At 51.8% G+C, this 57,671-nt stretch carries 46 protein-coding genes (2 of these 46 cut by a window edge); 23 read left to right on the forward strand and 23 right to left on the reverse strand.

Going from position 1 to position 57,671, the window contains the following annotated elements; genetic code table 11:
• The 17 genes from KJZ99_11795 to KJZ99_11875 all read left to right on the forward strand — a co-directional run.
• Positions 1 to 3,135, forward strand: the 3' portion of a protein-coding gene (locus tag KJZ99_11795; protein MCL4306584.1) for an Ig-like domain-containing protein. The gene continues 2,931 nt to the left of window position 1, outside the view; the window shows 3,135 of its 6,066 coding nt (coding positions 2,932–6,066); its start codon lies beyond the left edge, outside the window; its stop codon occupies positions 3,133 to 3,135.
• Positions 3,136 to 3,146: 11 nt separating this feature from the next.
• The gene (locus KJZ99_11800) at positions 3,147 to 3,896 is read left to right on the forward strand and encodes a hypothetical protein (GenBank protein ID MCL4306585.1); all 750 of its coding nucleotides are present in this window, start codon (positions 3,147 to 3,149) and stop codon (positions 3,894 to 3,896) included.
• Positions 3,897 to 3,918: 22 nt separating this feature from the next.
• Positions 3,919 to 4,299 carry a type II secretion system GspH family protein gene (locus tag KJZ99_11805; protein MCL4306586.1) on the forward strand — a complete coding sequence of 127 codons (381 nt, stop codon included), beginning with the start codon at positions 3,919 to 3,921 and terminating at the stop codon, positions 4,297 to 4,299.
• A gap of 94 nt (positions 4,300 to 4,393) precedes the next feature.
• Positions 4,394 to 5,080 (forward strand): hypothetical protein, encoded by a 687-nt coding sequence (locus KJZ99_11810; GenBank protein MCL4306587.1) that lies wholly within the window; start codon positions 4,394 to 4,396, stop codon positions 5,078 to 5,080.
• 16 nt (positions 5,081 to 5,096) lie between these two features.
• Entirely contained in the window at positions 5,097 to 6,752 is a 1,656-nt protein-coding gene (locus KJZ99_11815) for a hypothetical protein (GenBank protein MCL4306588.1), read from the forward strand.
• Positions 6,753 to 6,764: 12 nt separating this feature from the next.
• Positions 6,765 to 7,925, forward strand: a complete 1,161-nt coding sequence (locus KJZ99_11820; GenBank protein ID MCL4306589.1) for a tetratricopeptide repeat protein — start codon at positions 6,765 to 6,767, stop codon at positions 7,923 to 7,925.
• A gap of 20 nt (positions 7,926 to 7,945) precedes the next feature.
• Positions 7,946 to 9,043, forward strand: coding sequence for a type IV pilus twitching motility protein PilT (locus KJZ99_11825; GenBank protein ID MCL4306590.1), 1,098 nt, complete (start codon positions 7,946 to 7,948; stop codon positions 9,041 to 9,043).
• 1 nt (position 9,044) lies between these two features.
• The gene (locus tag KJZ99_11830; protein ID MCL4306591.1) at positions 9,045 to 9,692 is read left to right on the forward strand and encodes a hypothetical protein; all 648 of its coding nucleotides are present in this window, start codon (positions 9,045 to 9,047) and stop codon (positions 9,690 to 9,692) included.
• The gene (locus KJZ99_11835) at positions 9,689 to 10,846 is read left to right on the forward strand and encodes a hypothetical protein (protein ID MCL4306592.1); all 1,158 of its coding nucleotides are present in this window, start codon (positions 9,689 to 9,691) and stop codon (positions 10,844 to 10,846) included. Before KJZ99_11830 ends, KJZ99_11835 begins: the two co-directional genes overlap by 4 nt.
• A 146-nt stretch (positions 10,847 to 10,992) precedes the next feature.
• Positions 10,993 to 12,123, forward strand: a complete 1,131-nt coding sequence (locus tag KJZ99_11840; protein ID MCL4306593.1) for a PAS domain-containing protein — start codon at positions 10,993 to 10,995, stop codon at positions 12,121 to 12,123.
• Between the two features lie 23 nt (positions 12,124 to 12,146).
• Complete coding sequence (gene pilM / locus KJZ99_11845) at positions 12,147 to 13,868, forward strand: type IV pilus assembly protein PilM (GenBank protein MCL4306594.1); 1,722 nt, start codon at positions 12,147 to 12,149, stop codon at positions 13,866 to 13,868.
• 30 nt (positions 13,869 to 13,898) lie between these two features.
• The gene (locus tag KJZ99_11850) at positions 13,899 to 14,306 is read left to right on the forward strand and encodes a hypothetical protein (protein ID MCL4306595.1); all 408 of its coding nucleotides are present in this window, start codon (positions 13,899 to 13,901) and stop codon (positions 14,304 to 14,306) included.
• A gap of 12 nt (positions 14,307 to 14,318) precedes the next feature.
• Positions 14,319 to 14,963: a type 4a pilus biogenesis protein PilO gene (locus KJZ99_11855; GenBank protein ID MCL4306596.1), complete on the forward strand. Its 645-nt coding sequence runs from the start codon at positions 14,319 to 14,321 to the stop codon at positions 14,961 to 14,963.
• Positions 14,963 to 15,532: a hypothetical protein gene (locus KJZ99_11860; protein MCL4306597.1), complete on the forward strand. Its 570-nt coding sequence runs from the start codon at positions 14,963 to 14,965 to the stop codon at positions 15,530 to 15,532. The genes KJZ99_11855 and KJZ99_11860 overlap by 1 nt, the downstream gene beginning before the upstream one ends.
• Positions 15,533 to 15,572: 40 nt before the next feature.
• Positions 15,573 to 16,802 carry a type IV pilus secretin PilQ gene (gene pilQ, locus KJZ99_11865; protein MCL4306598.1) on the forward strand — a complete coding sequence of 410 codons (1,230 nt, stop codon included), beginning with the start codon at positions 15,573 to 15,575 and terminating at the stop codon, positions 16,800 to 16,802.
• Between the two features lie 298 nt (positions 16,803 to 17,100).
• On the forward strand, positions 17,101 to 19,818 hold the full coding sequence (locus KJZ99_11870) for a S8 family peptidase (protein ID MCL4306599.1): 2,718 nt from the start codon (positions 17,101 to 17,103) through the stop codon (positions 19,816 to 19,818).
• 53 nt (positions 19,819 to 19,871) lie between these two features.
• Entirely contained in the window at positions 19,872 to 22,583 is a 2,712-nt protein-coding gene (locus KJZ99_11875; GenBank protein MCL4306600.1) for a S8 family peptidase, read from the forward strand.
• A 70-nt stretch (positions 22,584 to 22,653) separates the two neighbouring features.
• Here the strand turns inward: KJZ99_11875 and KJZ99_11880 are convergent, their stop codons facing one another.
• The 17 genes from KJZ99_11880 to KJZ99_11960 form a co-directional block, all read right to left on the reverse strand.
• Positions 22,654 to 23,703, reverse strand: a complete 1,050-nt coding sequence (locus KJZ99_11880) for a M42 family metallopeptidase (protein MCL4306601.1) — start codon at positions 23,701 to 23,703, stop codon at positions 22,654 to 22,656.
• A gap of 110 nt (positions 23,704 to 23,813) precedes the next feature.
• On the reverse strand, positions 23,814 to 25,019 hold the full coding sequence (ftsZ, locus tag KJZ99_11885; protein ID MCL4306602.1) for a cell division protein FtsZ: 1,206 nt from the start codon (positions 25,017 to 25,019) through the stop codon (positions 23,814 to 23,816).
• A 29-nt stretch (positions 25,020 to 25,048) separates the two neighbouring features.
• Positions 25,049 to 26,308, reverse strand: coding sequence for a cell division protein FtsA (ftsA, locus tag KJZ99_11890; protein MCL4306603.1), 1,260 nt, complete (start codon positions 26,306 to 26,308; stop codon positions 25,049 to 25,051).
• Positions 26,305 to 26,979, reverse strand: a complete 675-nt coding sequence (locus KJZ99_11895) for an FtsQ-type POTRA domain-containing protein (protein MCL4306604.1) — start codon at positions 26,977 to 26,979, stop codon at positions 26,305 to 26,307. Before KJZ99_11895 ends, ftsA begins: the two co-directional genes overlap by 4 nt.
• A 130-nt stretch (positions 26,980 to 27,109) precedes the next feature.
• Entirely contained in the window at positions 27,110 to 28,030 is a 921-nt protein-coding gene (murB, locus tag KJZ99_11900) for a UDP-N-acetylmuramate dehydrogenase (GenBank protein MCL4306605.1), read from the reverse strand.
• Positions 28,027 to 29,412 carry a UDP-N-acetylmuramate--L-alanine ligase gene (locus KJZ99_11905; GenBank protein ID MCL4306606.1) on the reverse strand — a complete coding sequence of 462 codons (1,386 nt, stop codon included), beginning with the start codon at positions 29,410 to 29,412 and terminating at the stop codon, positions 28,027 to 28,029. The genes murB and KJZ99_11905 overlap by 4 nt, the downstream gene beginning before the upstream one ends.
• Positions 29,409 to 30,509, reverse strand: a complete 1,101-nt coding sequence (murG, locus tag KJZ99_11910) for an undecaprenyldiphospho-muramoylpentapeptide beta-N-acetylglucosaminyltransferase (protein MCL4306607.1) — start codon at positions 30,507 to 30,509, stop codon at positions 29,409 to 29,411. The genes KJZ99_11905 and murG overlap by 4 nt, the downstream gene beginning before the upstream one ends.
• Positions 30,502 to 31,674, reverse strand: coding sequence for a putative lipid II flippase FtsW (locus KJZ99_11915; protein MCL4306608.1), 1,173 nt, complete (start codon positions 31,672 to 31,674; stop codon positions 30,502 to 30,504). Before KJZ99_11915 ends, murG begins: the two co-directional genes overlap by 8 nt.
• 12 nt (positions 31,675 to 31,686) lie before the next feature.
• Entirely contained in the window at positions 31,687 to 33,030 is a 1,344-nt protein-coding gene (murD, locus tag KJZ99_11920) for a UDP-N-acetylmuramoyl-L-alanine--D-glutamate ligase (GenBank protein ID MCL4306609.1), read from the reverse strand.
• Entirely contained in the window at positions 33,030 to 34,148 is a 1,119-nt protein-coding gene (gene mraY, locus KJZ99_11925) for a phospho-N-acetylmuramoyl-pentapeptide-transferase (protein MCL4306610.1), read from the reverse strand. Before mraY ends, murD begins: the two co-directional genes overlap by 1 nt.
• Positions 34,148 to 35,521 carry a UDP-N-acetylmuramoyl-tripeptide--D-alanyl-D-alanine ligase gene (gene murF, locus KJZ99_11930; protein MCL4306611.1) on the reverse strand — a complete coding sequence of 458 codons (1,374 nt, stop codon included), beginning with the start codon at positions 35,519 to 35,521 and terminating at the stop codon, positions 34,148 to 34,150. Before murF ends, mraY begins: the two co-directional genes overlap by 1 nt.
• A gap of 2 nt (positions 35,522 to 35,523) precedes the next feature.
• On the reverse strand, positions 35,524 to 36,984 hold the full coding sequence (locus KJZ99_11935; protein MCL4306612.1) for a UDP-N-acetylmuramoyl-L-alanyl-D-glutamate--2,6-diaminopimelate ligase: 1,461 nt from the start codon (positions 36,982 to 36,984) through the stop codon (positions 35,524 to 35,526).
• On the reverse strand, positions 36,968 to 38,989 hold the full coding sequence (locus KJZ99_11940) for a PASTA domain-containing protein (protein MCL4306613.1): 2,022 nt from the start codon (positions 38,987 to 38,989) through the stop codon (positions 36,968 to 36,970). The genes KJZ99_11935 and KJZ99_11940 overlap by 17 nt, the downstream gene beginning before the upstream one ends.
• Before the next feature lie 16 nt (positions 38,990 to 39,005).
• The gene (locus KJZ99_11945) at positions 39,006 to 39,353 is read right to left on the reverse strand and encodes a hypothetical protein (GenBank protein MCL4306614.1); all 348 of its coding nucleotides are present in this window, start codon (positions 39,351 to 39,353) and stop codon (positions 39,006 to 39,008) included.
• Entirely contained in the window at positions 39,354 to 40,247 is an 894-nt protein-coding gene (gene rsmH, locus KJZ99_11950) for a 16S rRNA (cytosine(1402)-N(4))-methyltransferase RsmH (GenBank protein MCL4306615.1), read from the reverse strand. It abuts the gene before it with no gap.
• A 113-nt stretch (positions 40,248 to 40,360) separates the two neighbouring features.
• Positions 40,361 to 40,588 carry a hypothetical protein gene (locus KJZ99_11955; protein MCL4306616.1) on the reverse strand — a complete coding sequence of 76 codons (228 nt, stop codon included), beginning with the start codon at positions 40,586 to 40,588 and terminating at the stop codon, positions 40,361 to 40,363.
• A gap of 3 nt (positions 40,589 to 40,591) precedes the next feature.
• Entirely contained in the window at positions 40,592 to 41,020 is a 429-nt protein-coding gene (locus tag KJZ99_11960; protein MCL4306617.1) for a hypothetical protein, read from the reverse strand.
• Between the two features lie 309 nt (positions 41,021 to 41,329).
• Here KJZ99_11960 and KJZ99_11965 point away from each other — a divergent pair, with 309 nt between their 5' ends.
• Both KJZ99_11965 and KJZ99_11970 read left to right on the forward strand, forming a co-directional pair.
• A complete protein-coding gene (locus KJZ99_11965; protein ID MCL4306618.1) occupies positions 41,330 to 42,466 on the forward strand; it encodes an efflux RND transporter periplasmic adaptor subunit in 1,137 nt (378 codons plus the stop codon).
• Positions 42,467 to 42,539: 73 nt separating this feature from the next.
• Entirely contained in the window at positions 42,540 to 43,700 is a 1,161-nt protein-coding gene (locus KJZ99_11970) for an ABC transporter permease (GenBank protein ID MCL4306619.1), read from the forward strand.
• 100 nt (positions 43,701 to 43,800) lie between these two features.
• Here the strand turns inward: KJZ99_11970 and KJZ99_11975 are convergent, their stop codons facing one another.
• From KJZ99_11975 to KJZ99_12000, 6 genes are all read right to left on the reverse strand, one after another.
• Entirely contained in the window at positions 43,801 to 44,553 is a 753-nt protein-coding gene (locus tag KJZ99_11975; GenBank protein ID MCL4306620.1) for an ABC transporter ATP-binding protein, read from the reverse strand.
• Positions 44,553 to 45,194, reverse strand: coding sequence for an ABC transporter permease (locus KJZ99_11980; protein MCL4306621.1), 642 nt, complete (start codon positions 45,192 to 45,194; stop codon positions 44,553 to 44,555). Before KJZ99_11980 ends, KJZ99_11975 begins: the two co-directional genes overlap by 1 nt.
• Before the next feature lie 159 nt (positions 45,195 to 45,353).
• Positions 45,354 to 48,461, reverse strand: coding sequence for a PD40 domain-containing protein (locus tag KJZ99_11985; GenBank protein ID MCL4306622.1), 3,108 nt, complete (start codon positions 48,459 to 48,461; stop codon positions 45,354 to 45,356).
• 147 nt (positions 48,462 to 48,608) lie between these two features.
• Positions 48,609 to 49,178 (reverse strand): response regulator, encoded by a 570-nt coding sequence (locus KJZ99_11990; GenBank protein ID MCL4306623.1) that lies wholly within the window; start codon positions 49,176 to 49,178, stop codon positions 48,609 to 48,611.
• 86 nt (positions 49,179 to 49,264) lie between these two features.
• On the reverse strand, positions 49,265 to 49,423 hold the full coding sequence (locus tag KJZ99_11995; GenBank protein ID MCL4306624.1) for a twin-arginine translocase TatA/TatE family subunit: 159 nt from the start codon (positions 49,421 to 49,423) through the stop codon (positions 49,265 to 49,267).
• A 77-nt stretch (positions 49,424 to 49,500) separates the two neighbouring features.
• The gene (locus KJZ99_12000) at positions 49,501 to 52,368 is read right to left on the reverse strand and encodes an endonuclease/exonuclease/phosphatase family protein (protein MCL4306625.1); all 2,868 of its coding nucleotides are present in this window, start codon (positions 52,366 to 52,368) and stop codon (positions 49,501 to 49,503) included.
• Between the two features lie 194 nt (positions 52,369 to 52,562).
• On the opposite strand from KJZ99_12000, the gene KJZ99_12005 reads away from it, so the two are divergent.
• The 4 genes in view from KJZ99_12005 to KJZ99_12020 are tightly spaced (at most 13 nt apart) and all read left to right on the forward strand, a layout consistent with a single transcriptional unit that may run on beyond the window.
• Complete coding sequence (locus KJZ99_12005; GenBank protein MCL4306626.1) at positions 52,563 to 53,039, forward strand: Hsp20/alpha crystallin family protein; 477 nt, start codon at positions 52,563 to 52,565, stop codon at positions 53,037 to 53,039.
• On the forward strand, positions 53,036 to 55,438 hold the full coding sequence (lon, locus tag KJZ99_12010; protein ID MCL4306627.1) for an endopeptidase La: 2,403 nt from the start codon (positions 53,036 to 53,038) through the stop codon (positions 55,436 to 55,438). Before KJZ99_12005 ends, lon begins: the two co-directional genes overlap by 4 nt.
• A 13-nt stretch (positions 55,439 to 55,451) precedes the next feature.
• Positions 55,452 to 56,123, forward strand: a complete 672-nt coding sequence (locus KJZ99_12015) for a ComF family protein (protein ID MCL4306628.1) — start codon at positions 55,452 to 55,454, stop codon at positions 56,121 to 56,123.
• 13 nt (positions 56,124 to 56,136) lie between these two features.
• A protein-coding gene (locus tag KJZ99_12020) for a S8 family serine peptidase (GenBank protein MCL4306629.1) crosses the window boundary here: on the forward strand, positions 56,137 to 57,671 show its start. 2,698 nt of this gene lie beyond the right edge of the window; only the first 1,535 of its 4,233 coding nucleotides appear in the window; the start codon lies at positions 56,137 to 56,139; its stop codon lies off the right edge, out of view.

Consider the following 57,671-nt stretch of genomic DNA (forward strand, 5'->3'; position numbering starts at 1 on the left):
CTGCCAGCGAACGGCGCTGCAACCGCAACCATTACAGTAAGTCTAAGAGAGGCAAGCAGCACGATTGCAATTCCCAATGCGACGATACTCTGCGGAGCTTCGCTGGGTTCGATTCCTTCATCGGTGACGACAAACTCCGCCGGCATCGCGACATTGACCTATACCGCCGGCACTGAAGTAGGAGAAGCGTACATCATCGTGCGATACGGCAACCAACTCCGTGACACTGTGGCAATAACGTTGTTCTCTCCTTCACCATCAGCAATTGAGCTGAACGCATCAACGAACTCCATACTTGCTGACGGTCAAAGCACGAGCAACCTAAGCTGCCGCCTGATTGATCAAAGCGGGAATCCGATTTCAAATGTCGCAGTTTCGTGGAGCATGGTCGGATCAGGAAGTCTCACGTCTGGCACTTCGATCACAAACGCGGATGGTTACGCGACTAACACGTTCCGCAGTGCCGGGAGCATGAATGACTTGCAAAGCACGATTCGAGTAAACTCTCAGTCCGCATCAGATTCAGTAGTGGTATTCAGCCGCGGCGTCACGGTGCAGGCAAGCGCGCAGTATTCAGCGATGCCTGCCAATGGGGTTTCTCAAAATGCAATCCAAGTGCATGTACGAGAGACTACGAGTATGGTCGCTGTCTCCAATATGCCTGTCAACTTTGGAACGAGCCTGGGCTACATTGTAAACAGCGCGATGACGAACGCATCAGGTATTGCGAGTGCGAATCTGACCGCCGCGTCGAGCAGCGGCACGGCAATGATTGCATGCTACCTTGGGCCGCAGCTCGGTGATACAGTATCGGTAAACATGTACGCGCCGATCGCACAGACGATAAACGTGACCGCGCAGAATCAGTCGGTACGTGCAGACGGCATCAGTTCAATGCAGATATCGGCGAACGTATTTGATGCTATGGGAGTTCCCGTAGCAGGAACACCTGTTACGTGGAGTGCGAGCGGAATAAGCTATACGCCTACAGTTACTGTGACCAACGCGCAAGGCACAGCAACCCTGACGTTCACTCCCCCGGCCTATGCAATAGACCAAACGACGACCATCACCGCTGCGTCCGGCACTGCACAGGGATTCTCGAGTGTGACACTTCGCGGAGTAACCGTTAATGCTTCCGCTGTTCCCAATCTGGTAGTTGCTGACGGCATTTCGACTTCGCAAATTCGCGTTCATGTCCTGGAAACCACATCGCAAATCGCTATTCCGCAAGCGACGGTATACTTCGGAACCAACTTTGGGTCCGTGCCGAATTCGTCCACGACAGATGCGAGCGGAATCGCAACTGTATCATTGCAAGCTTCTACGCAAACAGGTACGGCCGTTGTCACGGCAAGTTACGGTCAGACCTTAACAGCACAGGCCGCCGTAACCTTTGCACCTTCCACGCCGACTACACTATCGTTGACGGCGAACCCGACCATCCTGTTTGCGGACAACAGTAGCACATCAACCCTTGTGGCCAATGTAACGGATCAAAATGGAAATCCTGTTCCAAATGGCACGCAGGTACGATTCAGCATACCGCCACAATCCGGCACACTTGAGAATCTTCGCACCACAACTGGTGGAGTCGCGACGAATATGCTCGTCTCGAGTTCAACACCGGATACGTTCTTTGTATCTGCGTGGGCTGAGAGCCACCCGCTGGTACGGGACAGTGTGCAGATAATCTATCGCGTTGGAGAGCCGGCCGTGGTTACTCTATCGGCCTCCGCTGATAGCTTGCGGGCAGACGGAATATCAACAGATAGTATTACGGCAAGAGTGACCGATGCTGTGGGACATCTGCTGCCAAATGTTGAGGTCCAGTTTAGCACAACGATCGGCAACATTACGGCAAGTCGTACAACTAACTCACAAGGTGTCGCAGTTGTTCCGTTCAGCTCCTCTCAAACAGGAACCGCAATCATTACTGCGAGCGCGGGAACCGCGTCCAGCAGCTACACTGTATACTTGCTGCCTGGAAATCCGAACAGCATTCAGCTGAGCTTCACACCAAACTCCGTAGGCGTTCGAGGAAGTGGACGAAATGAAACGCTTTTGATTACCGCCTTAGTGCGGGACGCAAACAACAACCCGGTCCTTGACGGTACGAACGTTTTCTTCAATATCAACAACTCGCCGGGTGGCGGTGACTTCCTGTCAAGCACAGGTGCAATTCCGACAATAAATGGCCTTGCAACAGTGGCGTACAACAGCGGAACCGTTTCAGGAACAGCCAGGATACGAGCTGTGTGCCAAGGAGTTAGCGGTGTTTCGACCGAAATCCTGATCTATGCCGGTCCGCCGTACATCGAAAACGTTCTCGACGGTTGTTTGTCAAGCCACATGGCGATAGGGGCGACGCCCTGCAATATGTTTGGTATGGACAGAGTTGGCGAGAGTGTCGAATTGGTTTGTCTTGTGGGTGACCGGTACAACAACCCGGTAACGCCGGGAACAGCTGTCTACTTTACGACGTCCGGCGGCGTTGTGACCACCGCGACAGGATACACCGACTCAGCTGGCTTTGCGCGTGTGACTTTATACAGCGGAAACCCGTTGCCGACCGTGAGTCGCTGGCTCAACTCACTAACAGATCCGAATCTCGGGACGGCAATTCTATGTTCAGACGTGCCGGACCGTGATGGTGTTGCGAAGATCCTTGTTAAGACAGCCGGCGTTGACGCCACAGGAGACAGCGTCTGGGTGTGGTCGACTACGAACGTGACTTTTGACTACAGCCAGCCGATTCTGAACCTTCGCGAAGTCACCGTAAACGGTAATCCGAACGAACGTACCCTCTTCATTGGGGAGAACGCCTTGATTCGATTTGCTCTGCACGATTTCAACTTCTGGCCGATGGTGTCAGGAACAGTTGTTACATTCAGCGCAAGTTCTGGCAATGTCTATCCGTCCCAGATCGTGCTTGGTTGTCCGGGCGACACATCGTATACCGTGAGCTTCTTCAACAACCTGACAATCACTGATGACGACGTCGCGACACCGGTGCTTATCAATGTCGACGCAGCCTATGGAGCAGCCTACGCTTTCACGCAAACATTCACGCTGAGAGCAGCATTCAATTCGCTTGCAATGCCTGAAGAGCGCGGCGAAGAAATCATTCAATAAACGAGGCAACAATGCGAATAAAAAACTTAGCAGTAGTTATGGTCGCACTACTTGTTGCGGCCGAAGCACCTGCCATGGTAGGCGGTCCGCTGTTCTGCGTTGGCAATCGTGTAACAAGTATGACTGTAGAGGCAGAGCAGGCGAAGCTGCGCGTTCCCATGGGTGAGCAGCTGGATGTTCGGGGCGGTACGAGTAGCAAGCGGCTATTTCTCACGGGTCGCTATGGGTTGCAGGACTTCATGGATGGGTTCGTCAGGATTGGAGCCGCGAACTTGAAGTTCGACGATTTCGGAAATGGATATAGCGCGTTTTCGAGCAATCCCACACTCGCCTGGGGCGCAGGCTTGAGAATAGGATTCGCATTCACTGAGCAACTCGAGCTCAATGCAAACCTTGCGTATACGGGATTCAATGCCGAAGGTGATGTCACGCGAAATGGTCGAACTATTTCTAATAAGTATCTTTGGCAGGAGATTAGCCCTGCGCTGACCTTAGGGTATAGAGTATCGGAGATTACACCCTATGTCGGCGTTGGACAGACTTTTCTTATGGGTCGTCGTGAGTACAATGTGTCATACAACGGGACGGCCCTTGCCTTGGCATCTGGCTCCGAAAAGATCTCTGACAGCGATCAGCCAATCAGCCCAATTGTTGGGCTGGAGTGGCACCTTCCCGACGGCTACTCTTTAACTGGGGAAGCGGCAAGCGGAAGCGACGGGGATTGGAGCCTGTCGATTGGACTCTCACAAGCGTTGAGGTAGAACTCGACTGGAAGGAGTCAGGATGAATAAGCACAGACGAATACGAAAGTTAGAGCGCGGGGTATCATTGCTCGAAGTGATGGTGACGGTTCTGATCGTTACCGGTGGACTAGTTGTCGTGATGTCCTCCTTTGTTGGCATGCAGAAGTCAAGTCGTTATGTCGAGAAGATGGAGACCGCAAACAGCCTCTTGCGCCTCGAAATGGAGATGCTCAGAAACATCCCTTATTCGAGTATTCGATCAAGCGAGGCGAACTACGGTACTGCCTGGAGCGACCAGCAAGACTTTCGACGACAGCTGATTGTCACGGATCTTGGAAATCTGAAGCGCGTTCGAGTGTTAGTTTATTTTGACGGTGACAAGCACGTTGCTGAAGCGACTACAATCATTGCAAGGCTATAAAGGACAGAACTACATGGAACCGCATACAACAAAAAGCGGCATGTGGGCAATCTTGAGGGCTCGGGGCGGATCTCTCCTAGAACTGACAATTGCGATGACCCTAGGAGCAGTCATTCTTGTTTCGCTTTTCTCTCTTTACTATGTCGCCGCAGCTTCTGCCTCAAAGGAAGAGAGCAGACAGGCATCTGTTAAAGAGGGACGACTGATCGCAATGCGCATGGTTCGCGACTTGCGAATGATCGGATTGTTTGCCACCCAGGATATCGACGGAGACAGCAACGACATCAATCGCGACATTCCTCTATTGTCGTGGAGCAACAATCTGCATGAGGCAATTGAGTTCGCTTCAACTTACTCAATAGCATTTACCTGTGATATTGACAACGACTCTCTGACGGAAACAATCGAGCTCTATCGTAACGCAGGCGGCATACAGCAGAATGTATGGGAGTGGTCGCGGGATTCCGTAGCTTGGGGACAGCGATCAGCGCGGATAATCGGGTCGAACGTTGACGGTTTGCTCTTTCGCTATTTCGACAGAGAAGGGAACGAAATACCGAGTTCCGGGCCAATTCCAGTCGGTGGATACACATTGACGACCGGACAACGAATGCGGATTGCGGCAGTCGAGATGTCACTTGTAGTGCGTTCAAACGAAGAGGCGCAGCAACACAACCAGGAGTACCTCTCGCTTCCCGATGGAACATACTGGCGCGATAACTTTCACCGAGAAAAGTATCGATTTCTCGTGTGCGGCAGAAATCTTGGCTTAGGTGCATAGCTCTTTAAGGATGACCATGAAAACGTGTAATGGACAACCAGATAAGGGCAAGATCAAGGGCGTTGGTCGGCAGAGGGGCATGATCATGATCGCGGCGGTTGTGATGCTCGCCGGCCTGATGTTCGTGGCAACAACTGCGTCAATCAATTCAATTGGTACGGCCAAAGTGGAGACCACGGCATTAGATGAGACTCGTACTTTCTACGCTGCGGAGGCGGGAATTGAGTGGGGTACTGATCAGGTTCGGGACTTGCTCATGGTTAACCTTGATCCTACTGATGCTCAACTGGACTCCCTGCCGAGTCCAAATATGGACGGATACTCGTACGATCTCTATCAGATTGGCCGAGTAGGCACAACGACTCAGGAGGTACTTACCGCCGGCGACTACCGAGGGTTAATCGGCTTTGTCACAAGATATCAGGTTGATGCGCGGGCCACATCTAATCGAACGTCAACTCAGATTAGCCGTGAGTTGCAACATCAATTCATTCCGCTCTTTCAGTTTGGTGTGTTCTACGATGAAGATCTTGAGATCTTTCCCGGCCCTGCAATGACCTTCGAGGGTCGCGTCCACACTAACGCTGACCTGTATATTGGTGCTGAAACCGGCATTACGTGTAATTCGTATGTCACGGCGGGCGGTCGCATATGGCATCATCGTAAAGACGGTGCTCACATCGATCCTCCCGGGCCTGTGAATATTCGTGACCTGATTGGTGCATATCAAAACATGTGGCGGGGAGCATACTGGTTAGACAATCGACGAGTAGATTGGGCCGCGGCGGCTCTAACGCTGTGGCAGGGTCAAGTGCGTGACCAATCTCACGGAATGTCAACACTTCGTCTGCCGTTACCACCTGCCGCAGACCAGCACGAAATTGTCGAGCGGGCCGACACGTTGAACGATGGGCCGCAGCAAATCGAGACCAAGTATTGGTATAAGGCCGGAATGCGCTACGTCGACGGTGTTTTACGAGACAGCGCAGGTACTGTGCTGGTAAACAATAGCTACTTTGTGTACACTGTCAACAAATTCTATGACGATCGCGAGAATCGCTACATGGACGTTATTGACGTGAATATTGGCGCAATGCTAGCCGACAGCGCGTTGCCGGCCAACGGAATCATCTACATCAGTGATTACCGAGGCGCCGATCCTGCTGTTCGAATTCGTAACGCCTCACGGCTGCCGTCAGTTGGGCTTTCAATCGCTACAGATTTGCCGCTGTACGTATGGGGCAACTACAATACAGTGAACAAGCGAGGCTCTGCCTTGCTGTGCGACGCAATCACTTTCCTGTCACCAGCGTGGAGTGACGCGAACTCGAGCGGTCCGCTCACTGGCCGGAATGCTACCTCCATGACAGTTAACGCGTGCATAATGACAGGGCATGTTCCCAGCACAAATGGCGGACAATACAGCGGGGGTTTGGAGAACTTAATGCGTTTTCTGGAGAGGTGGGGTGGACAGACTGTGACCTATCGCGGCAGTATCATAGACTTGTGGTTTAGCCGATACAACATTGGCGCGTGGAGCTATGGAGACTTCTATACTGCTCCAAACAGAAACTGGGGATTTGACACTGACCTGCTTTCACCAAGCAATTGGCCTCCGGGCACGCCCCGAGTCCACACAGTGCAGCGCGGTGCGTGGCGTCAGATTAGCTAAAGGAAAATCAGCATGAAACTTGAGAAGAACACCCTAAAGAACCCTGAAGCAAAAGCGCGGCGTGCATTCCGAAGCGGGCGTTGGAAACTAGGGGCGCAGATTCTCGAAGAGCAGCTTCGCTCTAACGGCGAGGATTTCGCGAAATGGAATCTTATAGGTGATCTAAAGTTCCGAGCAGGCGAGCGAGAAGCAGCGCTCACGCTATGGCGTCGCGCGCTCGACGGATACATGCAAGAGGCACTTCACGAGAATGCTTTGGGCGTTGCGCGAAAAGTTGTGCGCATGATCCCAGAGGAGGTCGACGTATATCTGTCGATCTCCGAAGCTTACCTCGGCCTAGAGTATTATGCCGACGCAATTTCTGCATTCCGGACGTTCATAAAGCTAAACAAGTCGAGCTCTCTGAGTGAGCGAAAGAACTGGTTTCGCAAGCTCTTGTCCTGCGACGTCAAGCATCTTCACCTGATAGAAGAAATTCAGCACATTCTCGCTGAGTCACACCTCGAGGACATCGAGCTTGAGCGCGATGTAAAGAGGTGGGCCGAGCAAATGAGCATCGTACATGAAGCCGTAGCGATTGCGCCTGAAAGTGAATCGTTTGAACCTATCTCGATTAGTGCACAGGAAGCAATTAGTGACGAGGAGATGGGTCTTGCCACGTTAGGCGAGTCCGACTCTGAGTTTCATATGCCATACCCAATCTCTAATGTCGAAACGCGTGACGAGGGGGCGGAGGTCAAATACAGCTACAACGTGGATCATGACTTCGAAGTGCCAAGTGAGAAATCGGAAGAACCTCTACCTGAGGGCCAAGGGAAGGATCACTATGATCTGGGTGTTGTCTATGCTGAAATGAAGCTCTGGGATGCAGCGATGACGGAGTTTCAAACTGCAAGGCGAGATCGTAGTATGCGTGGCAGGGCAACGATAGAATTAGCACAATGTTTCAAGAATGCGAACGATCCCCACAGAGCGCTCCGACTTCTCGAAGAGGAGTCGGCGTTAGGGCAATATGAATCCAGTATTCAGGATGACATCGCCTATGAATTAGGCGTGTTGCATCAGTTGGTGGGGAACACGTCCGACGCAATTGAGTACTTAGCGCAAATTGGGCATCAATCGGCGCACCATGCAGACGCGGCGCACAGGCTAGCGGAACTGAAAGCACAATAGGCAAGGCTGAGGGCAAAGACATGGACTTGAAAGGCCTCTTGGAGCTTCTCTTTACGAGGAAAGCTTCCGATCTGCATCTAAGAGTAGGAAGTGTTCCGGTTCTGCGAATTGACGGAAACTTGTTCGGCACCAGGCCGGAACCTGTCAGCGAGCGTGAGATGAATGCCCTACTAAGCGAGACGGTTACTACGCAACAGCTTGAGAAGTTTCTAAAGGAAAAGGAACTTGATCTTGCCCTTACTGTTCCCGGTCATGGACGTGTCAGAGTGAATGCCTATTTCCAGAAAGGCACAGCGGCACTTGCATTTAGAGCAATTAAGACGCTAATCCCGGGCTTCAGCGAACTGAATTTGCCGTCCGTAGTTGAAAAGCTTTGCAATAGTAGGCGTGGCATAATTCTGCTGACAGGGGCAACTGGGTCAGGCAAGTCAACAACGATGGCTTCGATGATCGAGCACATCAATCAGACGCGTAGTGTCAATATACTCACAATCGAGGATCCAATTGAGTATGTCTTCAGTAACAAGAAGTCGCTGATCGCTCAGCGTGAAGTGCTGATCGACACAGAGTCATTCCTGGCGGCACTCACCCACGCGCTTCGTGAAGACCCTGATATCATTATGGTCGGCGAGATCCGCGACCAGAACACGATGAAGATTGCTCTGCAGGCGGCTGAGACCGGGCATCTGGTTCTTACCTCTTTGCATACCTTGAATGCAGTCGAGGCTGTGAATCGCATCATCTCGTTCTTCCCGCTTAACGAGCAAGCACAAATACGAAGCATGCTCGCAGGTTCATTGCAATCCGTAATTTCGCAGCGGCTTGTCTCAAGAAGTGACGTACGCGGTCGAGTTCCCTTAGTTGAGGTCATGATAAATACAACTGCAATTCGTGAATGCCTGGTGCAGCCGGACAAGATGAACTTGATCCATGGACTGATCGAGGATGATCAAGGAACACATGGAATGCAGACATTCGACCAGTCAATTTATGCACTTTACAAGAAGGGGATCATATCGCTCGAGACCGCTTTGGAGAATGCCAATAATCCGAACGATGTCGAAATGGCGGTACGTGGCATAAAGGCCTCAGGATCCAGGCTCGTGGAGGTGTCATAAAGTGCTGAATCACACGAATAGAAGCCTCCTGGATCTGCTAAAGGCCTATGGAGGGAGCAACTACAGCGGCCAAACAACCTGCGAAAGCAAGCGAGGTCAACTTATACTCTGGTTCGTGCGCGGCCATCTCGTGCACGCACAATCTCAGAGTGCAGGAGACGGTTGGGACGCTCTGAAAACGGCCGCTACAGAAGCAATCGAAGTGACTGCCGAGAGTCCCGAGAGTCTTCCACCAGAGCGCTCGATTCGAGTAAGTCTCAGTAGGCTCATCAAGAGTCTGGAGGAGGAACATCGTAGTGTGAATCATGATCGCATGTATATCCCGATTCCGCTGCATGCGCAACTCCTGTTAAAGTTTAAGGAATTACAGAAGAGAGTACGAGGTCTCTCGGATATCCAGGCATATAGCATAGCAGGCAGTGATGATGGCTTGGAATGCCGGTCAAATGCTGACAAATCGGGTAGCGAATCAAGCGAACGTATCCTAATTGAACTTGGGCCACGGGGCGCGACCTGGACGCACTACGCGAATGGGGAGGAAGTGTCGCTGAAAGGCGACTCGACATTAACTACGTCAGAGCTTATGCGCGCGGGTGAGGAACTCATATCCGAGCTAAGAGTCATGAGGCAAAGAGGTGCTGACAAATGAGCAGGCACCCGCTACAAGATTCCTTGCTCGAGGAACGCCTGAGGCGCAGCAGACTGCTGAGCAACGAGCAGATTGAGTTAGTTCAGGAACTGCAGAAAGAGTCATCCATCGGCCTCGCGCAAGCTATCGTTGAGTTAGATTTGCTTACGCAAAATGAAGTTGACCGAATCGTGTCTTCAGATGCAGATATTCGGTCAATTAGGTTAGAGGAAGTGACAATCGAACCTGAAGCAATACGTCATGTCCCCGCAAGAGTTGCAAGGGAGTTCAGATGTATTCCAATAAAGAGAAGCGGGAACACTCTTGTTGTCGCTGCTGCTGACCCGAGCGGGTGCCCAGTTCGTGATGCTCTCCGCTCTGTCACCGATGCTGAGATCGTTCTGTTTTCTGCAGATCCTGAAGCTGTCGAACATGCAGTATTTATATACTACGGCGATCGCAACGGAGGCTCAAGAGGAACAACACAAACGCCTCAAGGGAGAAAAAGCGCAGACCACTATGCGCATTGGAGAGTTCCGCAGGCCACACCGCAGACTTTTGATACGTTCTACGATCACGATGGCGTTCGCAGTGCGCGTGAAATCGGCAAGCAGATCGCAGCAGGTGCAGCAGAGCCCATTGACATGCCACTACTCTTCGTAGGTGAGAGTGGTAGTGGGAAGACGCACTTGGTAAAAGCGATTCAGCACTACATGTCTCGGAGCAATCCACTTGCTCGCGGCCTGCTCTGCTCTGGAAGCGAGTTTGTGGATAGCACACTTGAGTTCCTTGCAGTTAGAGAAGTGGCCTATTTCAGGTATGAGCTGCGTGACCGCGAGATAGTAATAGTGGATGACGCGGGTAAGTGCTTTGGTATGCCTGTGGTTGAACAGGAATTGAGTAGCCTTTGTGAGCACTACAGGAGCAGTGGGGGAGTTGTTGTACTAACCTTAGCGCCGGAAGACATATGCGCCGGTCCATCCACACAAGAGCTGCGCGAAACTCTGTCACGTGGTACTGAGATCGAACTTAGCATGCCGTCACCTTCTGCATTGCGCGACATCGCCACCAAGCGCGGTGTTAAGGCAGAGATTCTTGATGATGATGTGATGGAGGCTTCAGTACAGAATGGTGGAGGTTGGCCGGCTCTGCGCAACTGCCTTTGCACAAAGTAGATTCCAGTGCAAGCATGTTCGCATCAGAGTAAGTGATGACTCATCAGCGAAGGTGCATGCGCGAATAGACGGCTGAGGTAAGCAAGAAGGCGTGGCACCCGCAAGTAGAGGTGTCACATGATCGCAACGTGGAGATGTAGAATAGAATGACGAACGTCAATCTGAATAGTGTGTCAGAGCCGATTGATATCGCAGCAGCCGTCCGCACTGCAATAGAGGACGTGTTATATGTCATTGATCCGAATGGCAGGTTTATAGACGCCAATGACAAGTGCTGTCGCATACTTGGTGTCGAGTACTCTGCGATAAGCTCGCTTGTGCTTGATGACTTCATTGATAACCAAGATCGACAAATGGTCGACAGGGCACGCGAGCAGATTGTCAATGCAAGGAAGAGTGCACGTATGATTCTGCCATTGCGCTCTGCCGGTGGTGGAAGACAAGTGCTTGAAGTGATTGAGTCTCCACTCCAACAGAATGGTCAGGTGATTGGAATTGTTGGGGTTGGACGCGATGTTACGGAAGAGGACGCCATCGAGGCAAAGCTATGGGAGAGCCAGGAGGACCGGGAATCTGCCTTAGCGTATGCTGTCGAAGCGTCGCTCGGAATGATTAGAGGCTACGTTTACTCGCTCCAGAACTTGGATAGCCTTCCGGTGAGCCTGCATGACAGATACAGAAGCGTCTTGATCGAGGAGATTGAGACACTTGGGCGGAGCGTAGAGAACCTGTTACAAGGCAGATCTCCCTCTGACTACAATACGGCGGCCGAGTTGTGTAACGTTCAAGACATCGTGAACGAAGTGCAGCAAGCAATGCAAGGGGAGGCGCGTCGACGGGATATTGACCTGACAGTCACACCAAGCGAAAGCGAAGTGCTGTTGTATACGAAACCTGATGCCGTATGGAGAATGCTTGCCAACTTGGTTGACTACTGCATGCTGCGGATCATTCATGCCGGTGACATTCGCATGATGTGCGTCGACTGCGAAGAGTATGTGGAGATCCGATTAAACAGCTCGGGTCCGATGCCAACTCAGGCAGAAATTAATGGAATCATGACTGACACGTGCGCAGTGCCGAGCGATGGTCACGGTAGTCCAAACGGTAGCAAAGTAGACTTGTTTATTGCGCGAGTTCTGTGCAACGCGCTCGGTGGCGGTATCATGGTCAACGCAGCAGATGGCGGTCGTCTGGAGCTAATTGCGATGCTTCCACGTCATGTTCAACAACTCGGTGTAAACTATCCGGAGCTATTCGAAAGCAACGGACGATAATAAAAGAAAGACAGGGCAAGGTCATGGCAAAACGCAACAAGTATGGGATCGGCATCGATGTTGGCAGTAAGCGAATACACATCGCAACCGTGAAAGCGAGTGGCGATACGGTTGCCGTTGATCAATTAGGTTGTGTTGATCTGCCTCAGGACTCAATCGTTGATGGTTCCTGGATGGACGGCATTGCCTTGGGTGACGTCCTTGCGAAAGTTGCGAAGGACTACAACCTTAAGGGAAAAGAGATCGCAGTAGCTGTGGGAGGGCGTCAGTTGATGATAAAGAAGATAACCACTGACGACATGTCCGACCATGAACTTCGCGGCGCAATTGAGTACGAAGCGGATGCGAATCTGCCGTTCAACATTAGTCAAGTGTCTTTAGATTATGCACGGCAGAACCAGGACGTTGACAGCGGTCGCATGGAAGTTCTGCTCGTCGCCGCAAAGAATGAAGTAGTGTTTGACTCTACGGAACCTCTTTATTGGGCAGGCATGAAGCCCAAAATACTTGAAGCCGCGCCTTTTGCCGTGCAGGCGGCTTTGACCGAGGCTGGCTATCTTGACGAAGAGGGCATTGTCGGCGTACTGCACATCGGGTTTCAGAGCACAGAAGTCATGCTCTACGAGATGTCTCAGTTTGAGACAAGTAGGAGTATTCCGATTGGAGGGAAGGTATATGTTGAAGGCCTAATCCGACGCTGTGGTTATAGTTTTGAGAAAGCACTTGACACTCTTGCGCGTCAAAGTCGCACGGAGGAAGAACAGGATGCTCTGGATGCTGTTGCACGCTCCGTGAGCGAGAGGCTTGCTGAGCAAATTGAGCGTTCGCTTCCTGAATACCTCGGCGTGCTCGCGGAAAAGCCTATGGTGAAGCTATTGCTGTGTGGCGGCGGAGCGGAATTGCCTTGTTTACAATCAGCAATGAGGCAGCGCTTCGGGCTTGAAGTAGAGGTCGTAAACCCCTTCCGGAGGATGAACAGTCCGTCGAGGAATGTCACCCTCCCAGAAGGAGGGAATGCTTCCGGTTACTCGTGTGCAATTGGACTTGCGCTACGATCAATGGGCGGAGATCACCCTGGATTCAACTTAATTTTCTCTGAAGATAGGCCAGAAGCGAAACGGTCGACATACCTTGGTGCGGGGGCGGTGGTTCCAATTCTTGGCTTCTCGGCGGTCATGTTAGGAATGATTATCGTCCATCTTAACCAAGTTAGTCATCTCAGCAGTCTGGAGTCACGTTTGCAGTCCATACGCGATGAAACAGCCCTTTATCGAGATAAGATCGCGGTAGTCGAAGATCTGTCAGTAAAGCGTGCAGATGTCTCCGCACGGATTGACGTGATACGGGAGCTGGACCGCAACAGGTTCGCTCGACTTGAAGTGCTTGAGATGTTGGCGCGGCGCCTGCCTGCGCTTACCTGGCTCACGAGCACCAAGGAGGCAGCAACTCCAAACGGTGCGGGAATTCATGTCTCGGGAATCACAAGCTCAAACACGAAAGTCGCGGAATTCATGACGGAATTGCTTCAGGAACCGAGTGTCAAGGGAGTTGACTTGCTTGTCACACAACAGGGTGAAATTGCGGGTACCGAAGTCACTGAGTTCACACTGCAGTTGACAATTCCGACAATCGAAATTCAGGTCGCAAAGCCGAAGAAAGACAACCTGCTCAGGAAAGGCGCCGAAGCGATCAAAGAGACAAATGCCGCGCTCGAGGATGCAAAGCGAAAGTCGGCTCGAAAGTAATTGTATTAAAATAAAGAAGCAGGAGGTACCATGCGTAAGCTTGTGTGGCTAAGTCTTCTCGTCACAGTAGCGGGTCTAACCGTATCATGCGATGAAGACATCAACAGCAGCAACAGCTCCGCGAAGGTGGTTGGTTACGTCTATCGGTCCCACGCTGATCAAACAGGCGTCAGCGGTGTGAAGGTGATCATCGAAAGTGACATCGAGTCAGACAATCCGTACACTGGTCCGGACAGATGGTTTGAAACAGACGATCGGGGATACTTTGAGGGTTTTGTCTTTTTGGGAACGGATGAGGAAACCGGGACCTATGACTACGTTGCCGACTGCCTGATACAGTACTTCTACCAAGATCAGGCGGTTGGAATTCCCACAGGGGGCATAACACTGTCGCCGGGATCAGTGTTTACAATGCCGCCGCGGTACGTAAACCCTTAAGGTAAGCAGAGCATGTCAATAAACCTAAGAAGTCCCACCACCCAGAAGTGGCTGATAGCGGTTTTTCTGCTCTTCGGTGCAGTATACGCGTACGCGAACTTCGTTTACATGCCGCGACAAGACCAGGCAGTTCGCTTGGAGAAAAGTATCGCAGAAGAGCAGGCGTTACTTATAAAAGGAAAGCGGATTGCAGCAAATTTCCAGACCGTGCAGGACGATTATGCGCGGCTAATGGCGAGCTGGGAAGTTGCAATCGAGTTGCTGCCAACGGAGCAGGAGATGGACGCGCTGCTTAAGAACGTCTCTGAAGAAGGAAGCAAGCGCGATGTAAACTTCCTGTTGTTCAGACCTCTTGACGCCGTTGAACAACCGTACTACTGGGAGTATCCGATTCAGATCAGGACTCTATCGTCATACCACAATCTTGGGCGTTTCATTTCAAGCGTTGCAGGACTCAAGAGAATTGTGAATGTGCGGAATATTCGTCTGAGCGCGTACAAGCCAACCAAAGGCAGAAGTCCTTATAGTGTAGAGGCTGAGTTTCTGGCAACGATATATGTCTTCAAAGAACTCGGTGCCCCGGTCGAAGTTGCTCCGACTGAAGAGGAGCTGAAGGCGAGTGGTCGTAAACCCGCGAAGAAGACTGGAGGCCACTAATGAGAGTTCTCAGTCTAATATTCGCAATAGTGCTTCTCGTATCGGGAGTACTCGCTCAAGATGAAAACCCTGCGAAGCGGAAGAAACTTGCACCACGCGAGCCGGTTGCACAGGAATCTGACAATGCGGAGCGGGATGGGGAGGTTTTGTCCACTGAGGCTTCCGGACTCGATTCACTGGGAGTTCTCCCGCACGAGATGACAACAGAAGCACAAGGCGGAACGCGGCGAGTGAAACTTGAAACGACTGTTTTCAAGCGCCACGAACCAGTGCAGTATCTGGCGGCCGGTCTGCGCGATCCGTTTCGCGCTCTGGTTTCAGATGAGAAGAAGGAAGGTGAGGTCAAGACCGATCTGCTACGCATTGAGGAAGCTGTATTAACAGGGGTTGTCTGGTCAGATGGAAAGTATCTCGCCATGGTGAAAGACAAGGACGGGAAGAGTTTCTTCCTACGTGAGGGTGATCAGATTTACAAGGGTCGAGTTCTCTATGTCGGACAGGCCGAGGCGGTATTTGAGGTGTCAGAGTTTGGGGACTACAACCGTATTACGTTGAAAGTGCAAGGATAACAAACGGAGCCGCTCCGATAACAAGCGGAAGGGTGCAATCATGCAGCGAATTTTGATAGGAATCACGCTACTGCTCGGGCTGATGAGCTCAATGGTCTGGGCACAGCGAACAACGGAGCCGGGCTACGAGCGACGCATTTCCATGAATGTGGAGCAGGCCGACATTCGAACAGTTCTTCGCAGTATTGCGGAGTTTTCGGGGACAAACATCGTCGCGGGTTCGGAAGTTACCGGCCCAGTCACGGTGCTTCTAAACAACGTGCCGTGGCGGGAAGCTCTTGACAATGTCCTCCGCATCAACGACTTCGTGGCCGTGGAGGAAAAGGGCGTCATTCGTGTGACGACGCACAAAGATATTGCGAACGCGGAAAAGCTTGAGGCCTTAACGACGAATATCTACAAGGTCAAGTATGCGCGCGCCGAGACTCTCAAGAAGAATCTTACCCGACTCTTAACAGAACGTGGAAAGATGGAGTCGGACACACGTGCAAACACGTTGATCGTCACGGACATTCCCACGGTCATTGAGTCGATGAACAGGATCGTCGCCGAGCTTGACAAACCGACGGCACAAGTCTTGGTCGAGGCAAAGATTGTCCAGGTAGACGCGGCTCGCAGCAAAGAGTTAGGCGTATCCTGGTCAGTTGGGAACCTGGGCAACCCGATCGCGAATACGAAAGCTGGAGCAAATGTTGATCTCGGAGTGAATAATCCGACGGGATCGTTCACATTTGGGCGGCTGGAAAACGGCGTTGAGATAGGAGCGAAGCTTAGCGCGCTTGAGGAGCAAAACGCCGCAGAGGTGCTGTCTCAGCCTTCGGTACTGATTAACGACAACGAATCGGCGCAGATTACTTCAGGGAAACGCATTCCGATCAACAGGCTTGATGAATCAGGAAACATCATTACGGAGTTCTACGATGTCGCGGTGAAGCTAAGTGTGACACCGCATATCAACCCGAACAATGAAGTGTTGATGACGCTGAATCCCGAGGTCGCAGATTTGGCAGGCGAAGCAACTGTAACGGGTGGCATCATCATCTTGACTTCGGAAGTAAAAACGACGCTTTTAGTAAAGGACGGAGAGACGGTTGTCATCGGTGGGGTGATTCGTTCTAAGGAAGGCACGCTGAATCGTCGCGTTCCGTTGTTGCACGCAATTCCGCTGTTCGGGCGACTGTTTGACTATCAAGTGCAAACAACGGACAAATCTGAGATCTTGGTCTTTGTGACGCCACGAGTCATCCCAGCAGACATGGCCAAGAACTAAGGATACGAATCGATTAGGAAGGCCTCTCAATCAACAGCTTGAGAAGCTCTTTTGCACAGAGATACGCAGAGATTGCACACTGAAAAGCCCTCGAAAGAGGGCTTTTTATATGTTTTACTTATACTTACTTGTTCACAATCACATGGCGCGATATGTGCGGAAAGCTATAGAAAACATTGACTTTCTTGCACAGTATCCGTAGTTTTACAAGATATTTCGCGAGAGCAATTCTCCCTCCTCGTGGTTGTGGGTCCTCACGAGGTTCTATTCCGGCGGCCCGTAAAATGGAGTTCGGTGAATGAAGTTTGGACATGTTACTGCGTTCGTGATTTCTATGACTCTCTGCGGTTTGGCTTTCGCTGGCCCGGGCGACCGTTGGGCGGGCGTTGACTATTTGAACGGTCGACTGCTACTTGTCATGTCAGAGGAATTTGATGGCCAAGGTCTGGGACTTGACGAATTCGGATTCGTGCAGTCGGGAATACCTGAATTGGACGCGCGGTTCATTGAGTTCAAGTGCCAGGGCTTCAAGAGGCTCGTACCAGACGCAATTCTGGACAGGATTCCGACGGCCCTGCCGGAAGCATATCGCACCTACTTGCTGGAATTCGACTCAGAAGTACCCGTTATGACCGTGCTGGAGTCGTTTGCCGCTTCAGAGTTCGTAAGCAATGCCGAACCCGACCTCCTGTATCGGTTGTTTCGAACACCTAACGATCCGCAGTTCTCCAGTCAGTGGGACAAACAAATTATGGGTGCCGAGGCAGTCTGGGACCTCACAACAGGTAGTCCAGCCATTATCTGCGCTGGTCTTGATACAGGGGTGGACTGGCGTCATCCGGACTTGGCTCCAATTCTTTGGGTGAATCCTGGTGAGGACGTCGACGGTGATCAAGAGGTGTGGTCGTTTAATGACTACCCTGGGGACTTGGATGACCTGAATGGCGTGGACGACGACGGGAACGGCTTTCCGGATGACTTTCTTGGTTGGGATTTCATTGCGGGAATTGGCGGCTGTGCCGGAAACGAAGATTGTGATAACATTCAGGACAACGACATGTTTGGCCGTGAACCTCACGGAACCCACGTAGGTGGTATTATGGTGGCGGCTGGCAATAACGGCATCGGAGTCGCCGGCTTCTCGTGGGTCGGAAAGCTAATGGCTTTGCGCTGCGGATATCTCGCCTCTGACGGACAAGGTTACATGCCTCAATCTGCCACGGTTCCGGGAACCTACTACGCTGTTGCCAATGGCGCAGATATCATCAATATGTCCTATGGAGGACCAGGCTTCTCGTCAGTAGCGAACAGTGCAGTTGTGGCTGCGTGGAATGCAGGGCTTTTGCTGTTTGGGGCAAGCGGAAACGATAACCAGAGCAGCATTCAGTACCCTGCAGGCTACGAGAACGTAATCGCCGTGAATGCCACGAACTCGAGTGACCGCAAAGCTAACTTTTCCAATTATGGCGCGTGGACAGACATCTCAGCACCAGGAGTTGGCATTCCGAGTACGGTGAACAATGGTGGATATCAGTCGTGGGATGGGACCTCGATGGCCTCGCCCAACGCTGCAGGTGCAGCTGCCTTGCTTTGGGCACTTTTCCCCGATCTGAACAATGCATCACTCCGCGAGCTGATGTATATCTCGGCCTTTAATTTAGATGCGTTGAATCCTAACTTCGTCGGGATGCTTGGCGCTGGCAGAGTGGATGTTCGGACAGCCGCTGCCATGCTTCTGCCGAATCTGAATGTAATTTCGAGCAGTTTAACCGACAACGTTGGAGACGGAGACGGTAGGCTTGAGACTGGAGAGTCTGCCCAACTTGAGCTGGTGATTCAGTCATCGCCCGATTGGGCTCCCGCAACGAACGTGGTTGTGAACGTAACCTCGAACAATCCAATCGTTTCAATCTCGAATGGCACACAGTCCATAGGTGCACTTGCGCCCGGCGCTGCGGCGACGGCTACTGTAACGCTTACTGCCGGAACGATTGAGGATGGAACTTGGCTCGACCTCTTGGTGAATATCACAAGTGACGAGGGATTCAACCGCACATTAACGTATACAATTCGAGTTGGGCGGGGCAGATTGCTCGTAGTTGATGACGATGGTTCAGGCAACTTTCAGTCATACTACTATAGTTCTCTCATCGACCTCGGCGCGAATCCTGATCTCTGGAGTAGTTCGCTTGACGGGCAGCCAACCTCGTTTCATCTCAGCCACTATCCTGCCATCATGTGGGTCTGCGGCAATGAAACATCGAATACTCTGACGGCAAGTGAGCAAGAAGCACTGACTTCCTATCTGAATGCCGGCGGTAATTTGCTGATCAGCGCACATGGCTTGCGCAACGACATAGGCGGCTCAAGCTTCTTCTCAGATTACTTGCGCTCCGCGAGTGACAATAATCTTGCAGGAGACAGAGTAGTCAATGCCGTTGAAGGCGTGCCGGTTTTTGATGGCACACGCCTTCTGTTACAAGGCGGAGCCTGTGCTAACAATGGATTGACAGGTCCTGACCGCATTCTGCCAGTTAACGGAGGTGTCGCGGCATTTGAATACACAACCGCTGGCGGGGTGGGTGCGGTAATGTATGACGGCGCCTACAAGTCAATTTATTTTGCGTTCTCGCTTGAAGCAGGCTGCGGTCTTGCCGGAACCGACCATTACTCTGTGGTGCTTTCCAGAACTCTCGAATGGTTTGGTATTGAAAGGGTGGACGCTCACGAGCGTCCTACGTCCCCCATCCCACACTCAGCCCGGCTGGTAGGCAACTACCCGAATCCATTTAACCCGACGACTGAAGTGAAGTTTGAGGTAAGCACCGCATCCAACGTGGAGTTGCGAGTCTACGATATTCAAGGGCGGCTAGTTTCCGAACTGGTACGTGGCTTAGTCCAGCCCGGCACGCATCAGGTGCAATTCGATGGTTCTGGCTTCGCCAGCGGAGTCTACTTTGTGCGGCTCGTAGCTCCTGGTGTTGTCCAAAGCGCAAAGATGGTCCTTCTGAAGTAGATTGTTTCCCGGGGCTTGACTTAGACACACAACGAGGTGTTTCTGTGAGTGCTATGAAATTCAGGTTACTTTGGATTGTATTGCTGCCACTTGCTGCCTATTCAGCTCTGTCATATCCTGATGGTACGCAGTGGATGCCTGGGCGCGTAATGGTAAATTTCGCGCCGTCGGTCGGCGAACTAAAAACAGAAGTCTCGTTAACGAATCGGGTTACCATTGGGGTTCCTGCTGTCGACGCCGTGTTGGAAAGCTATCAGGTTCAGGCTATGTATCGAGTTGTGCCGGACCAGATTCTTGCCAAACTGAATCCTGCGCCTGACGCCTATCGCTTAGTGGTATTTACATTCCCAACTCACTTCAGCGTGCTCGAAGTCTGCGAAGCCTTCTTATCCTTGCCTGAAGTGGAAAACGCAGAACCCGACATCACCTGGCCCGTGACTGAAACAATTCCTAATGATCCTTTCTGGGGACAGCAATGGGATAAGCGGTTGATGCGCTGCCATCTTGCTTGGGACTTCGGACAGGGTGGTGAAGATATCATTGCCGTTGCGGTGGACAACGGATTCTGGTGGCCGCACACGGACGCTCGAGATAATCTGTGGGTGAATCCGGGCGAGGACCTCGATGGCGATCGCGACGCCTATTGGGACACGGATTATCCGGGCGACATTGATGACTTGAACGGCGTTGATGACGACGGCAATGGGTACGTCGATGATTTCATTGGATGGGACTTTATAGACAATATTGGTGGATGTGCGCCAGGCGAGGACTGCGATGACCCTGACAATGACACGCGCAGTGTCGGAAATCATGGGACTCATGTGCTTGGTGCCATCGGAGCCGTAGGTAACAATGGAGTAGGCGTGGCTGGATGCAACTGGCGCATGAAAATCATGTCCAGCAGAGCAGGTTACGAGCCAATAAACGGCGAGGGCCTAATTGTCACTTCTGCCGCTATTGCGACCATAAGCTGGGCCGTCGCGCACGGTGCAGATGTCATAAACATGTCATACGGCGGCCCTGGATTCAGCAACAATGTGAACAACGTGATTCAGGCCGCATGGCAGAATGGCGCTCTGCTTTGCGCCGCGTCTGGCAATGATGGCCAGAATTCGATTCAATATCCGTGCGGATATAACAATGTTGTTTGCGTTGGGTCTGTGAATCAAAACGATAATGTTTCGACTTTCTCGAACTATGGAACGTGGGTTGACTGTTACGCACCTGGCGACGGCACCCAGTCGCTGAGCACCAATAATAGCTATGCGAACTTGCAGGGAACGTCCATGGCAAGTCCTAATGCAGCAGGCGTGTTCGCTTTGATTTGGTCCATTGTCCCCGGGCTTAACAACTCGCAAGTGCGGGATTTGGTGCTTCCCAATTGTGTCAACATTTCCGCGCTGAATCCTTCCTACAATCCGGCTGATCTCGGATTCGGCAGAATTGATGCGGCAAAGGCACTCGCGGCAATCTACCCCTATTTGCAGGTCGAATCCGCTGCAATCGTCAATGACAACGATGATGACAATCGGCTCGAAGCCGGAGAGACTGGTGAGTTGCGATTGACGATCAGCAACAGTCCTGAGTGGTTCCACGCGTTAAATGTCGACGTTTCGGTAACGACTGAAGATCCCAATTTGACGCTGACGAATACCAACTACTTCATAGGAAGTCTCGCTCCCGGGAGTTCGACCACGCTGGTCGATGCTGGCGCACAGATAACTTGCAACGCAAATGTGACGTTTGCATACACAACAAGTTTACGGGTGCAATTTGAGTTCGAGGATGGGGCGGTTTTCGAGCGAACTGCTGCTTTGCGAATCGGTCGCGCCCCAATACTGGTTGTGGATGATGACAATGGTGCCAACCATGCAAGCTTCTACTCGGCAGCGCTCGCCGCGACAGGCTATAACTATGATGATTACTCTACGAATCTTGACGGGGCAGTTTCATATAGCACGATTCAAGAGTACGATTACATAGTGTGGTCATGCGGGAATGAGAGCAGCAACACGTTGACCGCAACCGACCGTGAGGCCTTGCAATCATTCTTGGACGCAGGCAATGATCTGATGTTTTGTTCACAAGGGGCAGACGAGGATCTCGAATTGCGGAACAGTTCGTTCTACTCTGACTACCTACATGCTTCCAGCGGCGGAGTCAGCGGCGGTACGCAAGTCAATTCAGTCGCAGGTGATCCCATCTCTGATGGAGCAAACCTGATTCTTATTGGCGGTGGCTGTGCAGGGAATGGAAGTTTGAGTCCTTCTGTGATAAGCGGAGTCAATGACGGAGTTGTCTTCTATACCTACCAGAACAATGGATTAGGCGCCGCAGTGCGATTCCAGAATTCTACTTATCGGACCGCCTATTTCGGTTTTGCACTCGAGGCGGCATGTGGTGCGGTTGGTTCTACTCATCATCGCGAGGTTGTGCGTCGAGTCATGGATTGGTTTGGAGCTACCTCAGGTAGTGATGAAGCTCCACATCCGATGCCGGCCGATTTTCGAGTGTCCTCGGCATATCCGAATCCCTTTAATCCAGAGACGTCTGTGGATCTCGAATTAGTCCGCTCATCTCATGTGCGGGTCACGCTGCACGACGTGTTGGGCAGGCAAGTGGAGCTGATTACTGACAGACAGGTTGGTGCGGGCCTTCATCAAATAAGGATAGACGGAGCGGATTTGCCGAGCGGTTCCTACTGGCTGAGCGTGACCGTAAATCACCACCCGAATGTGCAGCGAATCGTGCTCTTAAAGTAGATCTATCCAGAATAGCACAAGCAAAAGGGCCCGCTAATGCGGGCCCTTTCTTCAAGACCTTGCTATCTCATTATAGCCGATCGTCCAGCTCGTATCCGCTTCCGGTTGTTGACTCAAGATAAGCCGCCAAGAGCTTGACACAGGACTCGAGATCGCGCTTATGAACCATCTCGACCGTCGAGTGCACATAGCGCAAAGGAACTGAGAGTGCACCAACCGCGCAGCCACCGGAGACCATGCGCATCGCTCCACCATCGGTGCCCCCACGAGGCATGATCTCATACTGCCAAGGTATCTTCTTCTTAGTCGCCAAGTCTTTCAGTTCACGGACAATTTTCGGATTTGCGATCATTGAACCGTCAAGTATCTTTATGCAGGCACCCTCGCCGATCTTTGTAACATGATCTTGGGCAGGCGTTCCCGGAATGTCTGCCGCGATCGTCACGTCAAGGGCTATGCCAACATCAGGGTTGATATCTCTCGAGACTGCTATGGCGCCCCTAATGCCTACTTCTTCCTGTGTTGTTGCCACAGCATAAATGTTAACCGAATGTTTCTTGAGTAGTTTAATGGCCTCGATCATCACCCAGAGTCCAAATCGGTTATCGATGGACTTGCCAGTCAAGCAATCGCCGATTTCGTCCAAGTCGCGGGCCATGGTAATCGGATCACCAACTTCAACCAGCTTCATGACTTGCTCAACAGGAAGTCCAAGATCAACGAAGTAGTCAGTCACTTCAAGCGACTTCTTCTTCTCTTCTTCCTTTAAAACGTGCACGGGTTTGGCCCCCATGACGCCAAGGAGTCGCTTCTTTGACGTGTGTACGTAGACCCTCTGGCTCATCAGTGTTCTTGGATCGAAGCCGCCACACGGATGAAAACGCAGGAAACCCTCTTTGTCAATGTGCGTAACAATGAAGCCAATCTCATCCATGTGACCTGCGAGCATCAGCTTCTTCTTGCCCGTTCCTTTCTTATAGCCGATCATGTTCCCGATTGAATCGACCGTCACGGAAAGACCGAGCTTCTCGAATTCCTCTCGAATGAGTTTTCGAATCCCTTCTTCACGTCCCGAAACCGCGTGACTTTCACACAGCCGCTTTAGTAGTTTGAAATCCATTGATTAATCACCATTGTTAACTAACTTGTCCGGCCACTTACCGAATCACCTATAATACTGCAAGCATAGCCACATCGTCTTTCGTGTTCACATTTCGTCAACAGCAATCTTTAATCCATCTGTTTCCTCAGGAACGTCGGTACCTCAAAGTCGTCGAGCGAACTTTCGCCTTCGTCACCAACAACTATAGGTTCGATCCGGCCGTTCACCTCACGAGTAAGAGGCTGAACATTCAACGGAAAGGAATCCGAAAAACTGTCAATTTTTGCCGGCTCACGGCGAGGCGTGACGGGCATTTCGATAACAGAAGTCCGGACTGCAGGAGCGGTTCGTATCACATGCGGACGTGCGTTGGCAGAAACGCGCTTGAAACCCGTCGCGATCACAGTTACGCGTATCTCGTCATCAATTTTGTTGTCTATTACGGCACCGAAGATCACTTCCGCCTCTTCCCCTGCCGCTTCGGTAATCACCGTTGTTGCATCTGCAACGTCATGCAATGAAAGGTTCGTTCCGCCAGTGATGTTGACCAACACTGACCGAGCACCGTCAATCGAGACTTCTTCGAGCAGGGGGGAGGAGATAGCTTGCTGAGCCGCCTCGACTGCCCGATGTTCACCCCGGCCTGTCCCGACGCCCATCAATGCATCTCCTTTCGCCGACATAACCGTCCGAACATCCGCGAAATCGAGATTCACCATGCCCGGCTCAGTTATCAGGTCAGAGATACCCCGTGTTGCATGCAGCAGTACGTTATCTGCAAGCTTGAAGGCATCTACCAATGAAGTAGTGCGATCAACGAGCGAAATAAGGCGTTGATTTGGTATGACGATAAGCGTGTCAACTTGCTCGCGCAGAGCTTCGATACCCTCCTGCGCCTGCGACATCCGCTTCTTGCCTTCGAACAGGAATGGTTTAGTGACAATCCCGACAGTTAAAGCTCCTTGCTCGCGAGCCACTTGAGCAACAATCGGAGCTGCACCTGTGCCGGTTCCACCCCCCATTCCGGCGGTGACAAATACCATGTCCGCACCAGCAAGTATCTGGTACAACTCCTCGCGATCTTCTTCGATGGCTTCCCGACCGACATTAGGATTGGCCCCTGCACCCAGACCACGTGTCGAATGCTTGCCAATCTGAACCTTTCGCTGCGCAGCGTTAGACTCCAAGGCCTGTGCGTCCGTATTCACGGCGATGAAATCAACACTTTTGAGACCTGCCTCAATCATCCAATTGAGTGCGTTGCCACCAGCTCCACCAACGCCGACCACTTTCATCTTGGCGCCAAGTGAATTGTCAGCAAACATAAATTGCATTGCTGCCATGGAAATGACTCCTTCTCCGATTAGAATATTTCAGATAACCATTTGCGAACTTTTTGTGACGTACGAGCGGTCCATGACTCGGCGTTTCGACCAGTTGTGACCATTTCAATGTACTGCTGATTTGCCAAGCGGACTAATCCTACGGCTGTTGCGAACTTTGGTCCGAGCCCCAAATCTCGACCGTCAACCAGCTCTTGCGGAGCGCCGATACGGACTGGGAGCGCAAATATCTCCTCGGCAATCTCTGCCATTCCTGACATGGATGCGCCTCCGCCAGTAAGTACTACTCCCGCCCCAATTCGCTCGAGCACTCGCGTTTTCTTCAGCTCCTCACGCGCGAGCGTCAGAATCTCTTCAACTCGCGGTCCAATGATTGAAACAAGCATCGACCTGCTGAGCTCTCGAGGTTCTCGCCCGCCAATGCCGGGTATCTCCAAGAACTCATTTTGGCTTATTGCGCGATGATGTGCCGCACCATGCTCGATCTTGATTTGCTCTGCCGAGTCCATTGGCGTTCGAAGTCCCATGGCAATATCCCGGGTGATGTAGTTTCCCCCGCACCCGATCACGGCTGTGTGCCTAATTGCACCATCTTGAAATGCGGCAAGGTCAGTAGTTCCTCCGCCAAAGTCCAGAATAACGACGCCGAGTTCGCGTTCGTCGCTAGTCAACACGCTGTCCGCGGACGCGAGCGGCTCAAGAATCAGATCCTGAACAACCACACCTGCCCGTTTGCAGCAGGCAATGATGTTCTGCGCGGATGAGACTGCGCAGTGAACAATGTGGACATCGGCCTCAAGTCGTACGCCAGCCATACCGACGGGCATGCGAATACCGCCCTCTGCGTCGACCATGAATTCTTGCGGAAGTACATGCAGTACTCTGCGGTCCGGCGGAAGGAGAATTGTCCGGGCGGCTTCTACAACTTTGTCAACATCACCGGGTGTGACTTCGCCCGTCTGATCGCCCCTCCATCGCGTGACCGGGATCACGCCGCGAGAGTTTAAACTTTTTACGTGCTCACCTGCAATTCCGGCCCAAACGGTTTCAACCTCAACTCCCGCCTCACGCTGCGCAATTGAGATGGCATCCGCGATATCGCTTGCCGTTTGCTCAAGGTTAACTACGACACCCCTGCGCAGTCCACGCGACGGGACGATTCCCATTCCCAAGAGCCGTGGTTCACCGCTGATGCTTGCCGAAGCGATGAGTGCTGCAATCTTGGTTGTGCCTATGTCCAAACCGCACAAGATGTCCTGCTGGTATAAGGAATTCTTCATGATCGCGTCGTTTCCTCTGCCCGAAGACGGGGCACTTGAAGTGTTACAAAACCGGGAATGGTCAAATCTACAATGGAACTCGAATCCAATCGACTCTGAAACTGTGAGTCTCTTAGCAGAGCATCTAACGCGTACCAATCGACATCACCGGTCTCTGATGAAAAAGAAATAGAGAGAAGTGGATTCAACATCACTGCCCCATAATCTTCATTTACGCGGTATATTTCCGCAATATTAGCGGCAAGATTCGGTACAACTGTTCTTAACCGTGCCAGCTTTGACGCGATGGGGTAGAGGGGGTTGTCAACCGACAACGGTCCGAAGGAGTAACCGGGGTTCGCGGCTACCGATATCCACGGTAAGTCGTTTACCCATGCCTTTCCTCCACAAGGAACGATATGCAAATCATCGGTAACGCCAATCTCTGAGTGGTCACGGATTATTCCGATGCACTTTCGCTCAGTGACAACAATTTTCAATACGTGTGGCGGAATTCTATTGACGTCTACCTGCATTATCCATGGATGGCAAAGAAGTCGTTGTCTTATGAGATCAGTTGAGTATTCTGATAGATCATGGCCAGGCTGACAACCGGAAAGTGCCAGAATGGAGTCCGCGCACAATTCAACGCCGGGCACGACGTCTATACTGCTGCAATGCCAATTTGTCATTCGCCCGACCGCAAACTCAACGCCCCTTCTTAGCACTCTCCCGCCAAACAGAATCACGATCAAGAGACCTATGGCTACTCCGAAGATGAGAAGTAGTTGACTTAGATGACGAGGTGTTTTCCTTCGTGATCTAGATTTCAAATGGGTCGGATTCGAAGCCAACTGGAAGTATCTCTGTTTCGAGGAGGATGTTAAACATTTCGTAGACACGCCTGCGAACTGTCCGAACAAGGCTTGCAATTTCCTTGGCAGTTGCGCCGCGATCGTTGATAAATATCCCTGCATGCTTGCTGGGCACGACGGCACCGCCTTCGCGCAGTTCTTTGCAACCGGCCTCCTCAATTAAGCGTCCCGCAAAACCACCCGGAGGGCGTTTGAATATTGACCCGGCGCTGGGATACTCGATCGGTTGCTTCGCACGTCTTAGCATCCAGGCTCGCTTCATTTCGGCAGTGATGCTCGACTGGTCCCCTTTGGTAAGCTTGTACCGGCTGTTGAGCACGATTACCGGCTCGAGTTCTGGCGCTTTGCGATAAGAAAACGAAATCTCTGTTCTCGAAATACGTTCCAAGGACAAGTCTTGAGTAAGCACAGTTGCGTCTTCAAAAACATCTGAGATTTCACGTCCGTATGCACCCGCATTCATCCACAGTCCTCCCCCTACGGAACCGGGTATTCCGGACAGTTGCTCCAGTCCGGAGAGTTCATTCTGTGCAGCGAACGAAGCAAGCAGTTGGAGGCGCGTCGCCGGCCCTGAAACCAGATACTCGCCGTCTCGACATACTTTGGAAAGCACGCCACTCGAACGAATGACAACGCCGCTGAAACCATCATCCGATACCAATAGATTAGAGCCAAGTCCAAGATAGAAATACTGTAGGCCTGTCTTGGATATGATACGCATCAATTCAACTAACTCAGCCTCGTTGCGTGGTTCAGCAAGTAATCTCGCCGGACCCCCTACTCGAAATGTCGTGAGTGGCGCAAGCGGCACATTCTCGCGAATCAAACATGGTGCATGACGGAACAGCTCTAACGTGGCATCACTCACGATCGAAGTCCAAGCACGATTTGATCTGCGATATGCGTAACCGACCCCGCTCCCATAATGACGACGATATCCTTCGGTTTGAGAGCAGCACGGATTTGAGCAACGATATCAATGTGACCTTCGATCTCTAAGATGCGAGTACCCTTGGATCTCAATGGTGCGATCACCAGTTCGGTTGACACATTCGGCAAGGGAAGCTCTCGCGCAGGATAAATTTCTAACACTGCCACGACATCCGCGAGGGAGAGCGACTCGGCAAACTCGTTGGCAAAGTCACGAGTTCTGGAAAAGAGATGTGGTTGAAACACGGCTACGATGCGCCTTTCAGGCCAACATTGCCGAGCAGCCTCCAAGGTGACGCGAACTTCAGTGGGATGATGGGCATAGTCATCAAACACAAGTGCTCCCTCGAATTCCCCTTTATATTCAAAGCGTCTATGCACGCCCTCGAATTGCAGCAGCCCCTCTTGTATCTTCTCAAACGGAACCCCGGACTCAAGCGAAGTGACCGCTGCTGCTGTGGCATTCAATACGTTATGCCGACCGGGCAACCTAATGCCGAAGGGAAGGAAATCCGACTCGGGAGTTACCAGCTGAAACTCCGCGGACATACCAAGGTAACTCTCCTTGCAAATTCTATAGTTCGCATCTTCCGAGCGGCCAAATGTGATTAACGGTCGCTTTATTCGGGGGAGCACTTCACGAGTATGCGTATCGTCTATACAAGCGATCACCACTCCATAGAACGGAACTTTATTCGCAAACTCAACAAAGGCGTCTTTTATACTTTCAATATCAAGGTAAGTATCGAGATGCTCAGCCTCGATGGTAGTAATGACAGCAAGGTTTGGGGATAGTTTTAAGAATGACCGATCGAACTCGTCCGCCTCTGCAACAAGTAAACCGCCTTTGCCCAGTGCAGCACCGGTGCCAAGGGCGCGAACCTTGCCTCCTACGATCACAGTGGGCTCCATCCCCGCGTGCGTAAGAATTGTTCCAATCATGGAAGTTGTGGTAGTTTTTCCATGTGTGCCGGACACGGCAATGCCACTCTTGAGCCTCATGAGCTCTGCGAGCATCTCGCTTCGTGGTATGGTCGGAATTCGATTCTCCCGTGCAAACCGAACTTCGGCATTCTCAGGACGCACAGCAGTGGAGAAGACCACAACGTCTGTGCCTGCGGCATTTTCGGCATTGTGCTCAAATGATATTCGAATGCCCAAGCTTTCAAGTCGATTTGTTGCCTCGGATCGCACAAGATCTGAACCGCTGACGATGAAACCCATCGAATTTAGTACTTCTGCGATGCCGCACATGCCCGCACCACCTATGCCAACCATGTGAATTCGACGAACGTGTCTGAATACTGCGGGAGTCGTCATCTTGCTGCCACTTTCAAGGCGATTTTGGCAATGTCCCATGATGCGGATGGCTTCGCTAGCCGCTTCATCGCGGAAGACATCGAAGAAAGTCGCTTTGAGTCGGATAACAGCGACTGGACGACGTCGAATAGTTTCTCGCCCGTTAGTTCCGAGTCAGGAATCACGACCGCCCCACCTTCGTTTTCAACTGAGCGAGCATTTGCCAATTGGTGTTGGTGCGCTGCATAAGGGAAAGGGACTAATACTGCAGGGAGACCGAAAAGTGCGAGTTCGGCTAAAGTAATGGCGCCTGCTCTGCAGACAACAAGTTTCGCTCGCGCATACTGAGAATCCATGTCATCAAAGAAGTCTCTTCGTACTACAAACTTGTGCTGTATCAATCGCTCGAGCACTTGACTGTCGAAGAGGGAGTGCGACGCGTTGCGGCCCGTTTGCCAATAGACAGGCAATACTCCAGCAAGTTCGTCAATACAATTCGCCACGGCTGTGTTAATTGACCTTGCACCAAGGGAACCTCCAAGAACAAGTAGGGCAGACGAATGATCGGAACCGCGGCTCTGCTCTAAAGTGTTTGCGCTTTTCAATATTGCGCGGCGCACTGGATTGCCAGTGACTACAACTCTTGAACCTTGCAAGTGACGTTCTGCTTCCTGGTTTCCGAGGCAAACAAAACATGCAAATCGCGCAAATTTCCGCGTGGCATATCCAGGAAAAGAATTTTGTTCCTGCAATATGAAAGGTATACTCATGAGCTTTGCCGCAGCGATCACTGGGGCCATAACGTATCCGCCGGTCCCGATTACAACTCCCGGTTTGAGTTTACGAAGCAAGAGCATCGCTTGCAGAGTACCGGATACGGCCCTCCAAAGTCCAACAAGCTTCTCGAAGAAGCTTTTTCCTATGAGTGCTCCAGCATTTATTTCATGGAACAATCGGCCCGCTGAAGCGACAGCTCTCGATTCAAAGCTGTTTCCCATGCCAATAAAGTGAATTTCGGCACCTGGCGAGATTTCATCAATTGCTTCGGCGATTGACAGAGCAGGGTAGACGTGGCCACCAGTGCCTCCGCCACACATGACGATTCGCAATTTACACACGGAGCATTGGTGGAGCACCTGAGGGCCACTCCACCGACTTATTTTGCTGTTTCGCTATATTAAGCAGCGTCCCTACTGCTGCCATGGACATCACGAGCGACGAACCACCGTAACTGACGAATGGTAATGGTTGTCCGGTGGCGGGCAATAACGCAAGGTTAACACCGACATTGACAATAAATGAACACGCCAGAGACGCAGTTATTCCCGCCGCAAGGTAATAGGAAAATCTATCCTGTGAATTCATTGAAACACGCCAACCTCTTACAGCGAGAACTACGAAGGCAATAATTATGAAAAGAGATCCTATAAGACCGGCTTCCTCTCCGATAATGCTAAAGATCGAGTCATTGTAAGGCTCCGGCAGATAGAAGTGCTTCTGAGTGGATTGCCCCAACCCCAGCCCAAAGATTCCACCTTGCCCAACGGCGATCAAAGACTGTCTCACGTGATAACTCGTGGCGAGTGGATCTGAAATCCCCGCGATATAGGAGTTGATCCTGTCTAACATGTACGGCTTTAGCAATATTATCCCGCAAACGCCAGCGAATCCAACGGCAACGGTAATAGCGACTTTCCTCCATTCGAGGCCGAATAAGAAAAACATCGTGAACAGCGACGCTGAAGTAAGGATTACCATTGACAAGTTGGGTTCTGCGGCGACCAGTAACAAAGTCGAAAGAATGACAATCACAAGCGCGTTAAACTTGCGGGAACGATCTCGCGGAAATGAAGAGTTCTCAATTTCAGTGAGCCTGTGTGCCACATAGCATAACAGTGCGTACTTCGCAATCTCCGCGGGTTGAACACTTACACCAAACAAGATAATCCATCGCTTGGCCGAAGTGCCGGGGAGCATCGGCATAAGCAACACAACAACTAACCCGATGAGGCTAACGACTAAGGCGACCCTTGCTACCTTGTCGAGAAACTGATATCTAATGTGATAGAATAGAACTAGCGCGACAATGCCAAGCATTAAGCGCACCAGATGGTTAAACAGGAATGTTAGTGACTGCCCATTTGCCATCTGCCACGCATGCGCAGCAGATGAAGTGAATACAAATATCACACCGGCGATACATAGAACCGTAACAGCGGCGATCATTTGAAAGTCCAGGTTCTGCCGACGCTTATTCAGCGGGGAGAGAATTGAAGACGTCATGTGTTCCATAGCCTACAGAGCTTGGACAAGCTCCTTAAAGTATTTGCCACGTTCTTCAAAATTCAGAAATTGATCATAAGATGCGCATCCGGGCGACAGGAGAACTGTCTGGCCCGCTCTGACAACTGAAAGCGCCCTCTCCGTCGCTTGATTTAGCGTGTCTGCAAACATTACCGGCAAGTTGTCGCCGACCTCCATCCGAACTTTTTGTTGAGCTTCACCAAACGCGACCAGATAGCTGATCTTAGTTCCAAGCAGATGACGCAACTGCGTGAAAGATTCTTTCTTCGGCCGACCGCCAAACAATAGGATTACTTCACCGTGAACCGCCTCGAGAGCGGTCAAAGTTGCGGAGAGGTTTGTGCTTTTTGAGTCATTAATAAAGTGAACACCGTTATACTCTCGAACGTACTCAATTCTGTGTTCAACAGGAACTGACTGTATCAGAGAATCGCGAATCACTGTAGGATTAACTCCTAAACAAGTCGCCGCGGTTGCGGCAGCCGCGGCATTCAAGAGGTTATGGTTTCCGATCAGAGACCACTCTCTTGAGTGCAAAACTAGTTTGGGTGATGCTCCTGCATGGGTATACAATCCGTCTTGCAAAACAAACCAGTCAAAGGAGCTGTCGTATCCAAAGCGTAGGGTCGTCGCCCGCATGTTCGCTTCATGCGCCTTGAGAAAGCTATCGTTTCCGTTGATTATTGCAAAATCATTCGCATGCTGATTTGCGACTAACTTCAGCTTTAAAGATCCGTATGTCTCAATGTCACCATGCCTGTCCAAATGGTTTTCCAGCACGTTCAGGAGTACGGCGATATGAGGCCTTGCCGTTTGAGTTTGCTCCATCTGAAAACTTGAAACTTCCACAACGAATAGATCTAATTCACTTGAGGGCAAAGAGTCACTCCAAGCATCGCCGATATTGCCGACTGCCTTAGGGCGAAAGCCGCCAAGTTGCAGCATTTGCGTGATCAATTTCACAGTAGTGGTTTTGCCATTGCTGCCAGTGACAGCTATCCAAGGTACGCTGCATTGGCGGCTTGCCAGTTCCAGCTCTGACCACACCTGCGTTCCGAAACGGTCCCATGTTTCGATCCAGATCGGCTTCAAGGTTACGCCAGGGGAAACCACAACGACATCAAATTGCTCAGCAAGTAACGTCTTGTGTGACCCGCATTCTATTCGGACACCGGCCTCTTCAAGCATCTCTGCTTCAACTGTGAGTTCTGATCTTGATCTGATATCAGAGACAAGTGCAGTCCCGCCGAGCCGTGTAATTAGTCTCGCTGCACCGATCCCGCTCCGTCCCATTCCCAGAACCCCGAACTTGAGTCCATGCCAACTCTCCTGCATCACCGCACCTTGAACATCGTCAGACTAATGAGAACAAGAAGAACCTGAACGATCCAGAATCGCACTACGACTTTGGATTCGTGCCATCCGAGTTGTTCAAAATGATGGTGAAGTGGAGCCATACGAAAGATGCGTCGTCCCTCGCCATACTTTCGTTTTGTGTATTTGAAGTATCCACGTTGAAGGATTACACTAATAGCTTCAGCGACAAAAATTCCGCCGATCACGAGAAGGAAGAACTCCTTCTTGATTAAAACTGCAAGTGTTCCGAGCGCCGCTCCAAGCGCTAAAGCACCGGTGTCGCCCATAAACACTGCAGCGGGAAAACCGTTGTACCAGAGAAATCCGAGTCCGGCGCCAAGCAGTGCTGAACAGAAAATTGTTAATTCGCCCGCACCATCGAGATAGATTATATTAAGGTAATCTGAAAATCTTGCGTTGCCAGTCACATAACTCATAACGGCAAAGGCAGCGGCACCGATGGAGGTAACTCCAATTGCAAGTCCGTCCAATCCATCTGTGAGGTTTACTCCGTTGGATGTGCCTGTGATTACGATGACGACCATTATCGGATAGAACCAGCCGAAGTCGAGCATAGCTTGCTTTACAAAAGGCAGAGTTGTCTCGGTGACGTGATGGTGGAAGTTCTGTCCGAACAAGTGTGAGTAGTTCATCAAGAATAGACCGATAACAAGACTCAGGCCAATCTGACCAACCAGTTTCTGTTTGGCTACAAGTCCTGCCTTCTTCTTCTTTATCGTCTTCAGATAGTCGTCGTAGAAACCAATTGCACCCATCCAGAGAAAGGCGAGCAAAGTTAGTAAGACATAGAAGTTCTTTAAATTTGCGAGCAGCAAAGTCGGTATCGCCACGGCGACTAAAATCATCAGTCCGCCCATGGTAGGAGTTCCTTGTTTGCTCATATGACTTGTCGGTCCGTCAGTGCGAATAACCTCGCCGATTTGATTTTCCCTGAGTTTTCGAATGAGCCACGGACCGATTGCGAACGAAATAAGGAGTCCCAGAACGGCGGCCATAGCGGACCGAAAAGTCAAGTAGCGAAAGAGATTCGCACCAATCAATTCATCACGTAGAGGTACCAGAAGATGATATAGCATTAACCGTAATACTCTTCAAGTTTCTGGACAACTCTATCCAAAGCCATCCCTCGCGAAGCCTTTACAAGCACAAGATCATCGGGACGAATGTATTCGGCAAGAGGATGAATCACGTCATCTACTGATGGATAGATCAACAGGCTTGCCCGCACATGGCTGGAAGCCGCAACCTCCGTGAATCGGGACCCAATCAAGAAAGCAAGTGAAACTCCAGCGTGATCAAGCTCTGAAACAATTTCACGGTGTGCTTCATCTGATACCTCTCCGAGTTCGAGCATGTCTCCCAGGATTGCCACCTTCCGGGGGCCATGACATAATGAGAGCGTCTCAAGTGCTGCGCGCATGCTTGACGGATTAGCATTATAGGAGTCGTCAATAACCGTCAGCTTGCCAAACTTTCGAACAGTGACTCTCCCACTGCTTGGCAAAGATCTCGAAATTCCGCGCGACGCGATCGAAGGTGGAATCCCTCGCTGGATGGCGATTGTCATGGCAGCGAGCGCGGCTTGAGCGGCGGGTCGTCCTGGGACGCCAAGTTCGACGGCTTGTCCTTCCACTTCAAATCTTGCGAACCCAAAGTCATCGAACAACAAGTGTTTTCCGTGCACATACGCTTCCTCCCACGAATTTTCCGGTAGGCTAAATCCATATCCGATTCGGGTACTGCAATTTTCGCTTGCATCGACGCATCTCTCGTCCTCTACTGGAACAAAGGCAATTCCACTTTGCTCCACGTAGTTATAGATTTCAGCTTTCGCTTGCACGATGTTCTCAATTGTTCCAAAAGACTCGAGATGGGAATAAGCTATCGCTGTGACAAGGGACCATTGAGGTTCCGCAATCCGACAGAGATGAGCAATATCTCCTATCTTTGAGGCACCCATTTCGCAAACAAGTGTTTCCGTCGTAGTGGGCGTTTGCAGGATAGTAAGGGGCACTCCAATTTCGTTATTATAGTTTCCTGCAGTGGCATCAACGACCTGCGCTTCGGCCAATGCGGCCCTTACGAAGTCTTTGGTAGTGGTCTTGCCGACCGATCCAGTAATACCGATGACAAGGCACTTCAACAATTTTCGCCACGCTGAAGCAGCCTCCGTAAGGGCTTGCAGCGTATCTTCGACACGAACTATTCTGCCTGTAGAAACGAACTCCGAAACTGAGTAGGTCTTATCGGCCACGACTGCCGCAGCGCCTCGGGAGATTGCGTCGCCGATAAAGTCGTGCCCATCTCGAACGCCTCTAAGTGCCCAAAATGTATCCCCAGGCTCAATCTTTCTGCTGTCAATCGAGATTCGCAGGGGCGCTGCCTTTTGAAACGTCGTTTCCTCTGCTGTGAAGAGTGTCGAGAGCCAGCCTAAAGTAGGGAGGTTCATATTCAGTATCCATTTGCGCGCAGCCACTGCTCCGCGACTGCTCTGTCGTCAAATGGAAGCTTCTCGCCCATAATCTCCTGATATGCCTCATGGCCTTTGCCTGCGATCACAATAACGTCACTTTGCTTGGCAGCGGAGAGTGCCTCAAGAATTGCTGCTTTGCGATCAATGACGACACGCATTTTGCCTGGATCCTGGATTCCCATCAGTAAATCATCGATGATTGCGTTTGGACTTTCTGTGCGTGGATTGTCTGAAGTAAGGTACAAGACATCGCACCATCTTTCTGCAGCCTGCGCCATCAAAGGTCGCTTTCCCTTGTCACGATTTCCTCCGGCACCAACCAACGCGCACAACCTGCCTTTGGTTAGAGCTTTCATGGTTGACAGGATATTGTTTAAGGCATCCGGCGTATGTGCATAGTCAACGACCACAGTGAACGGGGCGGAGGAGCGAACGACTTCAGCGCGTCCGCGAACAGGGGAAATTTCTTGAACTGCGCTCAGAATGTCGTCAATCTCAAGGCCGAGTGCCTGTGCTGCCGAAATCACAGCCAGCATATTCATAACATTGAATTGACCAACGAGGCGGGATCGTACTTGAGAACGCCCGTTCGGATGCAGTAATGTGAATTGCGAACCATTGGCGGACAGAGAAATGTCAATGGCGCGGTAGTCTGCCGATTTTTCGACTCCGTATGTCAATATCTTCCCGCGCACAACGCGCTGAAAGTGTTCGTGGGCGGGATCATCGATGTTTATGACCGCGGTGCCATTTAGCATTTCAGGCGCAAAAAGCTTGGCCTTTGCGTCACGGTATGCCTCCCAGCTTCCGTGAAAGTCAAGATGATCACGCGAGAGATTTGTAAACACAGAGACGTCAAATCTCAGCGAGCCAATACGCTGAAGTTCGATGCCTATGGATGTTGCTTCCATCGCGATGTGCGTACATCCTTGATCCCGCATCCGGCGAAACGCTGCAGCAAGTTCAGGAGCCTCAGCGGTCGTCCGTTCCGACTCAATTTGAATGTCACCGAAAAACATCCCTAACGTACCACTGTAGCCCGCTCTTATTCCACACAAGTTCAGGAGTTGAGCAAGAGCAACGGAAACAGTCGTTTTCCCGTTCGTACCCGTGACTCCGATCAAGGTCAGTTCTCTTTCTGGCGATCCCTGTAGAGTCCACGCTGCCTTGGCTAAGGCCGCGCGAGAGGATGGCACTACGATGCACGCGGCGCTGATTCCCGAAAGTGCGGCACTCTCTCCAATAATCCCGACGGCTCCATTGGCGAGTGCCTGCTTGATGTACTTCGAGCCGTCTTCTTTGAAGCCGGCAATCGCCACGAACACGTCGCCTTGCTGAACACATCTGGAATCATAGGATACTCGCGCGACCTGTGTAGACCCGTTTGAATTCCGGAGTTCGCCGCCAACAGTTTCCGCAAGTTCAGCGAGAGACAGCATAGTGTGCTGCTGAAATAGGCTCCGCAATCACTTTGCAGACAAAGCTCGCGGGGACTTTCTCGCCTGCAGGTGGCGATTGTGAAGCTACAATCCCGAAACCGACAAGCTCAGTCTCAAAACCGGCATTCTGCATGCGGACTGCGGCAACTCGCAATGGCAGGCCAATTACGTCCGGCACCGTGACTAAGGGAACATCCAGATATCGAAGTGTATCGTAAACGAACTTTTCATGCTGAGTGCTATCAGCTTTTGGCTCTGAGTCAGAACTGTCCGTATCTGCTTTTCCGACAGCGGAGACTTTGGGAGGGCGATAAGAGTGCCGTTCCTCGAGGATCTCTTGCGCTATCGCGCCGAAAACCGGCGCCGCAATCTGACCGCCATAGTAGCCTTGACCACGCGGATCATCCACCATCACTAGCAAAGTGTACATTGGTCTGTCCGCTGGAAAAAAGCCAGCGAAGGAAGAAACATACCGATTGGTGTAGTACGACTTAGCTTCCAAATCGACTTTCTGTGCCGTGCCGGTCTTGCCGGCGATTGCAACCCCTTTGACCGCCGCCTGCTTTCCGGTGCCTGACTCCACAACACTTCGCATCATTTGCGTCAACTCGTCGACACATCGCTCAGACAGTACTTGCCGCAACGCAACAGGGTCAAACTCGACTTTCTCGCCGGACGGGAATTCCAAAGCCTTAATCAATTTCGGTTGCAAGAGCAGTCCGCCATTAGCGATTGCCGAATAGGCGGCCGTTATCTGCAGTGCAGTAACAGAAAGTCCCTGCCCAATGGCAAGGTTTGAGCGCGTAGGTCCGCTCCAGTTCGCAGGCTTGGGCACAACACCTGCCGGTTCGGCAAGCAACCCAATATCAGTTTTCGACCCGAATCCAAATCGGAGAATCCATGAGTAGAAAGTCTCCGCTCGAAGCCGTTCTGCGACTTTTGCACTTCCGATGTTTGAGGACTTCGCAATGACCTCGGACAGAGTAAGCACGCTATATGCATGAGCATCGCGGAGGACTTTGCCCGGAACCTTATATGCCCCGGATTCACAGTCGATCAGTGTCGAAGGCGTAACCACGCCCTCCTCTAACCCGGCACCCACGGTGAAAACCTTGAAGATTGATCCGGGTTCGAATAAGTCAGTAATTGGCCAACATCGGCGCACATCGTTGGTATAGTTTGCAGGGACATTCGGGTCGAACGCTGGCAGTGTTGAGAGTCCGAGCACTTCGCCGGTGTTCGGATCCATGAGAAGGGCACACGCTTTCTCGAACGTCTTGCCTTCCAGTCCCTTTACAAGGCATCGATCAAGAATAGTCTGCAGTTGGAGATCAATCGTGAGATAAACATTGGCACCGGAGTGTCCAAGTTCGTCATTCAGTGGGCTGATCATCGCGGGAACTGTTCTCAGGGCATCGTTCCACACCAGCATTTCACGACGGTCGCCGCGAAGCAGGGAGTCAAGAGATTGCTCGATCCCGGACAGTCCGATTCCGTCAACATTGACAAAACCTAAGACACTTCCCGCCGCAGTGGTGGCGGGGTAGCTTCGTCGGGCCTCCTTGGTGAATTCAACCCCTGGAAGTCCAAGTTCCTCAAGTTCCCGCTGAACCTGCAAGTCGACTCGACGCGCTATGTATGTATAGTTTTTGCTGCCGAGTTTGGTTCGAATCGTAGACTCTGCAAGCGGTAAGTAGTTTCGCAGAACAGCAGTCAGACTGTCTCGATTGATTTCCTCTCTTGGCCGAAAACCCACAGCATATGAGAGTGGCAGTGTGACGGCCAACGGCAGGCCGCTGCGGTCCCGAATTTCTCCGCGCGGCATAGCCTCGCTTGCTCGATCGTAGATTTGCCTGAGTGCGAGGTTTTTCCACATGCCGTGCTGAATGACCTGTAATTGTACCAGTCGGACAATGAACACAAGAGCGACGCATATGAATAGCACAGCAACCACGCGCTCGCGTCCCAACCGGCGTTCGGGTTTATCGGAATGTTGGAGCTGCATTTGAACTTAATCTCGTCTAATTACGAGGAGTCATCGTGACAAACACCGTGTCAACTTGGTCTTGACGTGATTTCCACCCGTTTGTACGGAATGCCCAATCAGCGACTTCGTTGTATGGGGCAGCGGTTTCAATCAAGCCATTGAAGTGACGGATCTCCTCACTCAGGAGCATGAGCTTGGTGCGTTGGCGTGCGATATCGATGATGAGCTGTTGATTCGTGAAATTTCGCCATGCCGCCAGTAACCCAAGCAGGGCAAGTATACCCGCGAAACTCATCAGGCGGATGAATCGCGCTTGCCGACGCAACACGCGCGGCAGTCGTTTGGGTCGATAAAGGGATGATGGAATGGTAAGCGTGGACAATTAAGTCGCGACCTTTTCGATGACCCGCATTTTTGCGCTGCGGGCACGCGGGTTCCGCGCGATTTCTTCCGGTGATGGGAGGATGGGCCCGCGAATCGGCAAGCGGCCTTCAGGGCGGGGAAGTGGTGCGAGGGGCAAAGCAGCGGGATCTGACGGCGGTCGCACCTTTTGCTGCATAAAGCGCTTGACGGGACGGTCTTCAAGCGAGTGATACGAAATAACACAGAGGCGGCCTGAAGGCCTCAAGAGTTTCCATGCGATACTTAGACCGGCATCGAGTTCCTCTAACTCTTGATTCACTGCGATCCGCAAAGCTTGAAAGACACGTGGAAGAGATTTGTGGGCTGTTGCAGCTACTGCCCCGCGAAGAATTGTTGCCAAGTGCTGCGTGGTTTGAATCGCTTCGCGGTCACGTGCTTGGCAAATCGCTCTGGCTATTCGTGCCGACTGTGGCTCTTCTCCCAGTTCTTTGAGCATCCGCCTTAGCTCTGCTTCAGTCAGGGCGGAAAGCAGTTCGGCGGCAGTAACCCCATCCTTGCCCGACATCCGGAGATCAAGCGGACCGTCAAACCGGTAGCTGAATCCCCGTCTTGCCTCATCGAGCTGGTGCGACGAGACCCCCAAGTCCAAAAGAATCCCTGAAAAACCAGAGGGAGACCACTCAGATAACTTGCTCAAAGCGTCTGAGAATCGTATATTCCAAAGTTCAACGTCAGGCGTCAGATTTCTTCGCGCTTCCGTAATCGCCTCTGGATCGCGATCGATGCCGCAGAATCGCCCGGCTCCGCTAAGCGCGTCGAGAATTCTCTTGGCGTGTCCACCCCCGCCAACCGTGAAATCTGCATAGGTTCCGTCGGTCTCAGTGACCAACCATCGAACGACTTCTTCGGCCATCACTGGGGTGTGATATGGCGGCGAAGGTGATGTTTGCAGGGAGTTCAAGGAACGATCAGCTAAAAAAGTCCCCAGCGACCGCTGCGGACGGCCGCTGGGAATCCGTCATGGAGTCAATCCTGACGGATGGCGAAAAGCTCATAGGCATCTTCAATCTCAAAGGTCCATGTCGTCTCAGGGATGCTTCTGTAGTCATGCTCTATGCGTATGATTTTGCAGCCTCGAGACTGAAAGTGCTTCACCGCAGCTTGAAGTTGCCGAATGGAAGTGCTGCTTAGCTCTCCTGCGACTTTAAGCAGGGCTTCGTCATGATTCTGGCTTGTGTGGATATGCAGTCCCATCAGTTAGCCCTTCTTATTCTTGTTGGTAAGCATTTGCCAAGCTTCGGACTTGCTTAGCGTTACTTGCTCGGCACGTGCCTTGAATGCCTCGGCGTTCCATATTGTGAAGAACTTCTGCCGACCAAGAAACACGACCTCGCGGCCCATATTTGCCTGAGTCAAAAGCGTTTGGGGAATCGTGATTCTACCCTGACCATCGATTGGCCTGACCGCGGCTTCAGAAAGCAACACCATATCGCGATCGATCGAGTCCTCCAAGGCAAAGTCGGCGGTTTCATTTTCGCTTGGGGCGTAAATCGCGTTAAAATAATCAACTGGAAATGCATTTATGAAGTCTGAACTGCCGATGGTCAGCACGACATGCTGCTTTTCCTCTTGTGGAAGAGCATTTCTGAATTCCGCCGGGATAGATAGACGGCCTTTATCATCCACGGCTGCGGAATGAGTGCCAACAAACGGTAGTCGATTCATTTGGGATGTATTACCAATTCTTCCCTATCTTCACCACTCTGTCCCAAAGATACTGCCTCATGCATGGAAAGTCAAGAGCAATCAGCCATATTTACTCATCAAACCTCAACATTTAAGATATTGTTTTAAAAATATATAGACAGAGAAAATCCGAATCGTCACCGACAAATTGTCATAAGAGAGGGAAATCGGCCTCTCGTCCTCGCCAGCATCCTTGCTGGCATTTTTGTTTAGTGGCAACAAATCGTCAAATCTCGAGCTCTAATCCCCATGAATACCCCTGATAAGAAACGTCCGGACATGAACACAGCGATACTACACTTTTGCAGCCTGATTCTGGTCATCTGCCTTTCGACATCCTGTAAACAAGATGCTCAGTCCAAACCCAGACTGAAACTGAGTTACGTCGAACGTGGCGACATGACCCAAACTGTGGTGGCCACAGGAAGTATTAGGCCTCTCCATCAGATTGAGATCCGCTCAAAGACCGGCGGTACGGTCAGGAAGTTTTTTGTTGAGGAGGGTGACTGGGTGAAGGCCGGACAGCGTCTATTTGAAATAGCGCCCGAAGCCTCACCGACCGAGCAAGTTCGGACCAGGGAAGAGTTGCGCATGGCCGAGCTTGAAGTTCGGCAGGCCGAGGACGATCTTCTGATCGCTGCGGAGCTTACCAAAAAGCAACTTGCACCAGAGCAGAATTTGCGTGACGCGGAGCGGACGCTCGAACGCGCAAAAGCCCGTCTTTCGGCAGCTGAGGCCGAATGGGCTCTCATTCAACGTGAAAGACTTGGGGAGCAGAAAGGTGACCTTGAGATCGTCCAAACTTCAACGACCGTCGTAGCTCCGATAACTGGTTTAGTGTTTACGAGGGAGTTGGACGCTGGTGCATCTGTGACTCCTACTACGTCGGCGTCCGGAGGGACTGTCGTGCTGACCATGGGCGATCACACCGAGGTGGAGTTCAGAGGAGACGTTGATGAGGCGGACGTCGGTAAGCTAAAAGCTGGTCTCAAGGCAAACATCACTGTGCAGGCATTCCAGGGTCGCATCTTCGAGGGGGAGATCTATCACATTTCTCCTGTCGGTAGGTATAGCGAGAAGGAACAGCAGATCGTTTTTAATGTAAAGGCCAGGGTACGCAACGAGGACGAGTCTCTAAGGGTCGGGATGAGTGCTACGGCCAAGATTGTGGTGGATGAGCGCAAGGATGTGCCAATTCTGGACGAAATGGCGCTCTTCTTCAAGGGAGACTCGTCCTTCGTTAAAGTCGTCACAGACTCTATCCTCGGCGTAACAACTGACCGTATGGTGACACTGGGTATTTCGGACGGCATTCGAACGGAAGTTACCAGCGGCCTGGAGGGTGGCGAAATCGTAAGCGCAGGAACGGTATCCGCAGAGAAGTGACATGGGCATCCTCGAGTTAGTCAGACAGGTATTCTCAACACTCAAGACAAACAAGCTGCGGAGTTCGCTGACTATGTTTGGGATCACTTGGGGCATTGCCTCAGTGATGCTGCTTTCCGGCTTAGCGACTGGATTTTCAGAAGACTCGCTAAGTGGCATACGGTCCCTTGGCAAGGATGTCGTAATCGTATGGGGAGGACGCAAGAGCATTGCTGCTGGCTCCGCCCGCAAAGGGGAAGTCGTTCGCTTCGACGAAAAGACCAATAGTGCGCTTGCAGCAAAAGCCCAGCACTTCGAATTCTCGCCGGAGGTTTCGGCTTGGAGTACCGAGATGCGTGCCGGACCTCGGATCTTCAATACGAGACTGGCAGGCGTAGGTGAGAAGTACGGGGAGCTTCGCAATGTGATACCGGATGAAGGACGCTGGCTATCTCGTCGCGATGTTCTGGAAGCGCGCCGAGTCTGCGTAATCGGCAACGAAGTGCGTAAGAAGCTCTTTGGAGAGGACTCCAATCCACTCCATGAGCGAGTGCTAATCGGCGGACGAGAGTTCCTCATTGTTGGCTGGAAATCAGACAAAAAGCAAAACTCTACCTACTACGGACCTGACAATGATGTCGTCTGGATTCCTTATACTACTCAGCTTACCTTATACGACCGATATTGGTTCGGGAACTTCATCTTCGCCCCCAAGAATGTTGAAGACCATGAACTTGCGGTGGCCGAGTTTAAAAACATCGTCGCGAAAGTTCACAAGTTTGAACCAGACGACCCTGAGGCATTGAACCTCTGGGATACACACAAGAATGCCCTCGAAACGGCCAAGGTTTTTGCAGCAATAAACGCACTGATGGTTGCCATTGGTGCCATCACTTTGATGATTGGAGGCCTAGGCGTGATGAACATCATGTTGGTATCAGTCGTCGAGCGAACCCGCGAGATCGGAATTCGGCGCGCAATCGGAGCGAATGCCATCGACATTGTCAAGCAGTTCTTCCTTGAGTGCTTAGTGATTACAGTCGTGGCTGGCGTCGGTGGGATGTTTGTAGGCTGGGGTCTCATCGAACTGCTGAACAATGTCACACTTCCCGAAGGACTGCCCCGCCCGATACTGTCAGAATCCACTATGCTTATCTCGGCCGGGATGATTGGTTTGGTAACGGTCCTTTCCGGATTATACCCTGCGATACGCGCAGCCAGAGTTGACCCTATCAAAGCTTTGCACCATGAATAATGAGTGAGAAGTCAGTCCCATGCGCACAAGATTTTGTCGGAGCAAGTGAAACAAAAAATCCCCGCCATTAGCGGGGATTTCTAATTCAGTTAACGATACATTAATAGTGTGTAATGACGGCCTTGTCCTCGGATTCTCCTTCGATAAACCGTCTCACAATTCCGACCTTCGTTGTTTTGGTTTCTTGCGGCGTGCCTGAGAAGACGACCTGTCCATCATGCAGCATGACGATGCGATCTGCAATTTTAAATGCGGAGACCATGTCATGTGTCACCGCAATTGTTGTGACGTTCAACTCTTCGTTCAAGCTGATGATCAGATCATTTATTGAGTCCGCGGTGATCGGATCGAGTCCGGTCGTGGGTTCATCGTAGAGGATGTACTGTGGCTCCATTGCGATGGCGCGCGCGAGTCCGACTCGCTTGCGCATTCCACCGGAAAGCTCCGAGGGCTTCAATTTCTCAATACCAGACAGACTGACCAGTTCAAGGCACTTGGCAACTCGCTTCGTAACTTCCTTGATTGGCATCTTCGTGTGCTCAATCAGCCCGAGGGAGATATTCTCGCCGACCGTCATCGAATCAAACAGCGCTGCGCTTTGAAACAGGACACCGAACTTCTTGCGAATACGATAAACATCAGCGCGCGGTGCATTCGAAATCCGTTCGCCATCGACCAAAATCTCCCCCGCATCAGGATCCAGCAGAGCGATGAGGTGCTTTAGAAAGACGGATTTCCCGCAGCCGGATTGCCCGATAATGATAAGCGATTCGCCTGTCGGGATTGTCAGGTCCACGCCGTTCAGGACGCGCTTGGCGCCGAAACTCTTAGTAATGCCTTTCGATTCAATCATTAAAAGAGAATCATTGCGAGAAGATAGTCCAGCACCAAAACAGTAAGCGAACTCCAGACAAATGCTTTAATCGTCGCAGTGCCTACTCCTTCCGCTCCTCCCGAGGCGTCGAAGCCGATGTAACAACCTATCATGGCAGAACTCATTCCGAAGAAGGTCGACTTTAGCAGTCCGGACATAACGTCGTAAACATGAAAAAAGTTGGGGACAAGTCCCCAGAACTGGGCGGTAGTCATGTTCAGGAAGACCGTAGTCACAAACCACGCACCCATCAAGGCTATGAAGTTCGCTTGTGCAACCAAAACCGGCATCATCATTGTCATAGCCGCAATGCGAGGTACCGCGAGATAACGTGTACTCGAAATCGCCATTGACTCCAACGCATCAATCTGTTCGGTAACTCTCATGGTCCCAATCTCGGCCGCGATGGATGCGGCAACTCGTCCGGCGATGACAAGTCCTGTTAAGACTGGTCCCATTTCGAGCACGATACTCTTAAACACTCCCGGCCCCAGCATGTCCTTGGGAATGTATCCTTCCAGCTGGTAGTTAAGTTGCCAGCCGGACACTGCACCCGCAAAGACTCCGACGATGAGCACGAGCGGAAGGCTCTCTACGCCAAGCCGGACGCACTCCTTCATGAACAAATCCCACCGCTTGAACACGGCGCCAAGCTCGGAGAAGACTCTGCCCATCATCAGGCTGAAGCGACCGAACTCGGCGGCGAATTCGAGCGCTGTCTTTCCGATCGCGGCAAGTGGCGCTAGTACCACTGTCTCAATAGATCTCATAGCAGTGATTTAGTACTCGGCACCCAGTGAGAAATAGTAGCGGGGCTTGGAAGTGTCTACTCCATCCGTCGACCACGCAACGTCCCAGCGAAGCAACAGAAAGCCTAAGTTAGAACGCCACCCAAAGCCGTAGGCTGACTGCAGATCGTGGAGTCGTCTTCTTCCCTCGTCATCAACTTGCGTAATGCGAAATGAATCGTCGAACCAAGCGGCACCAACGTCCATGAATAACGCTCCACGTACATCAACTAATGCAATCGGAAGCGGCCAACCCATTTGAAGATAGCGAATCACCGGGAAACGAAACTCCTGATTGGTTAGAAAGAAGCGATTCCCAGTGCCGCGCTTTTCAAAGTAGTCGCCTCCCCGAAACGGGGTGATGAACGAAGAAAAGTAGAAGTCGTTGATCTCATCGGTCGGAATCTCGTCATTCTCAAATCTTCGATTGATCCAATTGGAAACACCGCCCATGAAGAAACGCTGCGTGTCCGGACCTCCGGAATAACCGGCAGTAAACCGCGACGCCCATGAGTAGTCGCGTCCCATACGAAAATACTGACGCAAGTCCCCCTTTATTGTGTAGAATTCCGAACTCCAGACTTCCTGATGCTCTTTGTCACTCTGTAGATTCGGGCTGTACGATCCGGATAAGCGATAGCGAGTTCCATTGACCGGCCCCGTACTTCCCCAGACAACAGTGTCGTGAACATACCCAAGTTCAGGCATGAGAATTCTTCGCCGTGCGGTCTTGCGGTAATTATAGTAGCCGTATTGGTCGGGTAGCCACTCGGCCCGATCGATTCCGTAGCCGCCCACTATCAGCTCGGTGCGGGTGTACTTCGAAAACGGATAGCTTAAATCAAGCTGCATTTGCAGCGTCTGATCGCGAACATTTCCCGCATCCAGATAGTAAACGTATCTAAACAGCCCGGCACCATAATTGATACGATTGGGCAAATAGAAATATTGTGCCGAGAAGTTTGAATTGTCTAAATTGTTAAAGTCATAATAAAGGTCGGTATTCAGCAGTATAAGCTGGTTACCTAACACATCGCTGAAAAGGATTTGCCCTGTTCCCTGAGCTCCGAAGAACGAACTGTAAGCCGCCGTGGCGTATACGTAATCAGGTGTGAACTTTGTCCGGTATTTCTTGCTGAAGAATCCTCCACCCGGATTGCGGGTATTGACCGAGTCTTCGCGAATCCTTTCTTCCAGAGCCGTCACTTGTCCAATGCCGTCAGCAAACACGTAACGGGAAAACTCGCGGCTGTTATCCCTAAGTTCCATCGATTCAGTGAAGCTTTCAGCCGATTCTCCTGCGATCGGTTCAATGGCTTCGGGCGAACCATGCTTTCGGAAAGCGGTCAACGGGGGCTGCTTCGGAGGCAGTGCATCGGGGCTTTTCAAGAGATATACGTCGTAGCCACCTTCATAGAAAGACGAAAACACAAGTCGGTTGGACTTAGGCGAGTAGCTCGGTTGAAAGCAGCCGGTCAGCGCGTTGGTGATTGCGACCGTCTCGCCAGTTTCGAGGTTCTTCCTATATAAATTGGAAATTCCGGTTGAGTCGGAAACATACACCAGAAACTTGCCGTCAGGCGAGATTGTCGGATTCTTCTCGTGGAACTCGCTGTGAGTCAGCCGCTCGCAACTTGCCGCCATTGGGGAGATCCGATAAATGTCCATTGTGCGATAATCAAACTCCCACATCCGAAAAGCGGCATCGTAGCCGGAAGTTCGCAGAGAGTCTTTGCGATCTGAAGCAAAGTAGAGAGTTTCTGAGTCCGCACCCCAGGCTGGGTCGTCGTCGCTGAAGATGTCGTCTGTGACTTGAACAAGCCGCTCTCCACTAAGCTCATAATAGTAGAGATCAGATTGGCCGGACTTCATCCCGATGAATGCGATTCGCTTGCCATCAGGGGACCAAGTAGGGTTAAAGATGCCGTCGAGCTTGGGACGAAACCGTCGAACGATTTCGCGCTTTGATACATCAAGAATGTTAATGGCGTCGTATGCTCCCGCCTTAGAAGCAAAGACTATAGACTCTCCGTCCGGCGACCAGGACATACGTGCATCGAGCCACTTAAGTTGCTCGAAATCTCCGCTCCGCTCGCCGCGCAACAGCCTGTGAGATTTGCCCGTTTCAAGGTCGTTAAGCCAGACGTCGAAATAATCGGAGCGATCAGAGAGATAGGCGACCTTTTGGCCGTCGGGTGAAAGTGCCGCGCCATTATTGACGTAATTCTTGATCTTTCGGTGATTCGTGACCCTTTCCGCAAAATCTTCCGGAGTTTCGTAGTCTACTACGCCCGGCCAATATATCTTGCGCAGCCATTGCTGCCAGGCACGATTGAAATCTTCCATATCCGTGCCGACCGCACTTTTGAGTGATCGCGGCAATTCACGAGAAGTTCTCACCTTATTGACGAGTTCTCCAACCTTTTCTTTGCCGTATCGCCGATCCAAGTAGTAGAAGACTGCTTGACCACCTTTGTAGGCAAAGTAGCCGCCGAGATAGTCGATGGGCGGGAGATAACCCGTGATAGTAGCGTCGCGCATGAACATGTCGGCTTCAACGTCCCAGCCGCCGCGCGACTCATACTCGGCGATACCTTCCGTGAACCACAACGGAATGTCTGAAGTGGCAACACCAATTAAGATGGATTGAAACCCCGTCCCATAGAACATTCGCAAGTTGACGGCATGTGTCAGCTCATGATGAATGACGTGCCGAAACGCTTCATAATTGCCTGTGTACGGCAAAACGACGCGATTCTTCAGGAACTCTGTAAAGCCGCCCAGGGATTCTTCTTGAATGGAAAGGGAGACGTTGGTCTGCTGGAAGCGATTGTGTGAAGAGTAAATAATGAACTTGACACGACCTTCGAGAGTATAACTCCAACTTGACTCGATGAGTTTAAGGGCTCGTTCGGCGGTTTCGGCTGTAAACTCTGCAATTCGCTCCTGACCCTTCGAATAGTAAACGTCAAAGTGTTCAGACTGAATGTACCGCCAGTCGAAATCCACGTACTGCACCTTGTTCTTGCCGAATCCCTGCGCCATGGCACTGGATACTGCAAGAAGAAGCACGCCAATCAGACTAAGTGTGCGGTGCATACGTTGTGGTCCTTGAATAACATTGATTGTCCACTCTGGAAACTCTGAAGACATCACAGAAGTTTCCCTGTCATGCATGAAAACGACCCCGGAGCCTGCGCTGCGGGGCCGAGCTGTGCAAGTTCACTGATCCAACCCTGGTCCCTACTATGGCCCAAGCACTTGTGCCACCATTTCGAGCAACTCCTCGCTCTTTATTGGCTTGGTCAAGTAGTTGTAGGCCCCTTCTTTAATAACTTGGACAGTGTCCTCAATCTTGGGATAACCAGTCAGGATAACGATCATCGCCTGCGGGTCGACTGCCCGAATCTCGCGAAATACATCAATCCCGCTTCTGCCACGTAATTTTACATCAAGAAATGTCAGGGCAGGTTGCTTTTCCTGATGCAAGGCGACGGCATCTTCACCGGTGGAAGCGGTCAGGACGTCATAACCCGCAGCTTGAAGCAGGTCTGACATGACCTGAAGAATCATGGCATCGTCGTCGACCACAAGCACATATGATGATCGAGGTTTCGACTCGGAAGCTTTCTGTTTCTCAATATTCTGGCGAATCTCCTCGAGATTTCGCTCGTCGTAGAGACGCCAACCACGCCAATCCCGCCTAACCTTGGTTATCAGGCCCTCGCGTTCCCACTTGAATAAAGTGGACTTAGAGATCTGCAAAGTTTCACAGACATCTTTGGAGGAGTAGAACTTGCCATCCTTGCCGCTCATAATACCTCACTATATTAGTTATAGTAACTAATATAACAATGGACGACGGAGATGTCAAGCTCAAATGACCCGAATCGGTGACCAAATCACTCTTTCTTGCCAGTCGAATCGTCTCCACGCATACCTTCTTTGAATTCCCGTGCTCCCTGGCCAATGCCGCGCATTAATTCGGGGATGCGTTTTGCCCCAAAAAGCAACAAAACGATCGCCATGATAAGCAGAATTTCTGTCCAACCGAACCGCATGGGCGTTTCCTCGTTAGATCCTCAACCTCTGTATGACCAAGAAATTAACGAATTATAATCGGGATTTACAAGTCTACCTAGTTGCTGGACCGCACAAGATAGAAGGCGGAGCCGAGCGATTGTATGACGTTGCTGTCAACAAAAGTCGTGTCGGCCGTCTGGGCAATGGGGGTGTCAAAGGGTCCAGTAGGGCTAGTGGAGCGATATACCAGATAGTTCGGGGCACCTGTCGGCTGCCAATTCAGGATAATGTCATTGCCCGAGGCAGTAATGACCACGGTGGGTGGAAAGAGCGGCCAGCCGCTGACACGAATCATACGGAGACCCGACCTTGTAGAAGGATGGAGGCCATCTTCGGGTAACCAAGCCTCTTCGCACGGGTCCCAGACCAAAGAGCGCGCCAACCCTGCACCAGAGCTATCCAACCCAAAAGCCGTCGAGCAAGCCGAAACTCCCACGAAAAAGTCTCCAGTGACTGTGATCGCGCTCAAACCAGGGTCTATTAACACTACGTGGCCCCAGCCTGGACTTTGACCGTAAACTCCCGTAATTGGGTTAGGTAGAACTCCTGCGGTGAACTGCCCCAAGGTGTCGCCCGGAAAACCGCCAATCCCATTTGCGTCCAGTACTAAGACTCTTGCTTGCGAGTGCAAGGTGTCCGGCTTGCGGACCGATGCCGCGAAGTCTGCCGCGCATAAAACGAACGGCGTAGCAGGAGGAGTGAAACGAGTTGCCCACAGAAACCCGGCATCGGGACTCCACTGGTAGGACTCCGCAGAACCGTCGTCATAATCAGTCACTACCCCGCATTCAGGGAACACTCGAAAACTGTGCGTGTCCGTCCGCGAAACCAAGTCTTCTGCATCTGTGACTTCCAAATAGTATCGGTAGAAACCCTCAACAAACTCTGCTTCAACGCTGTGCTTGCCGCCGCCAATTGGAGAAAGTTCGAGCATGTCAGACGACACGAAATTGTCAGAAGACCAAATCATGCGAGGCACGCCGAAGGCGCCGTCATCTGTGACAAAGCAGAAAAGGCTTATGACACCCGGGACGTAGTCGCAGACCGGATTGTGCCCGATAACGGGAGGCTGGTTGAAAACTGTGATAGAGAAATCGCCGCCGGATGTATCGCCAACCTGCGGCAAACTTAGTGACCGAATCCGCAAACGAGCGTTTTCTGTCGCCGGACCGGTAACGAGCCAATTGTAAGGTGCGCTTCCTGCCGGAACACTTCCAATGATCTGTTCCCAACTTCCAGAGGGGTAATCCCGATTGATCTCAATCGCGATCTGCCCCGTCAAGTTGGTCTGGGACCATAGCACGGTTTCATTTACTCCAGACGTGAAAGACTCCCCACCGTTTGGCCGAGTAAGTGTCAGTGTCGGGAGCAGTATTCGGAACATTCCAGAGCTATCGGCTAATGCCGGAGCTTCAACGCTGGACACCCGAATCAGGGCTGAATCTGTTGCTGTCCCCGTGGCAGTCCATATGTAAGAGCCGGAGTTCGGCACAGAGGCAGCAAGTAATTCCCAAGTGCCCATTGACGGAACACGTTGCAACTCGAGGCGAACGTTGCCAGGCAAACCCGATGCTAACCAATTCACTTCGACCAGTGAACCAATCGCGTAGGAGCTGCCGTCAATCGGTGTCAGGACCGCAAGCTCGCGCTGAGTTATTGAGAAGTTCGCATCAGACAGGTCGGAATAGGCAGGAGTACTGTCCATCTCAACTTTGACACGTGCAGACGAAGTAGCGGAACCGAAGGCAATCCACTTGAATGCGCCATCGTTTTCAGTCCCGGATACGAGGTTCACGAACTGACCCGCAGGACCCGTTCTGCTCAAAGAGATAGAGACGGTTCCCGTGTAACTTGTCGTGTTCCATGAAATCAAGACGGTATCCCCCGTGCCAAAACTCTCCCCACCGTTGGGCGACTCGACGGTTATGGAGGGTGGAGGTGTGACCTGCCTCACAATGCTCAGCATAACCGGAAGGTGATCGGACGCAGCGTGCAACGCGTCTGCAATGCTGTCGGGTACGGCGAAATTTGTTCCATTATTCACTGCTTGTCCGAAGTGCGCGCCGTCATTGCCGAAAGTTACATAGCTACCGGGAACAAGCTGCCAACCTGGCAGAGTTTGAAATGGGGTGGTGGGAAGTAGGAAGTCAAATCGGTCGTCCAATCCACCTGTCGCTCCGCCATCGCCAAGATTTGCCACTCGAGGGGACTGCGTGTGGATTGCGGCAAACGTTGCATTGTCGTGCCAGCTTCCGGGCATGCCCAGCGGGTCGTATACCCTTCCGTCATTGTCGGACTGGCTGCCAATCAATTCTTGATACGCGGCCTCAGTACTCGTGTACAAGTTGAAGTCGCCACCAACTATGTAGTATCCCGGCCCCAGAGAGTTCAGGTGGTTTCTTAGTGTGTCAGCTTCTGCGAAGCGTGCGGACTCTTCGCCCATTGAAGACCGAAAGTGTGCAGAGTAGATTCGAATATCGAGTGAGTCGGAGAATACACCGGCAGGTCTGAGAACGTAACCGTTGATGTCCCGCAGCATCGTAGCAAGGACAATCTGTGATAGGAAAGAAACCCGCGCGGGTTTGTAGAAGAGAGCATTATCGGAGTCCGGCCCATTGGAAAATGGAGCGCTCGCATAAGTTCCCGGTTGACCGCTGTTCAGCACCTGACTTAGGAACTCAGAGACACCTGCGCTGGAAGTCATTTCCTGCACGATGAGCACGTCGGGGTTCATTGCACGCAAAACCTTACGGAATTCTGGATTCCGAGTCGCGGAACTATTGCCGGGGTAATTCAGCACATTGTAAGTGGCCACTTTGAGGGTGTCGTAGGTTTGGGCCTGCGCAGACAAAGTCCCCAGCATGAGCAGGGTCAGGAGTATCAAGTAAAGTCTTGGCGTGTTCATCTTCTTACGTTGGTTCATCCGGTCAAGGAACATCCAATAATTTACTACCAAACCAGCGCGTTTGCAAGCGACGGGTGCTGTAAGCTGATAAAATACTTGACCTTTAGATTGCAGTTCGGTATATTCTTGGATAAGGACGAAAACTCTAAGTTCAAAACAATCAAACAGGCTCTGCTCGGCTCAACCGCAGGCTGGGTCTTGGGAGAGAGGCGATGAGAGACAAGATTCCTCTATTGGCTCGGATAGCACGCCCCAAGAGGCGTCGTGAAGACATCAGGGAGTTTCGCTTCGAGTACATTCGCATAGAGCAAGGCACTAGGCCATTACCCTGGGGTGAGCAATCCCAATGGGTTCCGCCGGTGGACGTTTATGGAAATGAGCAGTCGCTGGTTGTCGAAGTGCACTTGCCAGGTGTCAGGCCAGAAGACACCCGGATTGAATTTGGCCAAAACTTCGTTCGGGTCTCCGGGAGCCGGCATGACGTTGAGGTAGCTGGCCGGCGCGATTACTTCCACATGGAGATTGAGCGCGGACAATTCCAAAGAGTGATTCAATTGCCGGAAGGTGTTACAACAACTGATTATGATGCGAGATTCGAGCAGGGAGTACTCCGAATGACTTTCCCCTATCAAGGCAAGTCTTGGGGGACTGCCCGTAGTGCGGATCGCTTCCCCGAGGAGTGGTCATGAGTGATGGCCAAGACACCAGTAAGACATCTGGAAATGGGGGGGAAGCAGAAGGACGTGACGGCCTGATTCGCATTCCTGAAGTCTGTCCCGCGCTGCTGCTCAACGACGTCCTGATCTTCCCTAACACCATAGTGCCATTGGCCATCTCATCTCCGGCCATGATTGCGATGGTGAATGATGTGCTGTCCGGTCACCGCGTCGTGGCGGCATTCTCCCGCGCGCAGTCGCCTGCTACCGACAAGCCAGAAGATCAGTTCTACGAATACGGGACAGCGGCACACATCATGAAGATGTTCCGCATGCCGGACGAATCGATCCGCGTCCTGATCCAGGGGATGGTGCGCGTCAAGAGACTGGAGATAGTCTCGACCGAGCCGTATCTTCAAGTGAAGATACTGCCGCAGCCGATTTCGCGATCGACAAACATAAAGATCGAAGGTTTGACGCGAAAGGTAGTCAGCGATTTCTCCAAGTATTCCGAAGAGCACGCGTTGCCTGACGAAGTTCGTATTGCAATTCATAACATTTCGGATCCGGGTGCTCTCGCTGATATTGTCGCTTCAAATCTTAACTTGCCGATTGCCGAAAAGCAGGCGATTCTCGAGCAAAACGATCTCGAGGGACGCTTGACGCTAGTCGCGACTCACTTGGCCCGCGAGCTGGAGCTGCTGCGCATCGGCAGCGAGATTCGCGGAAAAGTAGAGCGGGAACTTGAGAGCAATCAGAAGGAATATTTTCTGCGTGAGCAGATGAAGGCGATCAAGCGCGAGTTAGGCGAAGAAAGCGAGTCGAGCGCAGAGGTTTCCGAATTCGAAAGAAGGATCAAAGAGGCAGGATTGCCGGAGCATGCTGCTGCCGCGGCGATGAAGGAACTCGAGCGGATGCGCATGATGTCGATCTCTTCCGCCGAGTATTCGGTTTCTCGTACTTATGTTGACTGGCTGGTGAGCATGCCGTGGAAAAAGTCAACTGTTGATGAGCTTGATCTGAAGCAAGCACAAAGCGAGCTTGACGAAGATCATTACGGATTGAACGAAGTTAAGACTCGCATTCTCGAGTTCCTTGCCGTTCGGAAATTAAAGAAGGATAATCGCGGGCCCATTCTCTGCTTCGCGGGCCCGCCTGGAGTGGGCAAGACTTCGCTGGGCCGTTCCATTGCTCGCTCGATGAATAGGGAATTTGTGCGCATGAGTCTGGGTGGAGTGCGAGACGAGGCCGAGATACGAGGACACCGTCGCACGTACGTCGGTGCCATGCCGGGACGGATAGTGCAATCCATTCGCAAGGTGGGTGTCAATAATCCCGTGATCATGCTGGATGAGATCGACAAGCTTGGAATGGATTTTCGCGGTGATCCTGCCTCTGCGCTGCTCGAAGTTCTCGACCCGGCGCAGAACAATACTTTCAGCGATCACTACCTTGACGTGGAGTTCGACTTATCTTCCGTGTTTTTCATCACGACGGCGAATGACATGGGCCAGATTCCCGGACCCTTGCGCGATCGAATGGAGATTATTGAGATTCCGAGCTATATTACCGATGAAAAAGTGCAAATCGGTATGCGGTATCTCATGGCTCGGCAGATTGAGGAAGCCGGACTGAAAAAATCGCACTTGACGATCACGGAAGACGGAATGCGTGCCATTATTCGGGGATACACTCGTGAGGCCGGCGTTCGCAAGCTGGAGCAGAAGATAGGAGCCATTTCACGGAAGATTGCACGCTCAGTTGCCGAAGGCAAAAGGATGCGTGTCAGTATCACAGCTAAGAACGTCGCAACATACTTAGGTCCTGCCCCGTATGGAGAAGATACGCTGCCGGATCATCCGCAAGTTGGAATTGCACTGGGTCTTGCCTGGACGCCAGTCGGCGGTGAGATTCTCGTGATTGAGTCAACTGCAATGCCGGGAAGCGGCAAGCTGAGTGTCACTGGACGTTTGGGCGAAGTAATGAAAGAGTCTGCGCAAATTGCACTTTCTTACCTGCGAGCGCATTCAGTGAAATGGGACATCGAAGAAGAGAAGTTCTCAAAACAGGACATTCACCTTCACGTCCCTGAAGGTGCGCAGCCAAAGGAAGGTCCGAGTGCCGGAATCGCGTTGACAACTTCATTGGCATCAGTGTTGTCGGGAAAGCCTGCACGAAGTGACCTGTGCATGACGGGAGAAATAACATTGACGGGGCAGGTGCTCCCTGTGGGAGGAATTCGCGAGAAGATTGTCGCAGCCGCTCGTAGAGGAATCACCACGATCATTATGCCAAAGTCCAACGAGAAGGATCTCTTTTACGTTCCGGATAACATCAAATCGGCGCTGCGCTTCCACTTTGTTGATGATCTTGAGCAAGCCTTAAGTATCACTCTCAAAACTCGTGCAGGGAAGCGCGAGAGGAAAAAATAAGAGTGTCGACCACTTGAACTTGCAGAGGTCACGAGTTCGAGAGTGGCCAATCTGGTCGCTAATCTACGCACCACTGTGCGCTCATTGTCGCAGGACTATTCCGGCCTCTGTCGTACTGTTTTGTGATGCCTGCTGGGCCGAACTGCCGCGAGCAGAAAAGACGCCTTCCGACAGACTGCCGAAGCACATTGACGGACTACATGCAGCTTTCGCTTATCGCGAAGGCTCGGTGACGCGTGAGATAGTCCACTCCCTCAAGTTTGAAGGTGCGATTGAGTTGGCGCCTCGCATGGTGGAAATGATGCTGCGCACCATTCCAATCGGTTTCCTGAACAGTGATGATGTCTGGGTGCCGGTACCGCTGCATTGGATACGAAAAGGTGATCGTTCGTTTAATCAAAGCCAACTACTGACACGCGAACTGTGCAAACGCATTGGAGGGACGATTTCGGAAGTCCTCCGGCGTGTTCGGAATACGCCCGCGCAGTCAGGTCAGGGTATTCGGAAGCGCACCAAGAACGTGCGCGGTGCATTTCGATATGTTAGAAGCAAGGCAATTCCCGAATCTGTCATGTTGGTGGATGATGTCGTGACCACCGGTGCGACCGTATCGGAATGTGCAAGAGTGCTGAAGCAATCGGGCGTAAAGCAGGTACGCGTCTTAACATTCGCTCGCGCTGAATAGCAAAAAGGAACAAATGCATAGAGTCGCAAAGCCCAAGAGCAATTCAGCATCACTGCTGATTCTGGTGCTCTTTCTCTCGATATCTTCTTCAGTGTGCCGTGCGGGACACTCCCCGAATGAGCTTTTTGTAAAAGTTCGAGGACCCGTGTATCGGTCATCCCTTGACGGTGCGCTTAGTTCAGGTTCTGTTCTGATCAACGAGCTATCAACTACTCAGGCTGACGCATCGCAACCATACGGGACATTCGCCCGTTTGAGCGCTGACCTGGAACAAGTGATAAGACTTTCCTTTAGACACGAGGTGGACCTCCAGTCTCTCTTCACGCAGCTTGGCAATGACCCTGATGTTGAGTGGGTTGCTTATAATAATCAGTATCGAACAGTACAGGCATTGGACGAAGGATACACTCCAAGTGATGAATACTTCAATCAGCAGCCTTGGCTTCGCCGAATCTCGGCACCACTCGCATGGGAAATAACACGAGGAAGTCCGTCAATCATTATTGGCATAATTGATACAGGCATAGACCACACACATCGAGATTTGCGCGATAACATTTGGCGAAACCCTGGTGAGATACCCGACAACGGACTTGATGATGATAACAACGGATTCATCGACGACGTGATCGGCTGGGATTTTGTCGATGCTCCAAGTTTGCCCGCTGGCGGAGACTACTTGGATCGCGACAACGACCCGATGGACGATTTCGGTCACGGTACCTACGTTGCAGGCTGCGCCGCGGCGTCTACGGATAACGGAGTATGCTATGCATCCGTGGGATTCGGATGTCGTCTGATGCCGCTTCGCGCTGGCAATGCCAATGGCACGCTTGAAGAAGACGACATCGCAGCAGCAGTGCTGTATGGAACCGCCAATGGCGCGCGCATTATCAATATGAGTTTCGGCGATGTCGTGGCTTCGCCTTTCCTGCGCGAAGTAGTGCAAATCGCACACAGTCACGGCGTGGTCTTGACGGCATCTGCTGGAAATGCGAACAACGATGGAATTCACTATCCCTCAGGCTTTCCTGAAGTCATTTCGGTTGGAGCTACTGACACCCTTGACCGCAGAGCAAGTTTTTCGAATTACGGGCCAAGCGTTGATATCATGGCTCCTGGAGATTACATTTCCTCTACAATTCTCGGTGGTGAGTGCGGGCAGTGGGTCTTCCCGTCCGGAACAAGCTATGCTGCCCCAATCGTAGCAGGAGTTGCTGGACTGGTGCTCTCCGTGGATTCGACCCTGCAACCTGATGATGTATTGGACATTCTGCGCTCGACAGCCGATGACTTAGGGCCAGCAGGATGGGATCCGATTTTTACGAGTGGGCGGGTCAATGCAAGGCGTGCTGTGGAAGTTGCGTCTTTTGGCGCTGATGCGATTGCGCGCATTCACTCCCCGCGGAATGACTCTGGCGTGCGCGACGCATTCGTGATTTCGGGAACTGCTTCCGGCGCGGCGTTCAACAGCTATTCGCTGGAGTTTGGTGTAGGAGAGAATCCAACGAGTTGGCAGCCGGCGGCGAGCGGCAACCAGCGCGTCTT

The organism is bacterium (assembly GCA_023382385.1).
Classification (GTDB): Bacteria; Electryoneota; RPQS01; order RPQS01; family RPQS01; genus JABWCQ01.

Excerpts from the sequence above, each read along its gene's own strand:
- pilM (MCL4306594.1), top strand. The coding sequence starts at position 12,147 with ATGGCAAAACGCAACAAGTATGGGATCGGCATCGATGTTGGCAGTAAG.
- KJZ99_11915 (MCL4306608.1), bottom strand. The coding sequence starts at position 31,674 with ATGACGTCTTCAATTCTCTCCCCGCTGAATAAGCGTCGGCAGAACCTG.
- KJZ99_11895 (MCL4306604.1), bottom strand. The coding sequence starts at position 26,979 with ATGACAAATTGGCATTGCAGCAGTATAGACGTCGTGCCCGGCGTTGAA.
- lon (MCL4306627.1), top strand. The coding sequence starts at position 53,036 with ATGAGTGATGGCCAAGACACCAGTAAGACATCTGGAAATGGGGGGGAA.
- KJZ99_11985 (MCL4306622.1), bottom strand. The coding sequence starts at position 48,461 with ATGCACCGCACACTTAGTCTGATTGGCGTGCTTCTTCTTGCAGTATCC.
- KJZ99_11820 (MCL4306589.1), top strand. The coding sequence starts at position 6,765 with ATGAAACTTGAGAAGAACACCCTAAAGAACCCTGAAGCAAAAGCGCGG.
- KJZ99_11990 (MCL4306623.1), bottom strand. The coding sequence starts at position 49,178 with ATGAGCGGCAAGGATGGCAAGTTCTACTCCTCCAAAGATGTCTGTGAA.
- KJZ99_11955 (MCL4306616.1), bottom strand. The coding sequence starts at position 40,588 with ATGGGACTGCATATCCACACAAGCCAGAATCATGACGAAGCCCTGCTT.
- KJZ99_11840 (MCL4306593.1), top strand. The coding sequence starts at position 10,993 with ATGACGAACGTCAATCTGAATAGTGTGTCAGAGCCGATTGATATCGCA.
- KJZ99_11935 (MCL4306612.1), bottom strand. The coding sequence starts at position 36,984 with ATGCTGTCTCTCGCTGAACTTGCGGAAACTGTTGGCGGCGAACTCCGG.
- rsmH (MCL4306615.1), bottom strand. The coding sequence starts at position 40,247 with ATGGCCGAAGAAGTCGTTCGATGGTTGGTCACTGAGACCGACGGAACC.
- KJZ99_12000 (MCL4306625.1), bottom strand. The coding sequence starts at position 52,368 with ATGAACCAACGTAAGAAGATGAACACGCCAAGACTTTACTTGATACTC.
- KJZ99_11815 (MCL4306588.1), top strand. The coding sequence starts at position 5,097 with ATGAAAACGTGTAATGGACAACCAGATAAGGGCAAGATCAAGGGCGTT.
- KJZ99_11810 (MCL4306587.1), top strand. The coding sequence starts at position 4,394 with ATGACCCTAGGAGCAGTCATTCTTGTTTCGCTTTTCTCTCTTTACTAT.
- KJZ99_11800 (MCL4306585.1), top strand. The coding sequence starts at position 3,147 with ATGCGAATAAAAAACTTAGCAGTAGTTATGGTCGCACTACTTGTTGCG.
- KJZ99_11860 (MCL4306597.1), top strand. The coding sequence starts at position 14,963 with ATGAGAGTTCTCAGTCTAATATTCGCAATAGTGCTTCTCGTATCGGGA.
- KJZ99_11805 (MCL4306586.1), top strand. The coding sequence starts at position 3,919 with ATGAATAAGCACAGACGAATACGAAAGTTAGAGCGCGGGGTATCATTG.
- ftsA (MCL4306603.1), bottom strand. The coding sequence starts at position 26,308 with ATGAAGAATTCCTTATACCAGCAGGACATCTTGTGCGGTTTGGACATA.
- KJZ99_11995 (MCL4306624.1), bottom strand. The coding sequence starts at position 49,423 with ATGCGGTTCGGTTGGACAGAAATTCTGCTTATCATGGCGATCGTTTTG.
- KJZ99_11940 (MCL4306613.1), bottom strand. The coding sequence starts at position 38,989 with ATGCAGCTCCAACATTCCGATAAACCCGAACGCCGGTTGGGACGCGAG.
- KJZ99_11905 (MCL4306606.1), bottom strand. The coding sequence starts at position 29,412 with ATGACGACTCCCGCAGTATTCAGACACGTTCGTCGAATTCACATGGTT.
- KJZ99_11850 (MCL4306595.1), top strand. The coding sequence starts at position 13,899 with ATGCGTAAGCTTGTGTGGCTAAGTCTTCTCGTCACAGTAGCGGGTCTA.
- KJZ99_12005 (MCL4306626.1), top strand. The coding sequence starts at position 52,563 with ATGAGAGACAAGATTCCTCTATTGGCTCGGATAGCACGCCCCAAGAGG.
- KJZ99_11965 (MCL4306618.1), top strand. The coding sequence starts at position 41,330 with ATGAATACCCCTGATAAGAAACGTCCGGACATGAACACAGCGATACTA.
- KJZ99_11870 (MCL4306599.1), top strand. The coding sequence starts at position 17,101 with ATGAAGTTTGGACATGTTACTGCGTTCGTGATTTCTATGACTCTCTGC.
- KJZ99_11835 (MCL4306592.1), top strand. The coding sequence starts at position 9,689 with ATGAGCAGGCACCCGCTACAAGATTCCTTGCTCGAGGAACGCCTGAGG.
- KJZ99_11980 (MCL4306621.1), bottom strand. The coding sequence starts at position 45,194 with ATGAAGGAGTGCGTCCGGCTTGGCGTAGAGAGCCTTCCGCTCGTGCTC.
- KJZ99_11875 (MCL4306600.1), top strand. The coding sequence starts at position 19,872 with ATGAAATTCAGGTTACTTTGGATTGTATTGCTGCCACTTGCTGCCTAT.
- KJZ99_11970 (MCL4306619.1), top strand. The coding sequence starts at position 42,540 with ATGTTTGGGATCACTTGGGGCATTGCCTCAGTGATGCTGCTTTCCGGC.
- murD (MCL4306609.1), bottom strand. The coding sequence starts at position 33,030 with ATGCAGGAGAGTTGGCATGGACTCAAGTTCGGGGTTCTGGGAATGGGA.
- KJZ99_11825 (MCL4306590.1), top strand. The coding sequence starts at position 7,946 with ATGGACTTGAAAGGCCTCTTGGAGCTTCTCTTTACGAGGAAAGCTTCC.
- mraY (MCL4306610.1), bottom strand. The coding sequence starts at position 34,148 with ATGCTATATCATCTTCTGGTACCTCTACGTGATGAATTGATTGGTGCG.
- KJZ99_11880 (MCL4306601.1), bottom strand. The coding sequence starts at position 23,703 with ATGGATTTCAAACTACTAAAGCGGCTGTGTGAAAGTCACGCGGTTTCG.
- pilQ (MCL4306598.1), top strand. The coding sequence starts at position 15,573 with ATGCAGCGAATTTTGATAGGAATCACGCTACTGCTCGGGCTGATGAGC.
- KJZ99_11975 (MCL4306620.1), bottom strand. The coding sequence starts at position 44,553 with ATGATTGAATCGAAAGGCATTACTAAGAGTTTCGGCGCCAAGCGCGTC.
- ftsZ (MCL4306602.1), bottom strand. The coding sequence starts at position 25,019 with ATGCAATTTATGTTTGCTGACAATTCACTTGGCGCCAAGATGAAAGTG.
- murF (MCL4306611.1), bottom strand. The coding sequence starts at position 35,521 with ATGAACCTCCCTACTTTAGGCTGGCTCTCGACACTCTTCACAGCAGAG.
- KJZ99_11855 (MCL4306596.1), top strand. The coding sequence starts at position 14,319 with ATGTCAATAAACCTAAGAAGTCCCACCACCCAGAAGTGGCTGATAGCG.